Raw genomic sequence first — 57,671 nt, 5'->3', positions numbered from 1 at the left:
GCAGGTATCTCAGACAGGAATGTCTGAGTCCCTCTGATGGGTCTGGCTTTGATCTGAGTTGATTATGAGTCGGGCCTTCAGCCCTTTTGGGAATCCCGGCCGGCAAACCTGGGCCGTTGGCCCAGGCTGGTATGAATTGCGCCTTCGGCGCCGTGTGTCGTGAGAAGTGGCACGTCCGGCGAAAGCAATCCCTGCGGCGGCGCATGATTGCACGACGAGGGCCGGGGCTGCTTCGCGAGAGCAACGTTCACGAGAAGTATTTAGGCACACGTTGCCGCGGACATGAATGTCCGCGATCCTGCTGCGCCCTTCGGCGCTTTGGACAGCCGGGACGGCTATCCTACATTTGCCGCGGACACGTCGAAGGTCCGCCGTGGCGGAAATGTCCGCGATCCTGCTGCGCCTTTCGGCGCTTTGGACAGCCGGGACGGCTATCCTACATTTGCCGCGGACACGTCGAAGGTCCGCCGTGGCGGAAATGTCCGCGATCCTTTGCGCCCTTCGGCGCTTTGGACAGCCGGGACGGCTATCCTACATTTGCCGCGGACAGGCCGAGGGTCCGTCGTGGCGGAAATGTCCGCGATCCATGGTTGCTTTCGATGGCTACACGGATCCTTTCATGCGAGGGCTGCTTCAGCCCGCGCCGAGGATGGTGAAGGTCTGTTCGAGCCAGCCGCCGCCGTCCTGTGCGCGGATCGTGAGTGTGTGCTCGCCCGGGGGGATGATGCCGTCGCTGGCGCGGTCTTCGTTGCCGAGGAGGTAGGGCGGGCCGTTGTCGGTATCCACGAGTTTACCGTCCAGATAATACTCCACCGCGCCGAAGGGGATGCCCTCCAGCCAGACGCGGAGGCGCTGCCAGCCGTGCCAGCCTTCGACCTGCATGTTGGTGGTGGCGTAGATGCCTTTGCTTCGCGCGGTACGCAGCCGGGTGTCTTCTTCCCACCAGGCGTTGACGGCGGCGCTGCTGCCAAGCATCCGCATCGTGCGCCGCTCGACCGGCGTGCCGAGGACGCGGCTGTCGGCCTGGTAGACATACATGCCCGGGGCGCCGGCGTCGTAGAGCTGTTTCGCGCGCCAGAGGAAGGGTCCCGGCAGGGGATTGCCCCAGGCGAGGCCGTCGGTGGCGGGGAGGAGCGTGGTCCTGGTTCCCGCGACGGCATCCTGGTAGGGCGCGATGTCGAAATGGTTGTGGCGGCCCTGGATGTTGCTCGGGCAGAGGTAGTCCACCCAGCCCTCGCGCGCCCAGGCGGCGTAGTCGAAGTTCTCGCCGCGGTCCACGCCATGCGCGGGAAAACGCACGAGGATGGGCACGGATGCGCCTCGTTTCGCGCTGAACTCATCCGCCAGCGCGCGCAGCGCCTTCAGGAAGAGGTTTGCCGTCTCGGGGACATCGATCGTGCCGGGGTAGCGGCAGAAGTCGATGGAGACGCCGCGCGCGCCGATTTCGAGGGCTTCGCGGTAGAGGCCCAGGGCGTGTTCGCGGACTTCGGGCACTTCAAATCGCAGGGTCGCGCCGCGCATCCATTCCGGGTGGTCCTTGGAGAACTGTCCCTGGAGGGGCGTGCCGGGATAGCAGTTGCTCGCACCGAAATTCGCGTGGAGCCAGAGCCCGAGGTCCTTCTCGGGGCGCAGCGAGTTTTCGAGCGTGTTGGTGAACTGCTGCATCCGCCCGACGTTGTCGGTGAGGGGCTGGGCGACCTCGCCGATGGGATCGCCGATGGTGGAGTGGTAGAGGTTCTCGGCGAGGCGCGATTCGTAAACGACTTTCATGCCGAAACGGCCAATCTGCATGTCGACGAGATCGATGCGGGCTTCGGCGAATGCGGTGAGGTATTCGCGGTGCCAGAGCGGGTGCTGGACGTTGTCGGAGAAGGCCCAGGAGTAGGGCTCCCAGTAGCCGGCGATGAACTTGTCGCGCGGGGCGGTAAAGGGGGCGTCGAGGGCGGCGCGCTGATCGTCGGAGAGGGGGACGAAGCGCACGTAGTCGATGGTGGCGGGGGTGTAGCCCTGGTAATTGTGGGGCTGCTGGAGCACGAGGTTCTGGCGGTCCAGCCGGGCCCAGCGCCAGAACACTTCCTCGCCGCGGCGCGTGCTCAGGAGGTCGTCGCGTTCGTCGCCCGTGAAGCGCAGGCGTATGGCGCCGGGGGCGTGGACATGGACGGCGTACCAGCCCGAGAGGTTGAGCGGGTAGGAGAGCTGGGGGAGCGGGAGGGTCTTGCCGGCGTCGCCGTGGAGGCTGTCACCGCGAGAAAAGCCGAGTGCGCCGTCCCAGCCCGTGCGCCATTGCCACTTCTGGGGGGCGTCGCCGCCCTCGGGCTGTATCTGGCCTGCCTGGAAAACCTGGGACCAGTCCTCGATGGTGAATACATCGGTATTGTCCGCGCGAAGGGGGATGGTGTGGGTGGCGAGTGTCTCCCCGCCGGGGTGGCGGATTTCGATGCGGAATGTCGCGTCGACCTTGCCCGCGTGCTCCGCCTGTGGGTAGGGGTTGAAAACTACGGTGCGCTGGAGGCCCGCGGCCCGCCTTTCGGTCACGATTCCAGCGTCGGCCCAGGACGTCCACTCGGCGCCGGGAAGGAGGCCGAGGGCCGTGTCGGAGATCAGGGGCATGACGCGGGCAGGCCGCCACTCCTCGGCGTTGGCGGGAGCGACGGTACAGGCGACCTCAATGGTTTCGGGCGCGTTTTCCGGGACGGGGTAGGCGATGTGGAAGTAGCGGGTGACGGGATCGACGTGTACACTGGCTTCCTGCGCGGGAACCGAGCAGAGGGGCGCCAGGCAGACGAACGCCGGCAGCGTGTAGCGCCAGATGGAGCGGCGGGTCATGGGGCAATCCTCCGAATAAGGGCGTTGGGCGGCGTGGGCCGCGGTGAAACAGTTGCAACGGGTGCGCAGGTTTACCTACTGTAGCCAGCGTGCGAACCATGGAGTATAGCGGCCCCGGGCCGCGTCCTCCACTTCGGGCGCGCGGCTATCCCGGCCGCGGCCGGAAACCAACCGCAGGGAACGAGGAAAGGAAAAGTCATGAACTGGTATCTGGATGGATTGAAGAACTACACGGGCTTCAGCGGGCGGGCCCACCGCACGGAATTCTGGATGTATGTGCTGTTTACGGTCATTGTGGTCGTCGTGCTGTCCATCATTGAAGGGATTGTGGGCCTGACCGGCATATTGACGACTCTGTATTACCTGGGCACGCTGCTTCCGAACATTGCGGTGTCGATGCGCCGTCTGCACGACACGGACCGGAGTGGCTGGTGGCTGTTGATCGGATTTATTCCGTTCATCGGGGCGATCGTCCTGCTGATATTCTATTGCCTGGACGGGACGCCGGGATCGAACCGGTTTGGCGCGGACCCGAAGGGCGGGGCTTCGATGTCGGCGGGCTGAATTGATAATACGGCGCGCCGCCCGGTCACGAGAGCGGGCGGCGCGCTGGATTTTTGAACGGCCCGTAAGCAGGCGGTGAACGGAAAATGACGAAGAGCGAATACGAACTGCGTATCCAGACGGTCTGCCTGGCCATCTTGACGATCGTGACGCTGGCGGTGACGCTTTACCTTCTGCGTATCGTGCTGGTGCCGTTTATTCTGGCGGCGTTTCTGGCGCTGGTGCTGATGCCGGTCGTGAACTTCCTGATGCGGAAGCTGCGGGTGGGCCGCGCGATCGCGCTGGGGCTGACGCTTCTGATCGGCTTTCTGGTGGTGCTGGGCACGGGCGCGTTCATTTCGGTTTCGGTTGGGCAGTTTGCGAATAGCGCGGGCGAGTATGAGCAACAACTCACGCGCCTGTTGCGCCAGGCGGAGAATTCCAAACCGATCAATACGCTGGTTAACCTTATCGGGGTCGCCAATACCGCCGGGGCCAATACCGCCGGGTCGGACGGCGCCCCCGCACCGCCGGCAGGGTCCGGGGGGTTCCGGACCACGCTGCTGCTGCCGGAGGGCGCGATAAACGGCATTGCGCGGCGGCTTTCCGCCAGCGTCTTCTCGGTGTTGTCGAACGGCCTGCTCGTGCTCTTGTTTACGGCGTTTCTGCTGATGGGGAGTACCGCGCCGGCCAAGCCGCGGGGCGGCGTGATAGGGGAGATCGAGTCGCGAGTACAGAAGTATATTATAATAAAGGTCCTTTCTTCCGTCACCACGGGATTTCTCGTTTTCCTGGTGCTACATTTTCTGGGCGTGCGCTACGCGATGTCGTTCGGGGCCTTCGCATTCATCCTGAACTTCATTCCGAATCTCGGATCGATTGTCGCGACCGTGTTGCCGCTTCCGTTTGTGCTGTTGACGCCGGATGTCAGCCACGTGACGGTCGTCCTGGCGCTTCTGTTGCCGCTCAGTGTTCAGTTCGTCATCGGGAGTGTGGTGGAACCGAAGATCATGGGTGACACGCTCGGTCTGCACCCGGTGGTTGTCTTGATGTCTCTCATCTTCTGGGGCATTTTGTGGGGATTCGCGGGGATGTTGCTGGCGATTCCGATGACGGCGAGCGCAAAGATCATTTTTGCGCGGATCGATGTGACGAAGCCGATGGCGGCTATTATGGAAGGGCGTCTGGAGGCGCTTGACGATATGTAGTTTGGGAGCGTTTGGGGCGTGGGTTGCCTGGCCGGCGACGGGACAGCCGCGCCGGTTGGCGGTGTTGTGGGTTGGTTGGGCTCGCTTGGGGTCGCGTGTGGGCTGTTGGCGCCCGTGGTGATGGGGCGCCGCAGTCCCTGGGGCGGGAGCGCGTGGCGCGGGGGGTGCTTTTCTGCGGGTACAGGCACCCGCGATTCTGGGGTGGTTTGGGGCGCCTACGCGGCTGGGGTGGTTTTTGTCGCGGGAGCCAGTCCCCCCTGGCGGCACCCGCGATTCTGGGGTGGTTTGGGGCGCTTTCGCGGCTGGGGTGGTTGGCGTCGCGGGAGCCAGTCCCCCCTGGCGGCACCCGCGATTTTGGGGTGGTTTGGGGCGCGGGGTGATGGGGCGCCGCAGTCCCTGGGGCGGGTGCGGGTGGCACGGGGGGTGCTTTTCTGCGGGTACAGGCACCCGCGATTCTGGGGTGGTTTGGGACGCTTTCGCGGCTGGGGTGGTTTTTGTCGCGGGAGCCAGTCCCCGTGGTTGCAGTTGTGGTTAAAGAAGGTTGTCCGGCGCCGGACTTATGCGGGTGATTGGCGGTTTTAACCTTGGGTCAGACTAACGACGCGCGGGGGTGTCTGGCAGTATCGTGGTGCGGAATAGCCGGCATACGCCCAGTGGTAATCCGCCAGTACAGAGCCCGCGTCTGAACGTTGAAAGGGGACGAGGTGGCAAACGCGATCGAAGTTTCCCCGTCAATCACCTATTAATAGGGATGGGGCGTTGCAGTTTTTTTAGGCCTTAGGCTGGAGGGCAGTTGACAGTTGACAGTTGACAGTTGACAGTTGACAGTTGACTGGGGACTACAGGGACTACAGGGACTACAGGGACTACAGGGACTACAGGGACTACAGGGACTACAAGGACTACAAGGACTACAGGGACTACAAGGACTACAAGGACTACAGGGACTACAGGGACATGAGGGACTACAGGAACGGCAGGGACCTGAGGGATCTGAGGGATCTGAAGGGCCGATGAGACGGAAGGGACACGAGGGGCTACGCGAGTGGAGCGAATGAAGGGATGGAGTTCCGGGGTGTTCCGGGCATGGTTGCGCTGCTTCTCAGGCGGGTATGCCTGAGTTCCTGAAAGGACTGCCGGGCCCTGGGGCCCGGCAGTCATTGGGGCGTTTTTTTCAAGCCGGCGGCGTTCAGGGCCGCCGGTAGGAGGGTCGGGCCTTTATTTCGCCGACTGGGTTACTCCGGCTACGGGCTGGCCGTCGTGGGTGCGGAGGCGGGCCGCGGCGGCCCAGTCGCCGCCGTGCTGGTAGACGGCGATCATGAGGGTATTCTCGCCTTCCTTGAGGGCGACCGGGAGCTGGTCCTGTCCGGGGCTGAAGGCGCGTCCGACGTTGAGGGACTCGATCAGCTTGCCGTTCCACCAGACCTTGCAGCCGTCGTTGGTTCCGACTTCGAGAATGACATCGCGGGAGGCTTGCGCGGTGAGGGTAGTACGGAGGTACGCCACGCGTTCCGCGCCGCCGATGAACTGCGCCAGGTGCACTTTCCAGGGCTGGGCGCGGTCGAGGCCCATGGGGGCGATGGACCAGTTTACCGATGCGGGATCGGTCTCCGGCGCGAAGGGGGTGTCAAAGAAGGACATGGAGGGTTTGCCCTCCTCGAAGTACGGGCCGGCATATTGCCAGGCGGTGATGTAGTCCTCAAAGGCGGCGAGGCCATCGAGGACGTTTTGGGCCTGCTTCTTGACGGCGTCGCTGGTGTCCTGCTGGAGGTAGGTGCTCATGCGCCGGGCGACTTCGTCGCGGTGCGCGCCGCTGATGCTTGCGGCGATGCGCAGGACGGCCTGGGTGGCTTCGGCGGCGACGGCGGGGTCCTGCTGGCGCGCTTCGACGTATTGGAGCGCTTCGAGCGAGGGGACCTCGGCGAGTCCGGCGACGACCAACTTCTTTTCCTGTTCGCCCTGGGCCATGCCATCGGCTTCCCTGAAGGCCGCGAGCTTCTCGCCCGGCGTCATGCCGCCGGCTGCGCGAAGCTGCCGGACATAGCCGGCGAAGGCCGCGCCGCGCGCGGGGTGCGCGGCGTTGCCGGCGAGGGCCTTGAGGTCGGGCAGGGTGCGGGTATCGGGCCAGGCGGCGAGCGCCTCGACGGCGGCGACCTGGACGGGTCCGGTGGCGGCCTGGACCTGCTCCCGCACGACAGCGAGGGCTTCATCGGTGGCGATGCGGCCGAGAATCCCGATCAAGGCGGCGCGCGTGGGGTCGTTCGGGGCGCCCGCGAGCGCATTCACGACCGGGGCGGTTTTTCCGTCGTCCGCGGGGATGCGGCCGGCGAGATCCGTAATGGTCTGGGCGGCGTTGCGGCGCTGGGTGTCGTCGCCGGCGTCGGCCAGGATTCCGAGCAGCGCGGCCATGTCATCCTGACCGGCCAAAACACGGAGGGCGGAAAGGGCCTCGGCGCGGACATTGGCTTCGCCGGTTGCGGCGAGATCGAGCAGGGCGGGGGAGGTGCGGATCGCGCGGCGGCTCGCCAGCGCGCGAATGGCCTCGAGCTGGACCGCGCCCGCGCCCTCTTGAGCGGCCTTGAGGGCGGCGACGTCGGCCTGGTTGCCGGGGATGGTGGCGATGCTGGCGCGGGCGGTGCGCTGCGCCTCGCCGGAGGCGTTCGCGGCGAGTTCCAGGAGGAAGGGGACGGTTTCGTGGGTACCGAGACGCCCGAGGGCGGCGAGGGCCGCGAGGCGCACGGTCTCATTTTCGCCGTTTGCCGCCGCCATGATGGCGTCCAGGGCGCCCGGCTCGCCCCGATGGGCGAGGGCGTCAATCAGCAGGAGCTGGGTCTTCGGATCCGCGCCGGCGAGCATGCCGGCGAAGGTTGCGGTGGCTTCCTCGCCGGGGAGGTTGCGGATGAAGCCGGAGGCGACCAGCACGAGGTTGGGATCAGACTCGTTCAGCGCGGCGACGACGTAATCCCGGGCCTTTTCCGGTTGCAGCGCGACGAGGCCACTCAGGGCCGCGGCGCGAATGTGGCCCGGCTGGGAGGGTTCGTAGAGCGCGTTATAGACGCCTATGGCCTGTTCGCGGCCTTTCGCGTCGAGACTGGAGGCGCACTGGAGGCAGGCGTCGGCCAGGACGGCGCCACCGGCGGTTCCCCGGGCTTCGAGGCGATCGAAGAGCGGCGCGCAGCCGGAGCCGCCGATACCGCCGAGCGCGGCGGTGGCGGCCTGGGCCAGTGCCTGGTCGGCGTGATCGAGGAGGGCGGTCAGGGGCTTTACGGCGCGTTCGTCGCCTTTCCGGGCGAGGGCGTTGATTACCGCGACTTTCTGCGTCGCGGGCGCGGAGTCGATGGCCGCGACGAGGGCGTCGAGGGCGGCGGGGTTCGGGTTTTCGACGAGTGCGCGGAGGGCGTAGTCGGCGAGGCCGGGATCCGCAATCAGGCTGGCGAGGGTATCAACACTGTCGCGCGTTCCCATGACGGCGAGTTGACGGCATACGAAGCGTTTGGCGTCGATGGCGGCATCGCTCTTGAGGAGCGCGATGAAGGAAGCCTCCAGTTTGCCGCGCAGGGCGTTGTCCGTTTTCGCGCTTAGTGCGGCGGCTTCCACGGGCGCGAGGGCCGTGCGGGAGTCACCGAATTTGTAGGATTTCAGGGCTTCGAGGCCCTGGTCGAGGTCTTGCGCGTACGCCACCCCGGCCGCGAGCACCAGCAGCGCCGACAATACCGCGCGGGAGATTCGCATCGTTTGGTTCATTTTCCGATCCTTCCGGGGGTTGCTTAGAGTTGCCACGTGCCGCGAATGGCGGGCATGAGCATGCGGTTGGCGTCGTCATCGTTGGTGAACTGTTCGGTGGCGGGGTCCCACAGGAGCTTGTGGCCGCGCTTCATGGCGATGTTGGCCATGTGGCACATGCAGGCGGTGTGGTGGCCGACGTAGGCCGGGGCCTTGGGCTCGCCGCGCGTGATCACGCACTTGACGAAGTCTTCGTGGTGGCCGCGGCTGCGCCCGAGCTGGAGTTCGTCGGGCCCGATGACTTCCTTGAGGAGCGCGGGGTTGCTTGCCTCCAGGTCGCCGCCGTGGACGTGGATGAAGATCCAGCCGTCCTCGCCCTCGAATTTGACGCCGCGGGGGCCGACGCTCTCGCCCAGAAGCTGGACTCCGTTGGCGTATTCAAAGCGGAAATTGTAGGCCATGGCGGTGTTGAAGAGGCCATCTTTCGGGAAATCGCCCGTGCCCTCGACGGAAATGGGCGTGGTGTGGTCGGTGCCGTTGCCCAGCTGCGCCAGGTCGAGGATGTGCGCGCCGCGATCGGTCATTTCGCCGCCGCTGTAGTCGAGGATATAGCGGAACCAGAAATGGCAGCGCTTCTCGGTGTAGGGGGCGCTTGCGGCGGGTCCGAGCCAGAGGTCGTAATCGAAGCCCTCGGGGACCGGCATTTCCGGCTGCGGGCCGATGGGGCCGTGGTTGTCGATGGGCATGTTCACGCGGATGGTGTGGAGCTTGCCGATGCGCCCGTTGCGGACGAGCTCGGCGGCGTAGCGCGCGTTGTCGCGGGAGCGCTCGTGGCTGCCGGTCTGGAGTACGCGCCGGTAGCGGGTGACGGCGTCGAAGATGGCGCGGCTCTCGGGGATGGAGTTGGCGAGGGGCTTCTCGCAGTAGATGTCCTTGCCGGCCTTTGCGGCGGCCACGCTGACGATGGCGTGGGAGAAGTCGGGCGTGGCGCACATGATGGCGTCGATGTCCGGGCGCGCGACGACTTCGCGGAAGTCGTTGTAGGTGGCGCAGCCCTTCCAGGCCGTGTCGTTTTTGGCGGTGTAGAATTCCTCCACCATCTGTTTGGCCTGGTTGCGGTGGTTGGTGTCCACATCGCAGACGGCGACAACCTGGGCCTGGGGAACGTTCATGAGGCCCATGGTGTCGTAGCGGCCCTGCCCGCCGACGCCGATGGAGGCGATGACCACGCGGTTGCTGGGGGCGACATGGCCGTCTTTGCCGAGCGCGGACGCGGGAACGATGTAGGGAAAGCCCGCCGCGCCGGCGGTGGCGGCGAGGGTATTGCGCAGAAAGCGCCTGCGCGATAAGGTCCGATTTCCTGCCATGGTTATATTCTCCAATTGGTTTGGAAAGGTTCGGTATGTGATCTGGATATACTGCCGGATCGGGGATGCGGCGTCAACTTGGTTTTTCTCCGGGTACAACTTTTCATGACGCGTTGCGTCAGCCGTTAAGGATGAAATGCTGCTTCTGACTGTTGGCGCTCTACTGCAGTCTCGCACCCACAAGCCTTTGCGGCGGAGCCGCAGAGCTTGAGGGTGGCACCCGTGGCTCCCTTTGAAATTTCAGGGCGGCCACCGGCTGGGTTGGGGCTGGTTGCTCCGGGGTTGGGTACATTTGCCAGCCGGAGGCAGTCCCCTGGGGGACTGCTTCCCGAGCCGGATTGAGCTCGGCCGCGTAAGCGCGAAGCAACCAGCGCTCAGGCGAGGGTAGCTGTACCCCGAAGAAGCGTCTAAAACTGTATGCGATTTTCTCCGGGTACAGCCACCCGCTTTACGCACTCACTAAGACGCTTGCGCGACCAGGCACACGTACACGCGGGAGGCAGTCCCCTACAGGCCCATGATGTGGGCGAGGACGGCCATTTCGAGGGCTTCGTAGTCGCGCGACTCGATGAGCTTCTTTTCGAGGTTCTTGTCGAAGCTGCGGACCTTGTCCACCAGGTGCAGGAAGATTTTCCTGCTGTTGGCGAGGTGGTCGGTGACACATTCGCCCTGCTGGGTGCGCATGGCCTTGACGTCGAGGCCGACGAAACGTCCGGTGGCGGCGTAGTCCGCGAGTTCGAGGACGCGGACCTGGTTGTAGGCCATGCGGAGGTTTGCGGCGCCGAAGGACTTGTCCTGATCGAACTTGAGGCCGTTCTGGTCGTTCAGGTGGACGCTGAGGAGCTTTCCGGCGGCCAGGGCGAAGGCCATTTCGTCGGAGGGGTCGAGGCCGGCGAGGATGGCGTGGGCCGTCTCGATGAGGCCGCCGACGCGCGCGGGGTCCTTGCTCATGCCGGAGATGGCGAGGGCGTGGCCGATGGTGGGCACGTAGGCGTGGTCCATGGGCTCGTTGGGCTTGGGCTCGATGGCGATTTCGATGTTCGGGTTGTAGTCGAGCAGGGCGTTGACGAGCTCGAGAATGCGCTGGTAGGCGACGATGGCGTCCTTCGCTTCGCGGATGTAGGTGCCTTCGCGGGCGAGCCAGAGGACGATCATGTTGGTGTCGAGGGCGTTGGCGATGTCGGCGCATTTCTTCGCGCGGTCGAAGGCCCATTCGCGGACCTTGGGATCGTTCGCGGTGAAGCCGCCGTCGATGCCGCGCTTGTCCTCCCAGAGGCGGGGCGCGATGAATTCGCACACGAGGCCCTCGCCGTGGAGGACCTGCTTCATTTCGGCGGCCTTTTCGGTGAGTTGTTTCGGGGAGAGGCCTTCGAGATCCGGGACGGCGTCGTCGTCGTGAAACTGGACGCCCTCAAAGCCGAGGGCCTTGTAGCGGCCGAGCTTTTTGGCGAAGGAAAGTGTGGGGCGGACCTGCGGTCCGAAGGGGTCGCCGCCTTCGTTGATGTTCCAGGGGCCGAACGAGAAGCGGTAGCCTTTGTTGTCGCTCATTGTGGGGGTATGCCTTTCCATGCGGTGGAGGCGCGCGGACGGATGTCGTGCGCGCGCGAGAGTTACCCAAGATAGATTTGCCCCGTTGGGGCGAACACAGCGGGGTCACGCTATCAGATCCTGACACCGGTGTCAAACCGGGTGTGGGGGCGCTTTGCACGTTGCCGCCGCGACAGTCACCCGATGCCGGGCGATAGTCAGTTGGAATTTCAAGCACTCGTCCACTTTGACAAGAATTCACTGTAAAATGAAGTAAACATGAAGCAGGGATACGGAGCCTTGGCGATTCACACGCCGGAGGAGATGATTCACTATGAAGACTGATACAAAAAAGTTCGACTGCGTGGAATTCATGCATGACGGCGCGTTGCGGATCTACGAGGAGACGAAGGGTATGACGTTGGAGGAGGAGATGGCTTACTGGCGGCAGAAGCACATGGAGGCCTTGGGCGAGCTGAGCGAGTCGCCCGAGAGATCGCCGGAATAGTGAAGGCGAGGCCGGGTGGATGCGCGGGGAACGAGGTGCGAATATGGGAGTTTTGAGGCGGGTACAGGCACCCTCGCGATCAGGTGCGTTTTACCGCTTTCGCGACCGGGGTGGTTGCGGCTCGGGAGCCAGTCCCCAAGCTGTGGAGGCGCGGATGATGAGGGTGGTTTCCATTTCGATGCGACCGCTGGGGGCTTCTTCGCTGTTGATGCGGGCGATGAGGGCCTCGGTGACGCGCGCGGCGAGGTCGGCGGTGGGCTGGCGGATGGTGGTGAGCGGGGGGGAGAGGCGGCAGGCGAGGGCGCTGTCGTCGAAGCCGGCGACGGAGAGGTCGTCGGGAATGCGGAGGCCTTGCTCGCCGGCGGCCTGCATGACGCCGGCGGCCATTTCGTCGTTGCTGGCGAATATGGCGGTGGGGCGGGGGCGTTTCGACAGGAGCGCGCGGCCGGCGGCGAGTCCGGACTCGAAATGGTAGTCGCCGCTTGCGAGGAGATCCTCGGGGAAGGCGACGTTGGCTTCGGCGAGGGCGGCCTTGAAGCCCTCGAAGCGATCCCACGTGCCGCGATAGTCGGCGGCGCCGAGTACGAAGCCGATGCGGGTGTGTCCGAGGGATAGCAGGTAGTCGGTCATGTCTCTGGCGCCCTGAAAATTGGTGATGGTGGCGGCGGGCCAGGGCAGATCGGGGTCGGAAGGCTCGATCGAGGCGATGGGGAGCCCGCTTTCGTGGAGGGCGAGGTTGAACGGGGTCTTCCCGCCGAAGGGGGGCAGAAGGATGAGCCCGTCGGCGCCGCCGCGTCCGACGAGGGTCTGGAGGGAACGCCGGGCGGCCTCTTCGCCGGGTTCACAGGGGTGGATGACGAGTTCGTAGCCTCGGGGGGCGGCGGTTTGAAGGATGCCCTGCATGACGTGGGTCAGCCAGCCGGGGGGCTCTTCAACGGGGTAGACCAGGGCGAGGACATGGGAGCGCTTACTGGCGAGGCGCCGCGCGGAGACGTTGGGGACGTAACCGAGTTCGGCGATGGCGTCCTGCACCTTGCGGAGGGTGGCCTGGGTGACGTGGGACTCGCCGTTGATCACGCGGGAGACGGTTTTTTTGGAGACCCCGGCGCGGGCGGCGACGTCCTGGATGGTGACGGCGGCGTTTCCGAAGCGGGGCGGGGTCATGGGCGGATCCTTGGAAGGGTGAGGGGTGAAGTTTGAGGGGTGAAGTATAGGGGAGTTGGGGGGGAAGTTGATAGTTTGGGGAGAGGCTTTAGGCTGGAGGCTTTAGGCTTTAGGGTTTCAGGGACAACAGGGACAACAGGGACGGCAGGGAGGGAAAGGACCTAAGGGACCTAAGGGACGTAGGGGACAATGGGGGGCGGTTTGCGGGGCTAGTGGTGGTGGTGGTGGGACGTTGCATCGGTTCTGGGTGGCTAGTACCATGGGCGGTGGGTATTGGCTTGATGAAGGGACCTTTCCATGATCCAGCGTGTGGTTTTGCTTGTGGCGGCGATGCTCGGGGTTGCTCTGGCGCAGGCGGAGTTTTCCATTTCGGATACCGGCCGGGCGATTGAGATACGTGAGGATGGGCGGGCGGTGGTTACGCACCATTATGGCTGGGTGATGCCGCCGGAGGGCGTGAAACACCGGTTCTACCGCACGGGATACATCCACCCGCTTTACGGGCTGGACGGGGAGGTGCTGACGCAGGATTTCCCGGATGATCATTATCACCACCGCGGCGTTTTCTGGGGCTGGCCGGACACACAGTGGCAGGGGCGGCGTGTGGACACGTGGGGCCTGGACGGGGCGCGGCAGGCGACGGTGTCGTGCGCGCCTGGCGAGGCGACGTCGGCGCGCGCGTCGTTCTCCGGGGAGAACGTGTGGGTGTTTGACGAGGGCGAGGACTATCCCATTGCCTCCGAGCGGTATGCGGTGGTGGTTCACGCGGCGACGGATACGGGGCGCGCACTGGACGTCACGCTGACGTGGACGAACCTGACCGATGCGCCGATTTACGTCCGCGGGGCGGTGACGGATGACAAGGGGTATGGCGGTTTCAACTTCCGGCCCGACAAGACGCGGGCGCCGATGCATTTCACGTCGGCCCTGGGCGCGCACGCGGAGGACGTGTTCGACGTGGCGTCGCCGTGGGTGGATGTTTCGTATGCGACGGCGCCAGGCGCGGAGACGCTGTCCGGCGTGGCCATTTTCCAGCATCCGGAGAATCCCGGCTACCCGTATGACTGGTGGCTCCTGCGGCACTACGGGTTTCTGGGGCATTCGTGGCCGGGGAACGCGCCATACGCGTTGAAACCCGGGGAGGCGGTGACGGTGCGGTACCGGCTGTACATTCACCGGGGGGATGCGGCGGCGGGGAAGGTGGCGGAGGCGTTTGCGGCGTATGTGAAGGATGTGGCGCGTGCGGATCGGAGTGTGGGGACAGAGTAAATCGGCGCGCCGCGCCAACTTGCGCCGCAGGCTTATGTCAAGAGTTTGCGGATGGTCTCAATCGGAAGAAACAGGTGCGAGTCGTCGTCCAGGAACGGCTGGAACCCGTATTGCGTGTAGAACGACTTCGCTTGGTCATTGATTGCATGTACTTCCACGGCATACAGCGCTAACTGCGACGAGATTCCCACGACGCGCTTGAGCGCATCCAAGAGGAGGAGCTCTCCCAGCCCCTGACCCTGGAGGGACTTATCCACCGCCAGTTTCCCGATCAACGCGGCGGGAAGCGGATATCGGGGCAACTGGCGAGCGAGGGCGTCGGGGAGATTCTGAAAGGCGACGGAGGATGCACTTAGCGTGTAGTAGCCCGCAACCCGCCGGGAACCCGCGCTTACGGCAACGAAGGTGCGCCCGATGTCTTTTCGCGTGTGCTGGCCGGCATACCGATGCAAGTACGCGTCCAATTGCCCGATGCCGCTACAGAAGGCTTTGCGCTCGTGCGTCTCCGCGAGCGCCTCAATCGACCACTTCACCCGACGACGTTTTTCCGGTGCGACGCCGCCGCCCGCCGTAATTTGGCATTGGGCGCCGGCGGGTTCTCCAGCAACTTCAAGAACAGATCCCGATCCCGATCCGACAGCGCCCGCCGCTCATACTCGGCCACCACCATTTCGGCGGCTTCCGTAAGGGCCGATACCGCAAACTGTGTCACGGTCTGATTGCGCAATTCCGCTGCCTGCTGAATGAGATCTTTCGCCTCCGAGTTAAGACGGAGATCAATACGTGTTGCGCTCATATCCGAGCCTCCGATTTTGCCTGGCGCCTGGATGATAGCACATTGTACGGAAAAACTCCGTCTTTACGCTCAAGTGCGCCCCGCGGTTGTGTTGCGAGCCGAGTGGAACGACGTGAATTGCATGCCGGCCTCTGTTGTATAGTAATCAGGCAATCGGATAGGGAGGGCAGCCTGACATGATTACGCGATACAATACGAACCGACCGATGGTGGCCCGGCTCCTATGGAGAGGACCCCGCAGGCATTTGGGCGAGTATATCGCGTCCCTGCAGAAAGAAAACCGCTATTGGACTCGGAATCGCTGGACTGGGCGTTGCGATGCTGGTTGTCGATCCCAGCCCATGGGGCACAGCCATCGCCCATCATTTCATCCTGCCTGGGGGAATCCTGGCATTGTACGGATACTGGAGTGGACTTCGCGGCCACGGGCGCGTGATAGACTTGCCGGCACCGGCTGTATATTCACCGGGGGATGCGGCGGCGGGGAAGGTGGCCGAGGCGTTTGCGGCGTACCTGAGCGAAGCCCGAAAGCAACCCATCCCCCGATTCGGAAGACTCTATGAACGAGAACCTGCACGCTCTGCTTGAGGGAAAGCCCGCGGATCTTTTCGGCATGCTGCCGCCCAATCGCGTGGGGCTTGCCGACCGCGCCTACCTGGAGGAGGTATTGCAGGCCGGCTTCCGCAACACCATTGACCCGGCGAACATCCTGCAACGGCTGGAATCCGCGTTTGCGGCGCGCTTTGGGGTGCGCTATGCGATTCTCCACAACTCCGGCACGGGGACCATGCAATCGTGCCTGCTGGGGGCCGGGGTTGGGCCGGGCGACGAGGTCATCGTGCCGCCGCTGACCGCCGTGTCGACCGCGATCGTCGTGGTCCAGTGCGGCGCCGTACCGGTGTTCGTGGACATCGACCCGCGCACGTACAACCTCGATCCGGCTGATGTGGCGCGGAAGATTACGCCGCATACACGGGCGATCATCCCCGTCAGCCTCTATGGGCTGCCGCCTGACTATGACGGGCTTATGGCGCTTGCCGAGAAGCACGGCCTCACGGTCATCGAGGACAACGCGGAGTGCTATCTTTCGACCTATAAGGGCCGGATGGTTGGCGCGATTGGGCACGCGGCCAGTTTCAGCTTTCAGGCGTCCAAACACATGACTTCCGGCGGCGATGGCGGTGTGGTTATCACGGATGACCGGGAATTCGCGCGCGCGATCCGGAAGCGGGGGGCGCTGGGCTACAGCACGCTGGGCGCGGCGCCTGGCGATGTGTTTGTGCCGCGCGATGTGCGGCAGGACTACGCCTTCGAGCGGCACGATATCCTGGGTTACAACTACCGCATGTCGGCGGTGCAGGCGGCGCTGGCGCTGGGTCAGCTGGAGCGGCTCGACGCCCTGGTGGCCGCGCGCATTTTCATCGCCCAACAGTATGAGCGGGTGATTCGGGAGGAGGATTGCGACTGGCTGGTCACGCCGTATGTTCCGGCGGGCTCAACGCACACCTACTGGACCTATGTGTGCCAACTCGACGAGGAACGGGCGGGCGTGGACTGGCGTGAATTTCGCCGTATCTTCATCGAAAATGGCGGCGACGGCCTGTATTCCGCCTGGCGCCCGGTCCATTTGGAGCCGGTATTCCGGAACCTGGCGTTTTACGCGCGGCCGGACCAGGCGCCCAACTTCGACCCTCGCTACCAGGGTGCGGTCAAATCCTACCAGGCCGGCGATTGTCCCGTTTGTGAAGCGCTCCAACCTCGGCTGTGCCAGTTCAAGACCAGTATGCAGACCCTGGAGCGGGTGGAGCAGCAGGTAGGCGCGTTGAGGAACACGATACGGCGGATTTCGGGCCGGTAACCGGTTGGCGCCGGATCGCGTGACGAAAATTGTTTATCGTTCCGTTTTCTGAAACGGTCTTCGGGTAGACTGTGGCGAAAGACGCCGACAGGCCCACCAGAAGGAAGGTACATCCGCCATGCGAAATCCCTCGAAGACTACGCCGCCGGTACCCCATCCGAGTTGTTACTGGGTTGTTCCCGGGATGTTTCTTGCGGGGAACTACCCCGGGGACAAGCGGGTCGATGGGGCGCGGCGTAAGCTTTCGTCGATTCTCGATGCCGGGGTTCGGTGTTTCATCAATCTGATGGAGGACCGGGACCGGAACCATTCGGGGGAGCCGTTTATCCCGTATATGGACCTGGCGATGGAGCTGGCGGCGGAGCGGGGCGTCACGCTGCATTTTGATCGGTTTCCCGTTCCGGACGCGGGAATCCCGGCGGCGGGGCAGATGGAGGCGATCCTGGCGCGCATCGAGCAGCGCCTGGCCGAAGGGGCGCCGGTGTATCTGCATTGCTGGGGCGGGCACGGGCGCACGGGTACGGTGGTGGGGTGTTACCTCATCGGAAGGGGCCTGGCGACGCCGGAGGACTTCGTGGAGGTGATCGCGGGGCTTCGCGCGCATGTGCCCACGTCGATCCCGTCGCCGGAGAATCGGCCCCAGCGGGAATTCGTGCGGACGTATGCGCGGGCGGCGGCGGCGGAGTCCGATCGGTTCATCGGCTGCCTGACGGGGCTGGCAACGGGCGACGCCGTGGGGACGACGCTCGAGTTCAAGGCGCCGGGGTCCTTCACGCCGATCACGGATATGGTGGGCGGCGGGCCCTTTAAGCTGGCGCCGGGGCAGTGGACCGACGACACGAGCATGGCGCTGTGTCTCGCGGAGAGCCTGATCGAATGCCAGGGGTTTGACCCGGTGGACCAGCTTCGCCGCTACCGGCGCTGGTATAAGGAGGGCCACCACAGCCCGAAGGGGTATTGCTTCGATATTGGCAACACGACGCGTTGCGCGCTGGAGGAATTCGGGCGGACGGGTGAGCCGTGGTGCGGGCCGACATCGCCCCGGTCGGCGGGGAATGGATCGTTGATGCGGCTGGCGCCGGTTCCGATGGCGTTTGCGGGGCAGCCGGAGGCGATGCTGCAACACGCGGCGGACAGCTCGCGGACGACACACGGCGCCGTGGAGGCCGTGGACGCGTGCCGCTATTTCGCCGGGCTGCTGGTGGGGGCGCTGCGCGGCGAGACGAAAGAGACGCTGCTCGCGCCGCTGTATTGTCCGGTGGAGGGCGGCTGGGACGCGGCGCCGCTCGCGCCGAAGATCCACGAGGTGGCGTCGGGGTCGTTCCGGAGCAAGGAGCCGCCCGAGATTCAGGGGAGCGGGTATGTCGTGTTGGCGCTCGAAGCGGCGTTGTGGGCCTTTTACAAGACCGACAACTTCCGGGACGGGTGCCTCCTGGCGGCGAACCTCGGCGACGACGCGGACACGACGGCGGCGATCTACGGGCAGATCGCCGGGGCGTATTACGGGGCCGAGGGGATCCCGGCGGCGTGGCGGGAGAAGCTACACAAGCGAGACCTGATCGAGGATTACGCGGCGCGGCTGAACGCGATGAGCGGCGAATAGCGTGTCGAAACGATCAGAAGGGTATGGATAGTTGTTCTACGGACTTCCACCTCAAAAGTAGATCAGTTCGACGCGTTTAGGCTACCCTTGTCGGGTCCTCGACGGGCACACCAATACGAGGCCGATCACGCCGAAGGGGACAGGAGGGAATATGAACACACCGCAAAAACGCGGCGGGAAGTGCCCGGTTGTTGGAACCGGATGTTTTTTTGAACCCTTAACTTGAGCGAAACGTATGCCACGCATATTTGACAATATCGAGCAACACTTACTTCCGGCATTGAGACAGACACTGGATGTCTCCGAACGCGCCGACTTTTGCGTGGGCTATTTCAATCTGCGCGGGTGGAAGCGGCTCCACGATTCCATTGAACAGTTTACGGGAGCGCCCGACGGACAATGCTGCAGACTTCTCGTTGGCATGCAGCGCCTACCTCAAGATCAGCTTCGCGAGGCGATGAGTCTTTCCGGTGACCACCACGACGACATCGACAACCAGACTGCGGCGGCGCTCAGAAAGCAACTCGCTCAAGAGTTCCGCGACCAACTCACCATCGGCGCACCGACCAATGAGGATGAAGAGGCCTTGCGCCGCCTGGCAGCGCAGATCCGCGGGAAAAAGGTGGTCGTCAAGCTTTTTTTGCGCCATGCCTTGCATGCAAAGCTCTATCTACTGTTCCGACCCGACCCCATCAACCCCACGGTGGGCTTCCTGGGAAGCAGCAATCTCACCATGGCGGGTCTTACCGGGCAGGGCGAGCTCAACGTGGATGTGATGGACCACGACGCCTGCAGCAAACTGGCGGCCTGGTTCGAAGCGCGGTGGAACGACCGCTACTGTATCGATATCTCGGACGATCTCGTGGCGATCATTGACGAGAGTTGGGCGCGCGAAACGCCCGTTCCGCCCTATCACATATACCTCAAGATCGCCTATCACCTCTCTCGCGAAGCCCGCGCGGGCATTTCCGAGTTCCGCATCCCAAAGGATTTCGGGAACCGGCTCTTCGACTATCAGACAGCGGCGGTAAAGATTGCCGCCCACCACCTGCACAAGCGCGGCGGCGTCGTGATCGGCGATGTCGTGGGGCTGGGCAAGACATTAATGGCGACCGCCCTCGCCCGAATTTTCGAAGATGACTACGATCTCGAAACGCTCATTATTTGCCCCAAGAACCTCGTGCCGATGTGGGAGGACTACAAAGATGAATACCGCCTTCGCGGAAAGGTGCTATCCATAAGTCAGGTCAAACAAAAGCTGCCGGATCTCCGCCGCTACCGCCTGTTGATCCTCGACGAAAGCCACAACCTGCGCAACCGCGAGGGAAGGCGTTTTCGCATCATTCAGGAATACATTCGCGCCAACGACAGCAAATGCATTCTGCTCACGGCGACCCCCTACAACAAGACCTACCTCGATCTGTCCAGCCAGCTCAGGCTATTTATCGAGGAGGACCGCGACCTGGGCGTTCGCCCGGAGGCCCTGCTTCGGCAAATCCCCGAGACCGAGTTTATACGCCGCCACCAGTGTGGTGTGAAGACCTTGGCCGCCTTTGAGAAAAGCGAGCACCCCGACGACTGGCGCGATCTGATGCGCCTCTTCCTGGTCCGCCGGACACGAAGCTTTATCAAGGAAAATTATACCCAGCTCGACCCGGAGAACGGCCGCCGCTACCTGACCTACGAAAACGGAGAACGGGCCTATTTCCCGGACCGCAAGCCACGAACCGTTCCTTTTCAGCTTGACGAGAAATCCAAAACCGATCAGTATGCAAAGCTCTATTCACCCAAGGTAGTAGGCACCATCAATAATCTCTTCCTCCCCCGCTACGGGCTGGGCAACTATGAGAAGCCCACGCCCGAATCTCCCCCGACGCAGGCCGATGCGCACATGCTTCAGGATCTGTCCCGCGCGGGAAAACGCCTCATGGGCTTCTGCCGCACCAACCTCTTTAAACGCCTCGAAAGCAGCGGCGCGGCATTCCTACAGTCCGTGGAACGGCACATCCTCCGCAACTACGTGTTCCTCCACGCCATCGAAAACGATCTGCCCCTGCCCCTCGGCACCCAATCCGCCGAGATGCTCGATAGCGCCATGACCGACACGGACGCCGATGGCGTAACCGGAGATCTGTTCGCCGACGACGGTACGGGCGACAACGGGGACAGCAAGGAAAGCGAGGCACCCGTCGTGCGGTCGGAGGCCGCGTTCCAGCGACTCGCTGCGGATGTTTACGACCAATACGCCGGTCCCTACAAGAAGCGATTCAAATGGCTTCATTCCAGCCTTTTCACGGAAGATCTCGGCAAACACCTGCGGGCGGATGCAGTGGCGCTCACCGATTTGCTCAATATGGCCGGTGACTGGGACCCCGCGCGCGACGCAAAGCTTCAGGCACTTATTCACCTTCTGGCTGAAGAACATCCCAATGAGAAGGTGCTCGTTTTCACGCAGTTCGCAGACACCGTGAGGTACTTGGAGGCGCAAGTCAGGAATCGCGGCATCCAGAGCGTGGCCGGTGTCACCTCCGACACGGACGATCCGACCGGCCTCGCGTGGCGTTTCAGTCCGGTCAGCAACCAGAAGCGCGACCGCGTGCCGCCCGAAAAAGAGCTGCGCGCACTCATCGCCACGGATATCCTCAGCGAGGGCCAGAATCTCCAGGACTGCGCCATTGTGGTCAATTTCGACCTCCCCTGGGCCATCATACGGCTTATCCAGCGCGCGGGGCGTGTGGATCGCATCGGCCAGCAGGCGGAGAACATCCTGTGCTATTCGTTCCTCCCCGCCGACGGTGTGGAAAAGATCATTCATCTCCGCTCGCGCGTGAAACAACGCCTGAACGACAACGCGGAAGTCGTGGGCACCGACGAGGCCTTCTTCGAGGGCGACGACGCCCAGCAGATTCAGGACCTCTATCACGAAAAGGCTGGCATACTCGACGGCACGGACGATCTCGAAGTAGACCTGGCCTCGCTGGCCTTCCAGATTTGGAAAAACGCGACGGAGAAGAACCCCGAGTTAGAGCGCGCGGTCACGGCCCTGCCCGACGTGGTCTATTCCACGCGCGCCCACGCGCCCACGCTGTCGCGCCCCGAGGGCGTCCTGGTTTATGCGCGCACGGCGGAGGACAACGACGCCCTCGCCTATGTCGGGGCCGACGGACAGAGTATCACCGAGTCCCAGTATGAAATCCTCACCCTCGCGGCCTGCAAGCCCGACACCCCAGCGCTGCCGCGCGATGAGAAACACCACGATCTGGTCCGGGACGCGGTAGAGCACATCGCGGCGGAAGAGAAGTCCGTGGGCGGGCAGTTGGGCCGCCCCAGCGGCGCCCGTTTTCGCGTTTACGAGCGGCTGAAGCGCCACGCGGAACACGTCAAGAGCACACTCTTCGATATCCCCGAGCTGCACCGCGCCATCCAGGATATCTACCGCTTTCCCCTGCGTCAGGCCGCCATCGACACCCTGAACCGCCAATTGCGCCTGGGGGTGGACGACCAGCATCTCGCCGAACTGGTCATCACGTTGCGCGAGGAAGCCAGGCTGTGCATCGTGGAGGAAGAGGCCGAGAGCCGGGAACCCCGGCTCATCTGCTCCATGGGACTGTTCCCCGGGTAGCAATGCGAAAATAGCGTAGGACGGACGCCCCGCCTGTCACCACAGCCGGGTCGGCTGTGTGATCCTCTGGAAAGGACACGAGGGCATGCCCATCGACCGAAAGGCCGTACTCAATCGACTCAAGGAATCCGACCTGGACGGCCTGTTTATTCAGGAACTCGGCTGGGACCACTTCAAGAGCACGCACACCATCGAGCTGGACGGGTGCGCCTACGATCTGCACGGGATCGCTGAAAAACGCGGCATGGCCGTATTCCATTGTCCCACAGACGGCGGCAGCGTCCTTCCCGCCTATCCAATGCGGGTCCGGATCGAGCGCCAGGCCGCGAAAATCGCCCACGAGCACATCATCGTCTTCACCGGCCCCGCCGGGTCCGCCCAGGTATGGCAATGGGTCAAGCGCGAGCCCGGCAAGCCCGCCGCCTGCCGGGAGCACCACTACCACGACGGGCATTCGGGCGAGGCCCTCTTCCAGAAACTGGAGGCCATCGCCTTCACGCTGGAAGAGGAGGAGTCCATCGCCCTGCCGGACGTCACCCGGCGCGCCCGCAAGGCTTTCGATGTCGAGAAGGTCACCAAGAAATTCTTCGAGCGCTTCAAGAAGGAGCACTCGGCCTTCCTCGATTTCATAGGCGGCATCACCGAGCAGGGCGACCAGGCGTGGTATGCCTCCGTCATGCTCAACCGCCTCATGTTCGTCTACTTCATCCAGCGCAAGGGATTCCTCGACGGCGACCGGGACTACCTCCGCAACCGGCTCGACGCCATGCGCCGGGAAAAGGGCAAAGACAAATTTTATTCCTTCTACCGCTATTTCCTGCTGCGCCTCTTCCACGAGGGCCTCGGCGGGAAAGCGCGCCCCGCGGAACTGGAAACGCTTATCGGCAAGATACCCTACCTCAACGGCGGCCTTTTCGACGTCCACGAGCTGGAAAAGCCGGAGCGCTACGGCAAAGCCATCCAAATACCCGACGAGGCCTTCGAGCGGATCTTCGACTATTTCGACCAATACCAGTGGCACCTGGACGAGCGCCCCCTCCGCGCCGACAACGAAATCAACCCCGATGTGCTGGGCTACATCTTTGAGAAGTACATCAACCAGAAGCAGATGGGCGCCTACTACACCAAGGAAGACATCACCGAATACATCGGCAAGAACACCATCATCCCCTACCTGTTCGATGCGGCGCGGGCGAAGTGCAAGGTTGCCTTCGAGAACCCCGGCGGCCCAACCGTCTTGGATCTGCTCCGAATGGACCCGGACCGGTATATTTATCCGGCGGTGCGCCATGGCGTCGATCTGCCCCTGCCGCCGGAGATCGAAAAAGGGGTCAATCCACCCACGCTCCACCAGGTCGTCGGCGAGGGGCCTGTGCTCACCCTGGAACTGCGCAAGGGCTGGAATAAGGCCGCGCCCCCCGAATTCGCCCTGCCCACCGAGACCTGGCGCGAGGTCGTCGCGCGCCGACAGCGCTATGCCGAGGTCAAAGCGCGCCTGCTGGCGATTGGAAACGCACCTTCTTCGGACGGTGATTTCGGTATCAACGACCTCATCACCCTGAACCTCGACATCCGCCAGTTCGCCCAGGACGTGATCGAGAATTGCCAGGGCCCCGATCTCCTCCGCGCCTTCTGGCACGCCATCGAGAAAGTCACCGTGCTCGATCCCACCTGCGGCTCCGGAGCCTTCCTCTTCGCCGCCCTCAATATCCTGGAGCCCCTCTACGAAGCCTGCCTGGATCGCATGGAGGCCATGCTGCGCGATGAGGCCGCGAAGGCGGACCCGGACAAACAAAAGACCACGCCCAACGGGCTCCCGCTCCTGCCCCGCGGGAAGTATGAGGACTTTTCCAGGGTGCTGGACCACGTCGCCGCCCACCCCAACCGGCGCTACTTCATCTTCAAGAGCATCATCCTCAACAACCTCTACGGCGTCGACCTCATGGAAGAGGCCGTCGAAATCTGCAAGCTCCGCCTCTTCCTCAAGCTCGCCGCCCAGGTCGAGCCTGACGAAAAACGACCCAATGGCGGCATCGAGCCCCTCCCCGACGTAGATTTCAACATCCGCGCGGGAAATACCCTCGTCGGTTTCGCCTCCATGGACGAAATCCGCCGCGTTCTAAGCGACGACCTGGTGAAACAACTCGAACTTCCCGCCATCGAGGAAAAGGCCGCCCTCGCCGACAAACAGTTCCAGATCTTCCGGAAAATGCAGACCGAACAGGGCATGGACGCCAAGGACTATGCCAGCGCGAAACAGAAACTTCGTGAGCGACTCAAGGCCCTGGAGGACGAACTCAACCGATACCTCGCCATTGACTACGGCGTGAAGCCGGGTCGCAAAGGCGACTATGAAACGTGGCTCAAGTCCCACCAGCCCTTTCACTGGTTTGTGGACTTCTATGGCATAGTCCAGGGGCGGGGCGGGTTTGACGTGATTATTGGGAATCCGCCGTATGTAGAACTTTCGAAGATTACCGAGTACATACCGCGTGGTTACAAGACCTCTGTATGTGGAAACATCTACTGTCCTATGCTGGAGAGATTTCTGAAGCTTGGGAACAGCCGCTTCAGGGTAGGCGCTATCGTTCCGATGAGTCTTTCCTGCACAAATCGCATGAGTGAAATGCGCGAAGTGCTTCAGTCAGAATTGGGCAATGCATGGGTCAGTCACTTTTCCGGTGACGCAAATCCATCAAAGCTATTTGAAGGCGTGAAGTTTCGATTGGACATCTTACTCGGGAATGCAGGGGCGCCATTCTCACTTTGGTCCAGCGACTACCTCAAGTGGTTTTCTGACGCTCGACCAACTTTGTTTTCCCGCTTGACATACGCGCAAGCGCCAAAAAGCCTCTGGCATCTTGGCCTTTTTCCCAAAATTGGGCAGCAAACCAGTCAAGTAATTCTTAAAAAGATCCTACAACGACGACCGCTGGAGTATTTCACGGCTCAGGGCAAAACGGTTATATACGTGCATCGCGTGATAACTATGTTTGTAAAATGTTTCAACTTCGTACCTCACTTTCGCAACGAGACAGACGGAGTAAAGAAATCCGACGACTATAAACCGTATCAATTCAATCCGGAGCAGCGTTCAATGGCCGTGGTAGCCGCCATCAACAGTTCTCTCTTCTTTTTTTATTTCACCGCGTTCGGCGACTGCTTTCATTGCGGAAAAGAGTTCGTTGTCAACTTTCCATTCGATCTTGACGATGCAGAATCCTCGATGGGTGAGGAACTTCAAAAATTGAGTGGCGACTTGATGAAGGATTTGAAGAAGAATGCTATCCGAAAGTCGGCTACATCCGCACGAACAGGATCCGTAGAATACGATGAATTCTGGCCGAGTAAATCCAAATTTCATCTTGACCAAATTGATATGGTTCTGGCGCGCCACTATAAGCTTACAGAAACGGAACTGGATTTCATCATCAATTGCGACTTCAAGTTCCGCATGGGTCGAGACGCTTAGAGAGAGGAATTGTCATGTCGGACGCGGGCGATTATCCGAAGCCAAATGAAGTCAGAACTATTCTATGCCTGGCCAATTCTCGCAAACTGAGTGGCCGATGCATCGCTGGGCGGGAAATCTTAAATGGCCGGCCCGGCTTGTGGATTCGGCCTGTCAGCAACCGCGAGCATCAAGAGGTTTCGTTGGAGGAAAGACGGTATGAGGATGGGCGCGATCCGAAAGTCTTTGATGTCATAAGAATCCCTCTAATAGAGCCATGCCCTCATGAGTATCAGCAGGAAAACTGGCTGCTAGATCCCGGCTTCTACTGGCGTAAAACGGACAAATTGGACTGGACCGAACTTCAAGACTTCGTGGAGCCGAATAGTCCGCTCTGGCTCAACCATCACAGCAGTTACAACGGTTGCAATGACCGTATACCTTTGGAGCAGGCAACGGGACTGAGGAGTTCATTGCGACTCATTCATCTCGAACGATTAACTATTCAGGTATTCTGTCCCGGAGCGGCGTTTGGGAACCCCAAACGGCGGGTGCAGGGCCGATTTCACTACGCCGGAGACACCTATCACCTCTGGATAACAGATCCAGTTTACGAAACGCAGTACCTGGGCAAGCCCGACGGCACACACGAAATTGGCGAATGTTGTCTGACTATCAGTCTTGGGGAGCCGTACGACGGCTTCGTTTACAAGTTAATTGCCACCGTCATTAAACGGATGTAGAATAGAAGACGATGCAAGCAAATGGATACAGTGTGTTTACCATCGGCCACTCGACGCACAGCGCCGAGAAGTTCCTGGCATTGCTACGTTTGCACGATGTTGGAGCCGTGGCCGACGTGCGATCATCGCCATACAGCCGGCACAATCCGCAGTTCAACCGGGAGCCTTTGGGGCGCTATCTCCGAGCAAACAGGATCTACTACGTATTCCTTGGGCAAGAGCTCGGGGCGCGGTCCGACGACCCTTCGTGCTACGAGCATGGGCAGGTGCAATACGCGCGACTGGCCCAGACGGCCTTGTTCCAGAGCGGGCTGGACCGTGTGTTGGAGGGCGCGGCCCAGTTCCGTGTAGCGTTGATGTGCGCGGAAAAGGAGCCGCTGGAATGCCACCGGACGTTGCTGGTGGCGAAGGCGCTGGTGGCGCGCGGGCAGTCGGTGTCGCATATTCATGCGGACGGACACCTGGAGACGCACGAAGCGGCGCTGGAGCGGCTGCTGACACTGACCGGTACGCCGGGCGAGGACATGTTCCGGTCGCGCGAGGATCTTCTCGCCGAGGCGATGGCGCGGCAGGAGCGGCAGATTGCCTATGTGGCCGCGCCGGGAAAATCACCGTCCGCGCGGGAGGAGACTCCATGAACGTATACACCATCGGATTTACCAAGAAATCGGCGCAGAAATTTTTCGACATGCTCCGGAAGTCGGGCGCGCAACGGGTGGTGGATGTACGCCTGAACAACGTGTCGCAGTTGGCGGGGTTTGCCAAACGGGACGATCTTAAGTTTTTTCTAAAGGAGGTGTGCGGGATAGAGTATGTACACCTGCCGGATCTGGCGCCGACGAAGGAGATGTTGGACGAATATAAGAAGCACAAGGGCGATTGGGCAACGTATGAGGCGCGATTTCTGGACTTGATGGACAGGCGGCACATCGAGGACCGGATCCCGAAGGACGTGGTCGCCGGGGGGTGCCTGCTGTGTAGCGAGGACAAACCGCATCACTGCCATCGACGGCTGGTGGCGGAATATCTCAAGCGACATTGGGGCGATGTGGACATCACGCATCTGGGGTAATTTGTACCGAAAACGCCAACGCTCACGCAGGCCTTGATGGAAGCACCAGACCGCATAGCGCTGATCGACTTGCCCGCGCGCGTTCGGGAACGGCTGGGGGCGGGAGCCCCGCCCCGTCTCGCAGCCCTGGGCAATCGCGAACTCCTCGCGCTGCCTCGCACGGCCCTGCTGTGTTCCGCGCGGTGCCCGGGGGATCCGATCCTGGCGGCCTTCGACGAGGCGATGCGCCTGCGGGAGTCGGGCCGCTGTGTGGTCAGCGGTTTTCACTCGACGGTGGAACAGGGGTGTCTGGAGATCCTGCTGCGCGGGTCGCAACCGATCATCGTGTGCCCGGCGCGGGCGATGGAGTCCATGCGCGTTCCCGGCCCCTGCCGGGCGGCCTTCGACGCCGGTCGGCTGCTCTACCTGTCCCCCTTCGAGAACACGCCGACGCGCCCGACCAAGGCTTCGGCGCATAGCCGCAACCTGCTGGTGGCGGCCCTGGCGGACGACGCCTTCATCCCCCACGCGGCGCCCGGCGGCGGAACGGAGCACATCGCGGGGCTGTTGCGCGAATGGCGGGTGCCAGGCGTGCAATAAATGGCTGAAGGACCGGCAGGCCAAGGGCGGGTGTTGACAGTTGACGGTGGGCAGTTGACGGTGGTGTGTGCGCTTTCTCCTCGTTCCCAAGGGGACCTTGGGAACGAGGGGAAGGGGGCTTCTGGTCTCTGGGCTTGTTTTGCCGCGTACAGGAATGTCTGTGTCCCCAGGCGATGCGCCCTGCTGGAGCGCGGGTGTCGCTGCGGGCGTGGGCGGCTTTGCGGCCGTGGACAGCCGGGACGGCTATCCTACGTTTTTTTCGCGGCGTGGGCGGGGGCGGCTTTGCCGCCATGGACAGCCGGGACGGCTATCCTACGTTTTTCGCGGCGTCGGTCGGTGGGTTCTTGGGTGGGGTTGTTCCGCGGAGCGGAACGGGATGCATTCCCACGGAGGACCGTGGGAACGATTTCTGGAAGAGGGAAGGGTGAAGAGGGAAGGGGGAAGAGTGAAGGGTAAAGAGGGAAGGGTGAGAGGGAAGGGGGAAGAGGGAAGGGGGCTTTGGATTGTGGACGGGGATGGTGTGTGCGGGGCTAAATTATTGCAATTAAAGGCGTTCAGGGCCTACAATTGTGGGCTTGCGCGGTGGTGGCGGTGGTTCTTGCCGCCGGGCGTTTCCCCTTTTTTCCGATTTTGTTATGACAGGAGTTTATCGTGGACAAGCTGGTCAGCCTTTGCAAGCGTAAGGGATTCATTTTTCAGTCGAGCGGCATTTATGGCGGGGTGAATGGGTGCTGGGATTTCGGGCCGCTGGGGGTGGAGCTGAAGCGGAATCTGAAGGATGACTGGTGGTACAACTTCGTGCAGCTTCGGGACGACGTGGTGGGGATTGATGCGAGCATCATCATGCATCCGGAGGTGTGGGTGGCGTCGGGGCATGTGGAGGCGTTCCATGATGTGGTGGTGGATTGCAAGGCGTGCAGGCACCGTTTCCGGCAGGATCACCTGGAGTCGGACCGGTGTCCGGATTGCGGGGGGGAGCTGACGGAGCCGAAGAAGTTCAACAGCATGCTCAAGACCCAGCTTGGGGTGAGCGAGGACACGGCGGTGAACACGTACCTGCGTCCGGAGACGTGCCAGTCGATTTTTGTGGATTTCAAGGAGGTGTATTCGTCGTACCGGTGCCAGATCCCGTTTGGTATTGCGCAGGTGGGGAAGAGCTTCCGGAATGAGGTGAACCCGCGGAATTTCATCTTCCGGAGCCGCGAGTTTGAGCAGATGGAGATCGAGTTTTTCTGCAAGGAGGAGGAGGAGGAGATCTGGTTTGAGCGGTGGCAGGAGGCGATCTGGAGCTGGTATCTGCGGCTGGGCCTGCCGGAGGACAAGCTGCGGTGGTATGAGCACCCGAAGGAGGCGCTGGCGCATTATTCGAAGCGGACGGTGGACGTGGAGTACGAGTTCCCGTTTGGGTGGGGCGAGCTGCAGGGCCTGGCGAACCGGGGGACGTTTGATCTGAACGCGCATTCGAAGCATTCGGGCAAGGACTTGTCGTTTTTCGATCAGGTGAAGAACGAGCGCTTTGTGCCGACGGTGCTGGAGCCATCGGCGGGTGCGGACCGTACGACGCTGGCGGTGCTTTGCGCGGCGTATGACGAGGAAGAGGTGGAGGGGGAGACGCGCGTGGTGATGCGATTTGCGCCGAAGCTGGCGCCGATCAAGGCGGCGGTGCTGCCGCTGGTGAAGAAGGATGGGCTGGCGGAGATCGCGCAGGAGCTGGAGAAGAAGCTGCGGCGGAAGTTCAACACGTACTACGACCAGGCGGGCGCGATCGGGCGGCGCTACCGGCGCATGGACGAGGTGGGCACGCCGTTCTGCATCTGCGTGGATTACGACACGAAAGAGGACAACACGGTGACGATCCGCGAGCGCGACAGCATGGAGCAGGTGCGGATGCCGATGGACGAGGTGTCGGCGTATATTGAGAAGCGCGTGTCGTTTGATCCGGAGGCGTGAGGCGTCATCGCCACGTTTTCCGTTTTGGTCTCGGACAGGTATAATTGCAGCGAAAAGGACAAGCAGCACCACTTCTTGATGGAGACCGATTCAATGACACTGAAAGAACAGATCCACCAGGCAATTGACCAACTGGGCGAGGCCGAGCTCGCGCAACTCTACACCCATCTTCAGTCTTTGCGGCAGCCGTCCAGGCAGCCGGAAGCGAAGAAGAGGATTCCGACGCTTGATGAGGTGTTGGAAATGTCCGCGTCAGACACCAGCAGTTGGGCCGATGAATTGATTGCTGAGCGGCACGCCAGCACGTGAATTACTATGTAGATTCCTCCGCACTGCTCAAACTGTACCACCAGGAACGGGGTACGGAGAACGTGCGGGCTATGTACCGTGGTTCGGACACCATCTGCATCTCGGAGCTCGCGCGGTTGGAGTTGATGTCGTCCGCCGCGCGGCAGCGGCGATCCGGGCACATCGACGCCGTGTTTTTCGAATCACTTGTGGCGCGGTTTTCCGAGGATGTCAGAAGCCGTATCCGCGTCTTTCCATTCACGCCCTCGGTAATCGCGAACGCATACCAATTTCTCGTCGAGAACCATGGAGCGAATACCCTGGCGACCCTCGACGCACTCCAGTTTTCGTTTTATCGGGAGAACTGCACTCGGGACGCCGTTTTTGTCTCGGCGGATCAGCGGCTCATTGGGATCGTGAGAAGCCACGGGTATCCGGTGCTTAACCCCGAGGTGTCGTAGCCGCGGCCGAAGGGTCGGGAGAGCCGCCGTATGCGGGATGAATGAAAAAGAAGCAGGTCAAAAAGAAGAAGCGCAAACAGGTGCGCACGCGGAACTGGGCGGAGGCGCACGAGACGTCGTTCACCCACGACCGCATCCGGCACCGGCGCGCGCAGGCGGCGATTTCGGATGTGGCGCTTGAGCTGCAATCGCTGCCGACCGATTTCGAGCCGAACGCGCTGCTGATATCGCATTCGAAGAAGTGGGCGTTTGTGTTGAAGGACGGGGCGGAGGAGCTCTGCCTGATTGACGAGCGGCTGAAGGAGGGGCGGACGTCGCTGCTGGCTCCGGGGGACAAGGTGTACGTGGAGCGGGAGGCGGAGAAGTGGATGGTTCGGGGGGTTGCGCCGCGGCGCACGCGGCTGAGCCGCCCGGGCCACGAGCACGACAAGCTCGACGAGCAGGTATTTGCGGCGAACATCGATCTGTTGGTGATCGTAACGGCGGCGGCCAACCCGCCGTTCCGTCCCGGGCTGGTGGATCGCTACCTGATCGCGGCGGAGGTGGGCGGGGTGGACACGGTCATCTGCGTGAACAAGATGGATCTGGTCGACGAGGCGCCCCCGGAACTTCAGGATTACGAGACGCTCGGTTTTCGCGTGATCCGGACCAGCTGCGAGACGGGGGCGGGGCTGGACGAACTCCGGGGGCTGCTGGGCGGGAAGCTTAGCGTGTTGAGCGGCCACAGCGGCGTGGGGAAGTCGTCGCTCCTGAATGCGCTTGACCCGGACCTGGCGGTGCACACACAGGAGGTGAGCGACGTCTCGCAACGTGGCCGGCACACGACGACGGCATCGCGGCTGTATGAGCTCGACGGGGGGATCCGTATCATCGACACGCCGGGGATACGCGCGCTGGGGGTGTGGGGGGTGTCGCCGGCGGAAGTCGGCTGGTTTTTTCCGGATCTGGCGGCGCTGGGGGTGGATTGCCGTTTTCGCGATTGCAGCCACACGCACGAGCCGGATTGCGCGGTGACGGCAGCGGTGGAGGCGGGTGAACTGACCCCGTGGCGTTATGAATCCTACCTGCGCATCCGGCAGAGTATGGAAGACGAGCAGGAGGGCCCCTTCGGGGATCGGTACGGGCGGAAGTCGGCCGATTATTGAGCGGGGCGTCCCGGGGCAAGTTTATTGACGGAATCGGACGATTTTTTCGTGATCGGGGCCCTCTTTATCCGGTTCTTCCCGTTTTTTCCGCAAGCATGTTCCAATTTGGTTCATTTTCTGCACAATCTGTCCGGAATTACGACTATATAGGCAGAAGTCGCTGATGAGGCTTCGGAACAGTCGAACGCAAGGCCCAAGCAGAGGTGAACGAACCATGGCGGTGTTTGAGTATTCCGCGCGTACTGCGGATAGTCTGGAAGATCGCGCACAGGGCACCATTATTGCCCAGGACAAGTTGGACGCATTCGACAAGTTGATGCGGATGCACTACACAAATATCAGGCTCCGTCCGGTTCGAGGAATTCAGGCCTTCTTCCGGCAGTGGACGGCGGACGTCAGTTAGGAACCTGTTAATTCGCCTTGGCGACCGGAGAATATCCGGCGCGGGCATGAACAATCTTCGCACACTACTGTAGGCTGGTTCGCGGCATTTTCCCATTGTGTCGCGCGTCACGATCTACAGCACAACACTCCCCGCTAAACCCCCGGGGAGTGTTTGTGTTTTTTGGGGGAGTTCCGCCGTTAGCTTGCTCGGGTTTGACTTCGCAGGCTATGCTGTCGCCTCTTCGTCGCCCGAATCGGGTAGTCATTTCACTCCACGGCGCTCGCGTCGTCAAAATCAGGAAGTTTTGGCATGGATTATGTGCTGCTTATCGGGGGGCTGGCGCTGCTGATCAAGGGGGCGGACTGGCTTGTTCGTGGGGCGTCGTCGGTGGCGAAGGCGCTGCGGGTCAGCGATCTGGTTATCGGGCTGACGGTGGTCTCTTTTGGCACGTCGCTGCCGGAGCTGGTGATTGGCCTGTTTGCGGGCGCGGAGGGGAATGGGGACCTCTTCATCGGGAATATCATCGGCAGCAATATTGCGAACATTCTTTTGATTCTGGGCATTGCCGCGATGATTTGCCCGCTGCCGGCAAAACGTGGCACGGTCTGGAAGGAGATACCCTTTACGCTGGGGGCGGCGATCTTGTTTTTCGTGCTGCTGAACGACCGTCTTGTCGAGGGGGACGAGGTTTCCCGCCTGGGCCATATCGATGGGCTGGTGCTGTTGGGTTTCTTCTGCGCTTTCATGTACTACGTCGTGCAGCTTGTGAAGGACGACAAGGACAAGGAATGGCTGGAGGAGCCGGCGTCGGACCCGCTGCCGCGGTCGATTGTGGAAATCGTCGTGGGTATTGCGGGTCTCGTCATCGGGGGGCGCCTGTCGGTGACCAGCGCGGAGCAGATTGCCCTGTCGTGGGGGATGAGCCAGGCGTTTATCGGGCTTACGGTGATCGCGATCGGAACGTCGCTTCCGGAGCTTGCGACCTCGGGGATGGCGGCGTACCGAAAGAATGTGGATATTGCCGTGGGGAACGTCGTGGGTTCGAACATATTCAATATTTTCATCGTGGCGGGGCTGACGAGTGTGTTTCACAGCGTGGAATACAACGAAACGAACAATCTCGACATGGGGGTGATGCTGGTGGCGACGTTGTTGCTGTTTGGCTTCATGTTTACGGGGCGGACGCCGCATACGCTGCAACGGCGAGAGGGGGCGGTGCTGGTGGGGCTGTATGTGGTGTATATGGGGTTTCTGGTGTATCGGGGGTGATTTTGGGGGAGGGGGACTGCATCGGGCTGGCGCGGATGCATGAGACAGGAACGCAGGCTTCAGGCCAGCCCGAGGCTGTACCCCGTGAAGAGAGGCGCGGTGAAGTGTGCGCGCACTTGGGGTGGGGTTGACGCTTTCTCTGCCGCGGACAGGACGAAGGGCCGCCGTGGCGGAATGTCCGCGATCAGTTTTGAACCGCGAATGAACGCGAATGGACACGAATAGCGTTGGGATTGCGAGGCTGTATGCATAGCGTCAACGGGCCGTTGGAAAGCACCGCTCACGCTGTCTCAGGCTGGAAGCCCAAGCCACGTTGGCGCGGGTTGAACAGTTGAGGTTGATTGTGGCGGCACGGCGCCTGTGTCGAAAATGGAGCCGTGTGGCGCGGGTTGGGTTGGGGCTTGAAGTGTGGGAATCCGGGGTTGCGATAGCGGGAGTATGGGCTTCTGGGAGCTTGGGCTTACTTCGCCGCGGAATGTCCGCGATCCTTTGTTTGCCGGATCAGGCCATCAGCTCGGGGCGGACGCGGCCGTGGACGTCGGTGAGGCGGTAGTCGCGGCCCTGGTAGTGGAAGGTGAGGCGTTCGTGGTCGAAGCCCATCATGGCCATGAGGGTGGCCTGGAAATCGTGGATGTGGATGGGGTTTTCGGTGATGCGGTAGCCGAGTTCGTCGGTCTGGCCGATCTGGGCGCCGCGGTTGGAACCGCCGCCGGCCATCCAGACGGTGAAGGCGTGGGGATGGTGGTCGCGGCCGAGGAAGGTGCTGCCGTTTCGGGCTTCGTTCATGGCGGTGCGGCCGAATTCGCCGCTCCAGACGACGAGGGTGTCTTCCAGGAGGCCGCGCTGCTTGAGATCGGTGATGAGGGCGGCGATGGGGCGGTCGGACAGGCGGCACTTGAGCGGGAGGTGGGTGACGATATCATCGTTGGGGCTGGTGCCGTGGGTGTCCCAGCCCCAGTCGAAGAGCTGGACGAAGCGGACGCCCTGCTCGATGAGGCGCCGCGCGAGGAGGCAGTTGTTGGCGAAGGAGGTGGCGCCCGGGTCGGAGCCGTAGAGGCGGTGGATGTATTCGGGCTCCGCGGCGATGTCCATGACTTCGGGGACGGAGAGCTGCATGCGGTAGGCGAGCTCGTATTGGGAGATGCGGGTCTGGGTTTCGGGGTCGGCATCCTTTGCGAAATGGAGTTCGTTCAGTTCGTTGAGGGCGTCGAGGCTCCGGCGGCGCATGGCGCGGTCCATGCCGTCGGGATTGGAGACATAGAGGACGGGGTCGCCGGTAGTGCGGCACTGCACGCCCTGGTGCACGGTGGGGAGGAAGCCGCTGCCCCATACGCTCTTGCCGGCGTCGGGCGTCTTGTTGCCCGATACGAGGACGACAAAGCCCGGGAGGTTTTGATTTTCCGTGCCGAGGCCGTAGGTCAGCCAGGAGCCCATGGAGGGGCGACCGAGGCGGGGGGAGCCGGTGTAGAGGAAGAGCTGGGCGGGGGCGTGGTTGAACTGGTCGGTGTGGAGGGAGCGGACCATGCAGAGGTCATCGGAGACGCCCGCGAGGTGGGGCATGAGTTCGGAGACCCAGGCGCCGCTTTCGCCACGCTGCTGAAATTGGTAGGGGGAGCCGAGGATGGACGGGTGGCCGGTGATGAAGGCGAAGCGCTCGTTTTCGAGGAAGTCCTGGGGGCAGGGCTGGCCGTTCAGCTCATTCAGCTTCGGCTTGTAATCGAAGAGGTCGAGCTGGGGCGGGGAGCCGGCCATGTGGAGGTAGATAACGCGCTTGGCGGTGGGCGTGAAATGGGGCCCGCGCGGCTGCCCGTAGGCGGCGCCGGCGGATTCGCCCAGGAGGGCGCCGAGGGCGAGGGCCCCGATGCCGGCGCCGGTGCGCTGGAGGAAGTGGCGGCGGGTGAGCCCGTGCATGTAGTGGAGATAAGGATTCATGGTGGTCACATTCCGTGGCGTTTTTTCCGATGTGGAATAGCCGTTCCGGCTTTCCAGGACAGGCGGGACGCCTATCCTACTCACTTTATCGTTTTGTCAGCACTTCATCGAGGTTCAGCAGTACATTGCCGACGACGGTCCAGGCGGCGAGTTCGGCGTCGTCCTGACCCGGCAGGGCGGGCCCGAGCGGGACCGTGGCCATGGCGAGGGCGCCATCGGCGTTACCGGCGTAGGTGGCGCGGGCGTCTTCATAGAGCCGGCGCACGGTGGCGATTTCGGCGTCCTCCGGCGGGCGGCTTGCGGCGAGCAGGAAGGCGTGGCGGATGCGGCCTTCCAGCGAGGGGTCGGGCGCTTCGCTTATCACGCGGCGCGCCAGGGCCTGCGCGGCTTCGACATAGACCGGGTCGTTCAGGGTGGTGAGGGCCTGGAGCGGGGTGTTGGTGGGAATGCGCCGCAGGGTGCAGACCTCGCGCGAGGGGGCGTCGAAGGTGATCATGGAGGGGTAGGGGGAGGTTCGGCGCCAGTAGGTGTAGAGGCCGCGGCGGTACCGGTCCCCGCCCTCGGAGGTTTTCCACTCGTCGCCGCTGTAGACCACCTGCCAGATGCCCTCGGGCTGCGGGGGCATGACGGAGGGACCGAACAGGTCGTCGCTGAGAAGCCCGCTGGCGGCCAGGGCCTGATCGCGGACCATTTCGGCTTCGAGGCGGAAGCGGGGCCCGCGGGCGAGGAGGCGGTTGTAGGGATCTTTCGCCTGGGTCTCCGGCCGGACGGCGGAGGCCTGGCGGTACGTGGCGGAGGTGACGATGGTGCGGCAGAGCTGCTTCATGGACCAGCCGTTTTCCATGAGATCGACGGCGAGCCAATCGAGCAGGGGCTGGTTGATGGGCAGTTCGCCCTGCTGGCCGAAGTCCTCGGCGGTTTCGACAATGCCGACGCCGAAGAACTGGGTCCAGAAGCGGTTGACGAGTACGCGCGCGGTGAGCGGGTTTTCGCGGTCGACGAGCCAGCGGGCCATGCCGAGGCGGTTGCGCGGGGCGTCGTAGGGGAGGGGATGCAGGAAGGCGGGCGTGCCGGGGAAGACTTCGTCGCCCGGGCTCAGGAAGCTGCCCTTCTCGAAGATATGCGTCGCGCGCTGTTCGCCCGGGGGCAACTCGCGGAGGACGGGGATCTTCGGGACGGCGGCGTTGATCTCGTCGAGACGCGCCTGGAGTTGGGCGCGATCATCGCGGAGCGGGGCGAGTTCCGGAGCGATGTGTTCGCGGTAGTAGGCGAGGATCTGATCCGCCTGATCGGCGGCGCGGCTGGCGGCGGGCGTCCGGGCGATTTTGAGCAGTTCGAGCGGGAGGCCGGTGTAGCCGCTTTCGTAGGAGTAGGCGTAGGCCCCGCCCGCGTTGGTTATCTTGAGGAGGAGGAGGTTGTCGCCGGCGACGAGGTTGAGCGTGACCTCGTCGCTTCCGGGCTCGATGCTGCGGAGGACCTTGTTGCTGTGGACCTCCACGCCGTTGAGCCAGACCTGGATGGCGTCGTTGCTGCCGAGCTTGACGGGGTAGGCGGCGGGCTCGGCGGCCTGGATGGTGCGCCGGAGGTAGGTGATGGCGGTCTGGCCTTCGAGGTTGCGGACCTCGCCGTCGGTCCAGTCCGGGCGGGGAATCCACTCGTAGCCCTCGGGCGCGGCGAGATCGCGCGAGGTAACGTCCAGGCCGCCGTCACTCGCGAAGGCCTGCTCGAAATCGTCTTGCGGGATGGGGCCGAGGGACTGCCAGGCGCCGGGGACGGGGGCGCCGCCGCCTTCGGCCGCGATGCGCTGCTCCCAGGCTTCCTGGGGCTCGTTGCGCGCGGGCAGGGCGGCGCGCATGGCGTCGGCGGCCTGATCCAGGCGCTCGCGGAGAAAATCCATCTCGCGCTGCTGGTCGCGCGTGGGCGCGGGGAGCACGGGGGACTCCTCCGGAAAGAGGTCGGCGTCCTGGGTCTGGTTCAGGAAGGCGTAGAACTGGTAATACTCCTTCTGCGTAATCGGGTCGTACTTGTGGGTATGGCACTGGGCGCAGTTCATGGTCAGTCCCATCCAGGCGGCCATGGTGGTGTCCACGCGATCGAGCACGGCGGCGGTGCGGAATTCCTCGTTGTCCGTGCCGCCTTCGTCGTTGGTCATGGTGTTGCGGTGGAAGGCGGTGGCCAGTTGCTGTTCGAGGGTGGGCTCGGGCAGGAGGTCGCCGGCCATCTGCTCGATGGTGAACTGGTCAAACGGCATGTCCTGGTTGAAGGCCTCGATGACCCAGTCGCGGAAGCGCCACATGTCGCGGTGTCGATCGGCCTCGTAGCCCTTGGTGTCGGCGTAGCGGGCGATGTCGAGCCAGATGCGGGCCCAGCGCTCGCCGAAGCGCGGGGAGGCGAGGAGGTCCTCCACGAGTTTTTCATAGGCGACGGGGCTGGGATCGTTCACGAAGGCCTCGACCGCTTCCGGCGCGGGCGGGAGCCCGGTGAGATCGAGCGAAAGGCGGCGGATGAGCGTGTGGCGGTCGGCCTCCTGCGCGGGGGCGAGGCCGGCGTCGCGCAGGCCCGCCGCGATAAAATGGTCGATGGCGTTGCGGGGCCAGGCCAGGTCGTCGACCGGCGGCAGGGGGGCCTTCTCCGGCTTCACGAAGGACCAGTGGGGCGCGTAGGCCGCGCCCTCGTTCACCCAGCGGCGGAGGAGGTCCACCGTGGCGTCGTCCAGCGCGGGACTGACCTCGGGCGGCGGCATGCGGTCGACTTCGTCGTGCGTTGTGATGCGCGCGAAGAAGCTGCCCTGGCTCGCGTCGCCCGGGACGATGGCCGGGGCGCCGGATTTCAGGGCCATCGTGGCGCCCTCGAAGGTGTCCAGCCGAAGGCCGGCCTGGCGCGCGGCCTCATCGGGGCCGTGGCACTGGAAACACTTGCCCGCGAGCACGGGGCGGACGTCGCGACCGAAGTCGATGGGATCGGCGGGAGCGATCGGAGCGATGGCGGCGGTCCACAGGCTGGCCATGGCCATGAAACGAAAACACTGCATGAAACACTACCTCATGTGAGGGGGGCGCGGCCCGCGCTTCCCCCGAAATGAGGGTACAACATGGATTGCGTGAAAGCAAGAAAAGTTGTGGGTGGGATTTGGGCGGATACGGGACAGCCGGGACGGGCTATCCTGCTTTTCGGCGGGTACAGTCCCCCGCGATTTTGCGGTGGTTTTGGGCGCTTTCGCGGCGTGGGTGGTTTTTGTCGCGGGCTCCAGTCCCCTTGGGGACTGCCTCTGGCTGGCACGTGGGTCAACGTATTGTCCAATGGCGCCAATCCAGCCAGTGGCTGTACCCCCAGAACCTTTCGGCGGGTACAGTCCCCCGCGATTTGGGGGTGGTTTTGGGCGCTTTCGCGGGTTGGGTGGTTCTTGTCGCGGGCTCCAGTCCCCTTGGGGACTGCCTCTGGCTGGCACGTGGGCCAAGGTAATGTCCAATGGCGCCAATCCAGCCGGTGGCTGTACCCCCAAGAGCCCCAGAGCGGATGGGGCTTTACGGCGCGGGGAAACGGTGCTATTATGGACGCCGGGAGAGGTGAACGAGGAGGATGATGCGGATGGGGCTTCGGGTGATCTGGCGCGGACGTATATCAACGGGGCGAACACGATGGAACAGGTAGAAGCGACGCTGGCGGATGTGGGCGGGACGGATCCGGCCGCGGGGGGGTACCGCCATTACGCGCTGGACCACCTCGGTTCCGTGCGCGGGCTGTTCGACGGGTCCAGGGCGGCGGTGGCGTCGGCGGAATACGGCCCCTATGGCGCGGCCTACGCCGCGTCCGGCCCCGCGATGCCCCAGGCCTTCACCGGCAAGCCCTACGACGGCGCGTCGGGGTTGCACTACTTCCCCTACCGGTATTACAGCGCCGCGCAGTTGCGCTGGGTGACGCGCGACCCCATGGAGATGGTCGACGGGCCGAATGTGTATCTGTACGTGGCGGCGTCCCCGGTGAGGCTCACTGATGCTTTGGGATTGGCTTCTGGGGACACCTGTGGCATTCCTGGAACCTACGATTTCATATGGCAAGGCTGGGGATCTCGAGCAAATTTTCGAGGATGCTGTTTTGGCCACGATCTGTGCTATTACCGCTGCGGCGGTCATTTGAATTGTGACCGTATTATGCGTGGTTGTCAGATGGAACAATGCAAGAACTATTATTGGTGGGACTGGAACCGATATGCATGTTTTGGTGTTGTAGAAATAATGCATGGTGTTTTAAGAAGCTCTATCGGACAGGTAGCATACGCCATTTCGTGTATTGCTGGTATCATTGATAGGATTTCCAGGTGACGAAATGAAGGGCTTGAGCCATACTCGTATTCTTTGCGCGTTTCTCCCGATCATAGCCAGCGCTTGTGATCCCCTGGTGGGGGCGCCCTGCGAGGATTCCGTTCCGGCGCTTTCGGAAGTGCGTGTCCCCGCGGAATTTGATGCCTGGCCCAATGATATGGAGGTTGCCGCGGACGGGGGCTACATTCTGGCGGGATACACTGCCGGGCAAGCGCGGCCGCTGTTTGATGATGCGGCATACGAATCGTACCTGCGGAGTCTCGATAGCTTTTTTGTCAAGACGGACAAAAACGGTACAGTCGAATGGACGACAAAGATTGCGGGAAGCGCCACGGGCCAGGCAAGTAGTATTCAGCCGACTATAGACGGCGGCTATGTATATGCGGGTACTATTGGGGCACTGGTTACGGACCCGAAGTCGTTCGAGCCTACGGATATCTCGGTGGGCAAAATAGATTCCAACGGGGAAGCTGTCTGGGAGCGGCTGTTGGATGGCGAGCGGTTTGCTGTTGGGCGGGCTATTTGCGTAAACCCGGATAACAGTTTCGTTGTGGCGGGAACGACAAGGCAAGATGCCGCGTATGATGATGTTCTGGTCATAAAATTTGACGCCGACGGCGGCGAAACCTGGCGCAGGCGGTTGAGTGCGGGATTTAATCTTGGCGTACAGGACATAATTCCAACGGACGATGGAGGCTACGCCATTGCCGGCTACACAGACACGCCTTCGGATGCCGCATACGCGGATGACGTCTATGTCGCCGTGTTGGACGCGAGCGGAAACACGTTGTGGGACTTCCGCGCGGGGAATCATATCGCGTTTGGAGCGTTCCGTTACGGGGAGGGCATCGTACAAACGCGCGATGGTGGCTTTGCGGTCGCTGGGCGCACTTTCGAGGATTTGTTTGTCGTGAAGCTGGACCGTTCGGGTAACTTCCTGTGGGCCGAGAGGGCGCCAGGCGCGCCGCATGCGAGGGGTTACGACATTATTGAGTTGGCTGACGGAAGCCTGGTGGCGGCGGGTGACAGTTTCGCGTACAATTTCCTGGGTATTCCGGCATGCAACCGGATGTATGTGGTCTGTATCGGGGAAAACGGGGGCATACGCTGGGACGAGCGGGTAAGCGAGACCGCCGAGCACGCGTTTGCGCTCGTCGAGGGCAATTCTGGCGAGGTGGTACTCGCTGGACCGGGCGCCAATGGCCTGGTCTATGCGTTCTCACTCGTCACGGTTAATGTGAACAGGTAGCCGTTGGGGGCCTGGGTCCTCGGCGGGTACAGGCCCCTTGGGGACTGCCTCTGGCTGGCAAGCGGCCTAACGTATTGTCCAATGGCGCCAATCCAGCCAGTGGCTGTACCCCCAGAGCCTTTCGGCGGGTACAGTCCCCCGCGATTTGGGGGTGGTTTGGGGCGCTTTCGCGGCGTGGGTGGTTTTTGTCGCGGGCACCAGTCCCCTTGGGGGCGGCGACGGGACAGCCGCGCCGGTTGTTGGTGTTGTGGGTTGGTTGGGCTGGCTTTTGGTGTTGTGCGGGTTGGTGGTACTTGGGGTGGTGTGGCGCCGCAGTCCCTGGGGTGGTTCGGATTGCGTTGCAGTCCGGGGACAGCCTGCAAACGCCTATATTGGATTCCGGGATATGGGGATATGGGGATAGGACCCTGGAGGCGCTATTTGTGATTCTCAAGAAGAATGTGATCGTGTGGGCCGCATCCCTGTGCTTTCTGATGGTCGTGGGCTGTACTCCGGTTTGCCCGGAATCGGAGCCCGCCGCCATGGCGTCTCGCGTGGTGGTTGGCAAGTATACGCGCGTATGGGATTTCGCGGTTGCCGATGATGACGGCGCCGTTATGGCGGGGTCCGCGGATGCTACGCCACTGGTCGACTCGGACTATGTGCTTGATGCATTTGTGGTGAAGGCGAGCGCTTCTGGTCAGATTCAGTGGACGAGGTCCTGGGATTGGGGCGATGAGGACGAATGGACGAGCATTGCTCCCAGCGGCGACGGCGGGTACTACATGGCGGGGGTTACCGGGGCATCGGTCATTTTTCCCGGGTATCTATTGGGCCACACCGATATGATCCTGGCCAAAGTCGATGGCGATGGGCAGGAAGTATGGTCCAAGGTGCTTCGGGGGGCGCGAAAAGTCTCTGTGTGGTCGCTTTGCGTGAATCCGGACGCTTCTTTCACGGTGGCGGGCACGGAAAGTCGCAACGCGCTCTTGGCGAAGTTTGACGCGGATGGCAACGAGCTTTGGCGACGGACATTGGATCAATCCATCACGCTGAGTTGCATTGCGACGCGGGACGGCGGCTACGCGTTCTGCGGCCAGTCGGGGAATGGATATCGCAGTGTCGTCAAGACCGATCCGGAAGGTGCTTCCGAATGGGAATTCAACGATGCGGACACGCCAGCGCAACGTTCCACGAAGGCGGCGGCTCAGGAAATGATTGAAACGTGGGACGACGGCTACGCGGTGGTGGGCATTGATCTGGACGAGAGTATTGGTGGGTACCGGCCGTACGTGTTCAAGCTGGATTCGGCGGGGGCGTTTCAGTGGGACGCGTTTGGTCCGGGTGCGCCGTATGCCTACGGGTATGGTCTGGTTGAGTTGCCGGACGGAGACCTTGTGGCGGGTGGGTATGCGTATTCACTGGGATTCATAGACATCAGAACCATCTGTGACCGGTTCTACGGAGTTCGGTTCAGCGAAAGGGGTGAGCTTCAGTGGTCCGGGCGCTTGGGCGATATTGATGCGCAAGCGTATTCCATGCGCGTGAACAGCGCTGGCCAAGTCGTTTTTGCCGGAACGGAGTTTGATGGTGGCGATGTAATCCACACCGTGACCACGGATGCGGGGGGATGAGGGGGGTGACGGTCTTCTGCGGGTACAGTCCCCCGCGAATTGGGGGTGGTATTGGGCGCTTTCGGGGCGTGGGTGGATTTTGTCGCGGGCTCCAGTCCCCTTGGGGACTGCCTCTGGCTGGCAAGTGGGCCAACGTAATGTCCAATGACGCCAATCCAGCCGGTGGCTGTACCCCCAGAGCCTTTCGGCGGGTACAGGCCCCCGCGATTTAGGGGTGGTGTTGGGCGCTTTCGCGGCTGGGGTGGTGTTTGTCGCGGGCTCCAGTCCCCTTGGTTCAGTCCCCCGCGATTTTGGGGTGGTTTTGGGCGCTTTCGCGGCTTGGGTGGTTTTTGTCGCGGGCTCCAGTCCCCTTGGGGCGTTCCGGTTGATGGGCGTAATCAGCGGGTGTCCTCTGGTTGTTGATAGCGCCCGGGACGCGGAGGAGGTTCGCGAGACGGCGGCAATCCGACTGAATGCCGAACGTCCCCGTTGGCCTTTGCTGGTGGATCGGGGTGTCTGGCGTTACGTTTCTCGGGCGGGAGTGGCTGAGTCGCCGGGATGCATGGCCTCTTCGTGGGGCGTTCTTGCGTTGCGTGGGGCGCGGGGGATGGATTAGGCTGTCGCTTGTGTCTTGGCTGATGTACGGGCGCGCCGCTGTTGAAGGTTGGCGCGGCCGGGAGGAGTGTTACCGTGTGGATGAAATGGATGGTTGGAGCGGGTTGCGTACTGGTGGCGATCGCGGGGTTGGGTCATGGGTCCGCGTGGGGGGCGGAGGAGGCGCTCGTGTATCGCCATTTTGAGGTGGCGGAGGAGGCGGGGGTGATCACCGGGTTGACGCCGGTTCCGGAGGCGTCGCCGCCGGGTTGGGCGCGGGGCGTGTCGCAGGCGCGTCATGACTGGGGCCGGGGGCCGGATCGCGACGCGCCTTTTTTTGCGGGGCCGTCGGTGTTCGTGTTGCCGCCGGCGGCGGGCGCGGAGGAGCCGTTTTACGAGCACAACCACCAGCCGGCGATTACGTGGCTGGAGAACGGGGATCTGCTGGCGATCTGGTATACGACGATGAAGGAGGCGGGCGCGGAGCTGACGGTGATCGCGAGCCGGTTGCGCGCGGGCGCGGAGAACTGGGATCCGTCGAGCGAATTCTTCAAGGCGCCGCGGCGTAACATGCACGGCTCGGCGATCTTCCATGACAGCGACGGGACGGTTTATCATTTCAACGGGATGGGCCCGGACAGCGGCACGGGCTGGGATAATCTCGCGCTGCTCCTGCGTACGAGCCGGGACAACGGCGTCACGTGGTCGGCTCCGCGGGCGATCGGGCCGCGGGTGAAGGGGCGGCACCAGGTTATTGCGGGTACGATCAAGACGCCGGACGGGCTGCTGGTGCAGCCGTGCGACGCGTCGCCCACGAGTGAAGGGGGCACGGCGCTGCACATCAGCCGGGATGGGGGGGCGACGTGGCGGGATCCGGGCGAGGGGCAGCCGGCGCCGGTGTTTGCGGCGGGCGCGACGGGCCGGGGCACGATCGCGGGGATCCACGGTGGCGTGGCGGAGCTGTCCGACGGGCGGTGGATCGCCTTCGGGCGGGGCGACGCGATTGAGGGGCGCCTGGCCAGGAGCATATCGAGCGATTCGGGCGAGACGTGGACCTATTCCGCGAGCCCTTTCCCGCCGATCTGGAGCGGGCAACGTCTTGTGCTGTACCGTTTGAGCGAGGGCCCGCTGCTGCTGGTGTCCTTCACGGATTTCGGGCGGCTGGACCAGGAGCGTACGGGCCTGGAGTTTACGAACGCGCGCGGGGAGACGGCGATGGGCTATGGCATGTACGCGGCCCTTTCCTACGATGACGGGGAGACGTGGCCGGTCCGGAAGCTGGTGACGCCGGGCGGCCCCGCGCAGGCCTTGGAAGGAGGCGCGTGGACGGGGACCTTCACGATGGATGACCACCACGCGGAGCCGCGGGGCTACCTGGCGGCGACGCAGACCCCGGATGGCGTGATCCACCTGATCTCCAGCCGGCTGCACTACCGGTTTAATCGGAAGTGGATTGAGACGCCGCAGCCTTGAGGGCGCTGTCTAAAGATATGCTAACGGCCGGATCTTAATCTGGCTGGGCGGCGCGCCATTTGTCGAGTTGGCGCAAGAAGAGGTCGCGGCTCCACAGGTTGAGGGAGGGCAGTTCGCTGGCTGGCAGGAAGCGCTCGACATCTTTCGCCGCCTGCCCGAGGTCGAGCTGGTCAATGGCTCCGCCGAGTTCCTTTGCGAGCCAATCGATGTTGACCGTTTCGCCTTTGGACGTCCAGGGACCCACTTGTTCCAGCGCGGCGGAGAGGAACGCGTAGTTGACCGGCGTTCCGCGGCCCGTATACCAGAGGAAGTCGAACCAGTCACGGCCTTTGATATACTCGCGGCACAGCAGTGCGTGCAGCTTCCCGGCAAAGAGGGTCGGCATGTCCTGGATGGAGACGGCGGAGAGGAATGGAAAGTCCATGTACTCGAGCGCCACGCCACTGGCCGCGGGCGGGTTGGTGTCAATTTCCAGCTTGATTCGAATCTTCGCGAGGGGACCCTTTCGGAACGCGAATTGAAGTTCCAGAACCTTGCCGAGCGAGTCATCCTTGAGGAAGGCTTTTTTGACGGCCGCATCGGCTTTGGTGCGGTCTACAATTTCGAACCGGTATCCGTAGGCGCGCAGTTCCTGTTCGACGCGGGCCAGGTGATCGCCCCATCGGAATGTGGGATCGGGATCGCGAAGGATGAAGTCCAGATCCTCGGAGAACCGGTTCAGGCCGTGAAAGATGCGGAGACAGGTCCCGCCCTGGAAGAGCGCGTTGGTGAAGAAGTCCCCGCGGCCCAGCGCCGCGAGAATGACTTCTTGCGTAATCTCCCGCAGCGCCTGATCCTCTTCGTCTTCCGATCGGTATTCGCGCGCGTTGAGTCGCTGTTGAATGGCCTGTACGCTCATGCTTGCAGTTCCCGTCGCCAGGCTTGGAGGAAAGCCCGGACTCGCTTGTTCGTGTAGTTTTTTTCAAGTTCCGCCAGGTCTTCGGGTGATGCCCCGAGCAATTCGTCCACTTCGATGCGCAGGCTGCCGGAGGCGCCCTCGATGGTCTCCCACGGTGGATCATGAAGATAAATGTAGTCCGCGAGGGCTTTGGCAGGTGACGCGATAAACGCGGCGTTGCCATTCGCGTCTACATCCCGGTCGACGCCCACATAGAGGACTTTCTGGGGCACCCGTTTGTAATCGAAGCGTCCCAGAGGCGTCTCAAACAGCTTAGCTTTTCCAAGACAGGTACAGGTGCATGTGTAAACCGCCTCGGGAATCCAACCGTGATAGCTCAGGGCGGACTCGAAACTGACATAGCTCGGGCCGTAAATCTGTTGTGCGAGGGTATGGATACGCAGTGGCCGCTTCTGATAGGGTCGAGGAAGGCAGTAGAGCCCCCGCCGAATGCCGAGAATCTCTCCTTTCGCCAGCGCCCGTTTGACGAGGCCGTGGCGACGGTTCGGGGATCCAGATAGCACTGTTGCGACGTCCGATTGCGTAAAAACGGTGGCGCCGCGCCGGAGAAAGTAGTCGGTTACCGTGTTCATAACAAGATTTTACCAGAAACTGTCAAAAAATGACAGTTTCTGGAAAATAAAGTAGGATAGCCGTCCCGGCTGTCCAGACGGGTGGGACGCCCGTCCTACATTGCCCGCAGCCTCCGAGGGAATTGGAGTGAAATCGAAATCATGGCAAAACACCGCATCTATACCATGAGTTTCGCCAGTGTCTATCCCCATTACATCGCCAAGGCGGAGAAAAAGGGACGCACGAAAGCCGAAGTCGACGAAATCATCCGCTGGTTGACCGGATACAGCCAGGCGGCGTTGGGAGCGGTGCTGGAGCGTGGGACGGATTTTGAGACTTTCTTTTCGGAGGCGCCGGGGCCGAATCCCGCGCGTACGCTGATCAGGGGGGTGGTGTGCGGCGTGCGGGTGGAGGCGGTGGAGGAGCCGACGATGCGGGAGATCCGGTATCTGGACAAGCTGATCGATGAGCTGGCGAAGGGGAAGGCGATGGAGAAGATCTTGCGGGGGTGAGGGGGTGGCGGCGCGGGGTGGCCGCGTAAGGATCGCGGACCTTCCTACACGCGGCAGGACACAGAACGGCGTTCAAATGGCATGGTGAACTTGTAAAGAAATCGGAAATTTCGTCATCCCCACGAATGGGGCCGTCGGCTTAACTGGTGCGGACGCCTCAAAACCTACAAGTTTGTGCTGCTGTCTTACAGCGTCATTCCCTGGAAAGGGGCTGTCGATTTAACGCGTGCGGTGAGCACATTTCCTACAATATTGTGCTAACGCCCTACAGCGTCATTCCCGCGAAAGCGGGAATCCAGTGGGACTCGGAGGTTTGTGCGATCGCGTTGCTGGATCCCCGCGTTCGCGGGGATGACGGATCTGCGCATTTCTTTTATAGTGTAGGGTAAATTAAGTAAATCGACAGCCCCGAAAGTGGGGATTCAGAGACGCTGCGTGATGTACTTCACATGTGCACTGGATTCCCACTTTCGTGGGAATGACATTGCATCTTCTATGGTTGCGCCAAATACCCTGCGGTCCTTTCGCAAGTGACGCGCACGCTGCCGCGGACAGGAATATCCGCGATCCTTGAAGCGCTGTCGCCCGGTATGCTTACATCGCAAGAAGACAGCGTGCCGCCAGCGGCCATGGAGTGAAAAAATGACAATGCGATACATCCAATTCGTCATGGCGCTTGCCGCCCTGGTCTGCTTATCCGCCGCACCTGCCGATCGGCCCAATATCCTTTTTGCGATTGCGGATGATGCGTCGTATCCGCATATGGGGGCGTATGGGACGGGGTGGGTGGAGACGCCGGCGTTTGATCGGGTGGCGGCGGAGGGGATTTTGTTCACGCGGGCGTATACGCCGAATGGGAAGTGCGCGCCGTCGCGGTCGTGTGTGTTGACGGGGCGGAACCCGTGGCAGCTGGAGACGGCGGTGAACCATATGGCGCCGTTTCCGGCGCAGTTCATGACGTATGCGGAGGCGCTTGCGGGGGCGGGGTATTTCGTGGGAAAGACGGGGAAGGGGTGGGGTCCGGGGGATCCGGGGATGCGGGATGGGAAGCCGCGCCAGCTGGCGGGGACGCCGTTTGACCGGCGCCGGGCGGAGCCGCCGACGTCGAAGATGGGGGCGACGGATTATGCGGGGAATTTTGAGGATTTTCTGGCGGCGAATGGCGAGGGGAAGCCGTGGTGTTTCTGGTATGGGGCGGTGGAGCCGCACCGGGCGTATGAATATGGTTCGGGGGTGGCGAAGGGGGGTAAGGCGCTGGATTCGATTGATTCGGTTCCGGGGATGTGGCCGGATGACGAGGTAACGCGGAATGACCTGCTGGATTACGCGTTTGAGATCGAGCATTTTGATCGGCACCTGGGCCGGATGCTGGCGTTGCTGGAGTCGCGGGGGGAGCTGGAGAACACGCTGGTGGTGGTGACGGCGGACAATGGGATGCCGTTTCCGCGGGTGAAGGGGCAGGTGTATGGGCCTTCGAATCACATGCCGCTGGCGATCATGTGGCAGGGTGGCATCGCGGCGCCGGGCCGGGTGGAGGAGGCGCTGGTGAATTTCATCGATTTTGCACCGACGTTTCTGGCGGCGGCGGGGGTGGATGCGGGGGCGTCGGGGATGGCGCCGATGACGGGGCGGAGCCTGCTGCCGATCTTTCGCGGGGAGGCCGGGGGCGCGGATTGGCGGAATCATGTTTTGCTGGGGAAGGAGCGGCACGACGTGGGGCGTCCGGGGGACGCGGGGTATCCGGTGCGGGCGTTGCTGGAGGGGGATCTGCTGTATATTCACAATTTCGAGCCGGACCGGTGGCCGTCTGGGAATCCGGAGACGGGGTACTTGAATTGTGACGGGGGGGCAACGAAGACAAGGATTCTGGAGATGCGGCGGGCGGGCCGCGACGGGCCGTATTGGCGGCTGTGTTTCGGGAAGCGTCCGGCGGAGGAGTTGTATGACGTGCGGAAGGATCCGTGGTGCCTGGAGAATCTGATGGCGGATCCGGGGTATGAGGCGCGGGCCGGGGAGATGCGGGGTTTGCTGTTTGGCGCGCTGGCGGCGGAGGGGGATCGGCGTGTTGCGGGAGACGCGGGGTGGTTTGATGGGATTCCGTATACGGATGCGCGGACGGCGGGGTTTTATGAGCGGTATATGGGTGGGGAGGCGTTGAAGGCGGGGTGGGTGGAGGAAGGGGATTTTGAGGCGGGGATGTTGGATTAGGGGGGGAGGTGGCCCTGGCTGCGACGGGACAGCCTTTCACGACGCGTTGTGTCATCCATTAGAGATGAAATACGGCCCCTGAACGTAGGTGCGCTTCTGGAGTCTCGCACGCTCAAGCCTTCGCGGCGGAGCCGCGGAGCTTGAACGTGGCACCCGTGGCTCCCTTTGAAATCACGAGGCGGGTACAGTCCCCCGCGAGTTGGGGGTGGTTTTGGGCGCTTTCGCGGCTTGGGTGGTTTTTGTCGCGGGCTCCAGTCCCCTTATTTCTTGAGGATGCCGCCGCGTCCGCTGCTGATGTAGATGCCCTGGAGGTTCATCTTGAGCTCTTCGGGGTTGTCGGAGTTTGCGTAGGCGTCGGCTTCTTTGATGAGTCCGGCCTTGATGAGTCCGGCGAGGCTCATGTTGAAGGTCTGCATGCCGTCTTCCTTGCCGCCTACGATGGCGGTGGGGATTTGCTTGATGTTGTTCTCGCGGATGAGGGAGGCGATGCCGGGGTTGTTGAACATGAGCTCGATGGCGGGGACGCGGCCCTTGCCGTCGGCGGAGGGGAGCAGGCGCTGTGCGATGCAGGCGCGGATCTGGAGGGCGATCTGGGAGCGGATCTGGTCGTGCATGTTGGAGGGGAACATGTCCATGATGCGGTCGATCGTGAGCATCACGTTGGTGGTGTGGAGGGTGCTGAAGACGAGGTGTCCGGTTTCGGCGGCGGAGATCGCGGCCTGGAAGGTTTCGGCGTCGCGCATTTCGCCGACGAGGATGACGTCGGGGTCTTCGCGCATGGCGGCGCGGAGGGCGCTGTAGAAGTCGCGGGTGTCGATGTTGATCTCGCGCTGGGTGATGATGCTTTTCTTGTTGCTGTGGAGGAATTCGATGGGGTCTTCGAGGGTGACGATGTGGAAGCGGTTTCGCTGGTTGATGTAGTCGACGATGGAAGCGAGGGTGGTGGATTTACCGCTGCCGGTGGTGCCGGTGACGAGCACGAGGCCGCGGTGCATCTCGGCGACCTTGGTCATGGCGGGCGGTAGATTGAGCTCGGTGAAATCGAGGATCTTGCCCTTGACGTGGCGCATGACGACGCCGACGGAGCCGCGCTGTTTGAGGACATTGACGCGGAAGCGCCCGAGTCCGGCCACGCCGTAGGCCAGGTCGGCGTCGCCCTTTTCCTCGAAGGCGGCGAGCTCGCGCTCGTTCATGATTTCGGCGGCGTAGCCCTGGGTGAGGTCGGGGGTGATGGGCTCGGCCTCGATGAAGCGGATTTTGCCGTCCACGCGGATGGCGGGGGGGCTGCCGACGGTGAGGTGGACGTCGGAGGCCCCATTCTTAACCGCGTAGCTCAGTATCTGTTTCAGCGTAAGCATGCCGCGCTCCCTTCTTGCCGTTCAGACGGTGATTGCCTTATCCGGCGGCAGTATAGCAAAGGGTTTCGGGGGGCTCAATAGCACGTGACCGTTACCCAGGGCCAACCCATCGATATGCACATCGTCTTGTCAGGGGTCTGGTGGTCTTCACGTCAACTCGGGTTTGTACCGGAGGGCTGCGGGCGCCAAGCTCAAGCGTTCAAGCCAAACCCGTGCGAGCCATCGCGATGGCCGTGATAGCCGTAGCGATCGACCGAAGTTCGGGCTCCCCGGTCGGCAGGCACGGGCAAGCCCTTGCGGGCTTGACCGTGGCACCCCTGTAGGCTCGCGCGCCCGATAAGAGTCAGTGGTTGCCGATGTCGCGAATTCCGTCGATGATGGCGCGCATGTGGGCATCGGATAGTAGTAGCATGGGCTGGGTGATCCAGACGCCTTCGCTGGCGCAGAGGGCTTCGGTGACGGGGCAGTGACACTGGTTGTAGTCGTGGCGGCCGAGGAATTTCTGAAAGACGGGCTGCTTGTAGAGGGGGATCGGGTAGCCCGCCATGAGGGGGAGGCCGCGTTCCTTGCAGGCGGCGAGGAATGCGTCGCGGTCCATGCCGAATGCGGCGGCGTCGAGCCGGAAGCAGTAGAGATGACAGGCGCGGCGGGTCATTTTCGGGACCGGGGGCTGGGGCGTGACGCCGGGGACGCCGGCCAGGCCCTCGTCGAGCAGGGCGGCGTTTGCGGCGCGGCGGTTGAGCTGGTCCGGGGCGCGTTCGAGTTGGGCCAGGAGGAGGGCGGCTCCGAATTCGGTGATGCGGGCGTTGGTGCCGAGGTTAATGTGGTGGTACCAGGGGGCTCCCTCCTCGCGGCCGCAGTTGATGATGCTGTGGCATCGCTCGATGAAGGATTCATCGTTGGAGACAAGCACGCCGCCTTCGCCGGCGGTGATGTTTTTCGATTCCTGGAAGCTGAAGGCTCCGCAGCGCCCGATTGTGCCGGCGCCGCGCCCTTCCCAGGCGCTGCCCCAGGCGTGGCAGGCGTCTTCGATGAGTTCGAGGCCGCGGCTTCTCGCGAGATCGGCGAGGGCGTCGATGTTGGCCATGGCGCCGCCGAAGTGGACGGGCATGATGGCGCGCGTGCGCGGGGTGATGGCGGCTTCGGCGGCGGCGGGATCCATACACCAGGAGGCGTCGACATCGGCGAAGACTGGGGTGGCGCCGACACGGAGGACGGCGGTGGCGGTTGCGACGAAGGTGTAGGGCGGAACGATCACTTCATCGCCGGGGCCGATATCGAGGGCTTCCAGGGCGACTTCGAGTGCGGTGGTGCCGCTGGTGCAGGCGGCGGCGTATTCGGCTCCCTGAAATTGGGCGTAGGCGGCTTCGAAGGCGCGTGTTTCCTCGCCATTGAACCATTTGCGGCGGGTGAGAACGCGTTGGAGGGCGGCTTCTTCGGCATGGTCGAAAACGGGCCAGGGGAATTGGAAGTCCATGGTTTGCTCCGTGGGAATACTGAGAAATCTGCTAATGGCGGGTATATTTGGAACTAGAAATAGTTCTGGGCGCTCCGGAGATCGTGTGATAGACTAATCGATGGAGCGAAGCGGGTGCAAGCAGTCACCGGGGTTTCGCATTGATTCCAGGTAGTGCGCATGCCGCCGGATTCAGCGGGTTTCCGCGCGGCTATCGATCGGCGATAACCGAGAGGAGACCTCGTCTATGCACACGATTGGCGACATCATCAAACCCCGAGACATTTACTGGGTAAACGCGAGCGACACGGTCCGGCAGACGGTGCATTATCTTTGCGAGCGGAAAACGGGTGCGGTTGCGGTCAAGGAGGATGATCGGGTGGTGGGCATCTTCTCGGAGCGCGATCTGATGCACCGGGTGGTGAATGCGTCGCTGGACATTGACGCAACGCTTGTTCGGGAGGTGATGAGCCCGGATCCGATGACGATTCAAATCGATGACGAATTGGGTCATGCGAAGATTGTGATGTTCCAGTGCGGTGTCCGGCATCTGGTGGTGGTGGGGCGCGGGGAGGTGTTCAAGGGGCTGGTCTCGATGCGGGATCTGCTCGAAGCGGACATGGCGGAGTCTTCCGAATTGATCGAGAAGCTGAACGACGCGTATTACGAGAAAGCGTACCGCAGCCGCTGGCGGATGTCGTCGAACCGGGTTATTGTGGAGCATTACACGCCGCAGTAACCGGTATTGTCTAATCCTGCGCGCCCCCGGCCGCTTTGCGCGGATCCGGGGGCGCGTTTTTCATTGAATTCGGGGGATTGCGGTCGTTTTTGCGGTGTTCAGGTTGCAAAGATAGCGGGAAAATGGCCATACTTAACAGGCCTGCGCCGCGGCGTGGCGCGCCGCCCTTCCGGGATGACGCATGGGCCCGTTTGCGGGCCGATTTGTCCGGGCGCATCGCGCCGCCTCCCATTCCTACGTATCCTCCCTTTTTTCGGGCAGGTGCGCATGGGGCGCGTATTTACGACAACAACACCAGCTGGCTCCGCCCGCAAGGGGCGTGAGCGTGGAGACGATAGCATGGCCGTGATGCATCCGGGCGAGACCGCGTATTTTGGCGGGGCGTATATTCCGGTCGCCGACGCGAAATTGAGTGTAATGACCCATGCCTTCAACTATGGCACGGCGCTTTTTGAGGGGATTCGGGGCTATTACAGCCAGGAAGAAGAGAACCTGTTTATCTTCCGCTTGAAGGAACATATCGACCGTTTTGTCCGGAATTTCAACATCCTGTGCATGGAGATTCCGGAGGATGCGGCGAAGATTGAGGAGATATGTCTGGAGGTGGCGCGGAGGTGCAATCTTCGCGAAGACATTTACCTGCGCCCGATCTGTTACAAGAGCCAGCTTTCGCTGGGTCCGGCGGTCCGCGGGGTGGAGAGCGCGCTGTGCTGCTACCTGATCACGCTGGGCGATTACGTGGACACGAATGACGGGCTGGATGTGGCGGTTTCTTCGTGGCGCCGGCTTTCGGACAATGCGATTCCGACGCGCGCGAAGACGACGGGCAGCTATATCAACTCGGCGCTTGCGGCTTCGGAGGCAAAGCAGGCGGGCTTCCACGAGGCGGTGTTTTTGCGTGAGGATGGCACGGTTGCGGAGGGGAGCGCGATGAACCTGTTTATCGTGCAGGAGGGGCGGCTGATCACGCCGCCGCCAAACGCGGATATTCTGGTGGGGATTACGCGGAACACGATCATGCAGCTTGCGCGGGAGCAGCTGTCGATGGAGGTGGTGGAGCGCCCGATAGCGCGGACGGAGCTGTATGTGAGTGATGAGGCGTTTTTCTGCGGGACGGGGGCGCAGGTGGCGCCGGTGCGATCGGTTGACCGGCGTCTGCTGGGCACGGGTAAGCCGGGTCCGATAACGCGGGAGTTGCAGGATTTGTATTTCAATGTGGTGCAGGGGAAGGTGGATGCGTACCGGCATTGGTGTACGCCGGTTTGGTGACGGGGGCGGGGCGCCGCTCGTGTGGTGTTGGCGGGGTTGAGAACGACGGGACAGCCGCGCCGGTTGTGAGTGTTGTGGGTGGGTTGGGCTCACTTTGAGTCGTGCGCGGGCTGCCGGTGTTTTGGGTGATGGGGCGCCGCAGTCCCTGGTGGCGGGCTCCAGTCCCCTTGGTTTGGGGCGCTTTCGCGGCTTGGGTGGATTTTGTCGCGGGCTCCAGTCCCCTTGGGGCTGCGACGGGACAGCCGCGCCGGTTGTCGGTGCAGTGGGATGGTTGGGCTCGCTTTTGGGGTTGCGCGGGCTGTTGGTAGCTGGGGTGATGGGGCGCCGCAGTCCCTGCGTGGCGGGCTCCGGTCCCCTTTTTAGAATTCTGGGGGGTAGATGGGGCCGGTGGCGCCGTAGGGGGCGCGGGTCTGGAGGGCGCGATCGACTTCTTCGGGGGTGAGGTGTTTTACGGCGCCGAGTTGGCGGGCGGCGAGGAGTACGCAGGCGGCGTGCTCGATTTTTTCGAGTTTGAAGTAGGCGGCTTCCAGGGAGGTTCCGACGGTTACGGCGCCGTGGCGATCGAGCATGACGCCGTCGCATTGGCGTATGAGGGGCCGGACGACTTCGTTGCCTTCGGGGGTGCCGGGGGTGGCGTAGGCGGTGACGGGGATGCCGCCGAGGGCGGCGACGAGCTCGGGAAGGACGGGTTGGGCGAGGGAGACGCCGGCGAGGGTAAATGCGGTGGCGGTTGGCGGGTGGGCGTGCACGACGGCGTTGATGTCGGGCCGCTCTTCGTAGCAGGCGAGGTGGGTGGGGAACTCGGAGGTTACCTTTCCCGGCCCATCGACTTTCTTTCCGGATGCGTCGGCGATAATGAGGGATTCCGGGGTCATGAAGCCTTTGGAGACGCCGCTGGGGGTGCATAGAAAGCCATCGGCGCCGGGGAGGCGCACGCTGATGTTGCCGTCGGTTCCGCCGACGTAGTTGCGGGCGTACATGCGGCGTCCGATCTCGCAGATCAGGGCGCGGAGGGTTGCTTCATCGGGCATTTTGGGACTCCTGAGCGAGGTTCTTGATGGTTTTCGGGCCGGTCACCCAGAGCCACCAGACGTGCTCCAGGACGGCGCTGAGGCGGTCGTAGGTGACGACGCGTGCGGGGGCGAAGGCGTCGGCCCAGGCGTCGCGCTGCTCTCCGCTGTCGCATCCGGTGAGGTAGACGAGTTTGAGGCCGGGGTGTTTTGGGGCGTTGCGGAAGTCTTCGGGGAGGAGCCATTCGTGTTTGAGCATGAGGCCGCGCTTCGTGCCGTGGGATCCGACGAAGACGAGTTTTCCGTGGGCGATCGCGTTTGTGATGGCGTCGCGCGAAATGGGCTGGAGCACGGGGGCCTCGGGGCCGTAGATTTGGCGTGCGGCCCGGGCCATGGGATAGAAGCCGAGGGCGAAAATCCAGCGGGGGAAGACGCCGTTGTCCTCGTAGATCATATAGACGTCGCCGGCTGTGCGATCCGGGGGGACCAGGCTGCCGGCGTGCAGGGCGAGCGGGATTGCGAGGACGCCGAGGGCCATGAGAGCGAGGGTTAGGGCGCTGGCGAGCCGGAGGAGCGCGTTCCTTCTTGCGATCCATTGCACGAGGGGCATGGGGCGCGCCGCGCCGAGGAGGGCCATACCGAGGGCGAATAGCCAGAAGACGAGCCAGGCGAGGAAGAGTTTGCGCAGAAACCCCAGGACGTACGCGTCCAGCCCGAGGGACTCGTAGGGCTCCCGGTGGAAGACGAGGGCGTAGGAGAGCAGGGCGACGGCGGCGGAAAACAGGGCGGAAAGGAAGAAGAGGACGAGGGCGAGGGCGGCGGCCTGGCGGGCGTGATGGAGGAGGAAGGGGCTGCGCTGGCGGGGGGCGCCGCGCATCAGGAATGGGAATGCGCCGGCGTAGGACAGGGCGGCGCAAGCGCGCTGGATCCAGGGTATGGAACGTTGGTTGGTCACTCGGTATTAATCGCCCTATCCGGTGGGGAGTGAGACGCCGGGATCGCCCCGGCGCCAGGGCGCGGGCGTGCGTCAGGCCGGTATGGTAGCAGAGCGGCCGGCGGGGTGGCGAATTGCGGGTCTCGCGGGGGGGCGCAAATCCGGAATTTCATTGATAGCTTTGAATTCGAAGCTTTCTATGTTAGATTGTACAACATGAATCGCCGGGTTTACGGTTCTCCGGTGGGTTATGGCGGGCCGTGAAGCGCTTCACCTCGCGGTGGGGCGGTGGTTGAAATGCAGGCTGGGTCGCCGGGGCGCCGGCAGGGTGACCAGCCTTGGACTTGTTGTCGGCAGGTGAGCGCGAACAATAAGGAGCGGAGCGGCGTGGCGGACGAAACGAGGCGGCATAACGAGCCGGAAGAGGAAATGCGGCAGTGCCCCACATGCCGCATGAAGGTGAGCGTGTGGGCGACGAAGTGCCACTATTGCGGGGAGGAAGTGGGGCGGCCCCGCAAGGAGGAGCTGAAGCTCACTATCAAGGATCTTGGCGGTGGGCAGCGGACGACGTACGCGCCGTCGGGCAATGTGACGGGAGCGCTGGAGTCGTTTCGCGTGGAGGAAGCGTCGCAGGCGGAGGCGTTTCAGGCGAGCCGGCGCAAGCGAAGCCTTCTGGACCGGTTGCTCGGGAGGCGGACGCCGCCGCCGCCACCGGAGAAGTCCACCGCGACGGGCCTGGGGGATCTGGATGAGTACAGCAAGAACCTGAGCGCGTCGCTTCTCGAGGACCTTCCCGTGGGATCGTCGTCGATGAGCATCTCCCGATCGCAGCTTCCCTCCCCGGCGCGGCCGGTGTTTTTGGAGCGTTTGATCCAGGTTTCGCTTGTATTGATTGTGTTGGTTGTGTTGTATTTCGCCGGCGGGTATGTGTGGGGCAAGGCGGGGGCGTATCTGGCGGAACGCAACCGAGTCGAGGAATATGTGTATCAGAACCGCGCGCGCGAGATGCTGGCGTCCGGGGAGGAGGCGATCGCGGCGTTCGAGGAGGCGATGACCGCGCAGCGCTATAACAATACGCTGGAGAATCGCGAGATAGCGGAGGAATTGCGCGCGCTGGTCTTGAAGGAGGTGGATGGCCTTCTCAAGCGGAGCCCCTGGAGCAGCCGCGATCACGAACGGGCCTACCAGATCATGCAACGGGCGGTGAATGTGGACACGCACAGCACGGTGCAGTCGAAATTCGACCGGGTTACGCGCGAGATCGGCATGTTTAAATTCGTGTTGAAATCGGTTGATCCGAGCGGGGAGAAGGCGACATTCCGCCTGAACAATCCGGATTTTCCGGAGAGAGAGCAGACGGTGGAAGTGGCGGACCGGCTGATGGACCGCTTTATCGTGGTCCGGATATCGTCGCGCGACGTGGACTTGAACGACGTTGATGGCCGAAAGCTCACGGTGCCGCTGAACGACGGGGTCCGTTCGCGTTATTAGCCGGGGGAACCGGATGTGCTATGATGGCGCCCGTGTTGGGTTTCGCGGCGGGACGTATCCGTTTTCCGGGACGCCGCCGCCTGTTCGCCCTCCGTTCCGGCGGGCGCACCATTTAGCGACAGAAGAAGGATAGACTGCATGCGTTGGGTGACTGGATTGTTGATTCTCGGGATGGTGACCATGAGTTCGTGCGCGACGGTGCGCGGCTGGCGCGGCGGCGAGCGTGACGGTTCCGCCGCCGAGACGAGCGCCACCGAGGCGTTGGACACGTCGGTTTCCGAGCAGGAATCCCAGGCGCAGCTGAGGCGGCTTGTGGATGAGTACATCGCGCGTGCGGAAGCGGATCGCAAGAGCAATCCGGACCGGATCCTCCGGCGCCGCCCGTACTTTTTCCGGGAGTACAGCGAGTATCCGGGCCGTGCGGCGGACGCGGAGATCGAGATGACGGCCCAGGATTCTCGAACGTCGCCCTTTGTTGCCGATGTTCGCCTGGAGCGGGTCCGTTACGCGACGCGCTACCACAAGAGCCGCGACGCGGCGCGCCTTGACGAGAACTTTCTGCGCGATACGGGTACGGAGACGCTGAACTACGAACTCCGGAACGGCCGGTGGACGCGTGTGGGGAGTTTCTTCCTCGCGGAGGCGACCGAGGAACGGGTTGGGGG

44 protein-coding genes (1 of these 44 only partly in view) are annotated in these 57,671 nt (G+C 62.9%); 29 read left to right on the top strand and 15 right to left on the bottom strand.

All coding sequences use genetic code 11. The features are described 5' to 3' along the window. Positions 1-633 precede the first annotated feature (633 nt). Positions 634-2,826, bottom strand: coding sequence for a hypothetical protein (locus KF886_09670; GenBank protein MBX3177618.1), 2,193 nt, complete (start codon positions 2,824-2,826; stop codon positions 634-636). Between the two features lie 198 nt (positions 2,827-3,024). On the opposite strand from KF886_09670, the gene KF886_09665 reads away from it, so the two are divergent. The 3 genes from KF886_09665 to KF886_09655 all read left to right on the top strand — a co-directional run bounded on the left by KF886_09665 (position 3,025) and on the right by KF886_09655 (position 5,635). Then, positions 3,025-3,390, top strand: a complete 366-nt coding sequence (locus KF886_09665) for a DUF805 domain-containing protein (protein ID MBX3177617.1) — start codon at positions 3,025-3,027, stop codon at positions 3,388-3,390. 86 nt (positions 3,391-3,476) lie between these two features. Beyond that, on the top strand, positions 3,477-4,577 hold the full coding sequence (locus KF886_09660) for an AI-2E family transporter (protein ID MBX3177616.1): 1,101 nt from the start codon (positions 3,477-3,479) through the stop codon (positions 4,575-4,577). Between the two features lie 821 nt (positions 4,578-5,398). Continuing rightward, on the top strand, positions 5,399-5,635 hold the full coding sequence (locus KF886_09655; protein MBX3177615.1) for a hypothetical protein: 237 nt from the start codon (positions 5,399-5,401) through the stop codon (positions 5,633-5,635). A 160-nt stretch (positions 5,636-5,795) separates the two neighbouring features. Here KF886_09655 and KF886_09650 read toward each other — a convergent pair whose 3' ends face one another. The 3 genes from KF886_09650 to KF886_09640 form a co-directional block, all read right to left on the bottom strand. After that, the gene (locus KF886_09650; protein MBX3177614.1) at positions 5,796-8,321 is read right to left on the bottom strand and encodes a HEAT repeat domain-containing protein; all 2,526 of its coding nucleotides are present in this window, start codon (positions 8,319-8,321) and stop codon (positions 5,796-5,798) included. 23 nt (positions 8,322-8,344) lie between these two features. Then, positions 8,345-9,667, bottom strand: a complete 1,323-nt coding sequence (locus KF886_09645) for a Gfo/Idh/MocA family oxidoreductase (GenBank protein MBX3177613.1) — start codon at positions 9,665-9,667, stop codon at positions 8,345-8,347. 507 nt (positions 9,668-10,174) lie between these two features. Continuing rightward, positions 10,175-11,215, bottom strand: coding sequence for a TIM barrel protein (locus KF886_09640; GenBank protein MBX3177612.1), 1,041 nt, complete (start codon positions 11,213-11,215; stop codon positions 10,175-10,177). Positions 11,216-11,528: 313 nt separating this feature from the next. Between KF886_09640 and KF886_09635 the strand changes: the two genes are divergently transcribed. Beyond that, positions 11,529-11,702: a hypothetical protein gene (locus KF886_09635; protein ID MBX3177611.1), complete on the top strand. Its 174-nt coding sequence runs from the start codon at positions 11,529-11,531 to the stop codon at positions 11,700-11,702. A gap of 90 nt (positions 11,703-11,792) precedes the next feature. Here the strand turns inward: KF886_09635 and KF886_09630 are convergent, their stop codons facing one another. Then, the gene (locus KF886_09630; protein MBX3177610.1) at positions 11,793-12,866 is read right to left on the bottom strand and encodes a LacI family DNA-binding transcriptional regulator; all 1,074 of its coding nucleotides are present in this window, start codon (positions 12,864-12,866) and stop codon (positions 11,793-11,795) included. 297 nt (positions 12,867-13,163) lie between these two features. Here KF886_09630 and KF886_09625 point away from each other — a divergent pair, with 297 nt between their 5' ends. After that, positions 13,164-14,135 carry a PmoA family protein gene (locus tag KF886_09625; GenBank protein ID MBX3177609.1) on the top strand — a complete coding sequence of 324 codons (972 nt, stop codon included), beginning with the start codon at positions 13,164-13,166 and terminating at the stop codon, positions 14,133-14,135. Positions 14,136-14,167: 32 nt separating this feature from the next. Here the strand turns inward: KF886_09625 and KF886_09620 are convergent, their stop codons facing one another. Together KF886_09620 and KF886_09615 are read right to left on the bottom strand one after the other, a co-directional pair. Next, the gene (locus tag KF886_09620; GenBank protein MBX3177608.1) at positions 14,168-14,668 is read right to left on the bottom strand and encodes a GNAT family N-acetyltransferase; all 501 of its coding nucleotides are present in this window, start codon (positions 14,666-14,668) and stop codon (positions 14,168-14,170) included. Beyond that, the gene (locus tag KF886_09615) at positions 14,665-14,931 is read right to left on the bottom strand and encodes a DUF1778 domain-containing protein (GenBank protein MBX3177607.1); all 267 of its coding nucleotides are present in this window, start codon (positions 14,929-14,931) and stop codon (positions 14,665-14,667) included. Before KF886_09615 ends, KF886_09620 begins: the two co-directional genes overlap by 4 nt. A 559-nt stretch (positions 14,932-15,490) precedes the next feature. Between KF886_09615 and KF886_09610 the strand changes: the two genes are divergently transcribed. The 14 genes from KF886_09610 (at position 15,491) to KF886_09545 (ending at position 33,357) form a co-directional block, all read left to right on the top strand. Next, the gene (locus KF886_09610; GenBank protein MBX3177606.1) at positions 15,491-16,789 is read left to right on the top strand and encodes a DegT/DnrJ/EryC1/StrS family aminotransferase; all 1,299 of its coding nucleotides are present in this window, start codon (positions 15,491-15,493) and stop codon (positions 16,787-16,789) included. 430 nt (positions 16,790-17,219) lie between these two features. Further along, the gene (locus KF886_09605) at positions 17,220-18,392 is read left to right on the top strand and encodes an ADP-ribosylglycohydrolase family protein (protein ID MBX3177605.1); all 1,173 of its coding nucleotides are present in this window, start codon (positions 17,220-17,222) and stop codon (positions 18,390-18,392) included. 235 nt (positions 18,393-18,627) lie between these two features. After that, the gene (locus tag KF886_09600) at positions 18,628-22,014 is read left to right on the top strand and encodes an NgoFVII family restriction endonuclease (GenBank protein MBX3177604.1); all 3,387 of its coding nucleotides are present in this window, start codon (positions 18,628-18,630) and stop codon (positions 22,012-22,014) included. An 85-nt stretch (positions 22,015-22,099) separates the two neighbouring features. Further along, on the top strand, positions 22,100-25,486 hold the full coding sequence (locus tag KF886_09595; GenBank protein ID MBX3177603.1) for an SAM-dependent methyltransferase: 3,387 nt from the start codon (positions 22,100-22,102) through the stop codon (positions 25,484-25,486). Positions 25,487-25,500: 14 nt separating this feature from the next. Next, complete coding sequence (locus KF886_09590) at positions 25,501-26,208, top strand: hypothetical protein (GenBank protein MBX3177602.1); 708 nt, start codon at positions 25,501-25,503, stop codon at positions 26,206-26,208. 11 nt (positions 26,209-26,219) lie between these two features. Beyond that, positions 26,220-26,846, top strand: coding sequence for a DUF488 domain-containing protein (locus KF886_09585; GenBank protein ID MBX3177601.1), 627 nt, complete (start codon positions 26,220-26,222; stop codon positions 26,844-26,846). Then, a complete protein-coding gene (locus KF886_09580; protein ID MBX3177600.1) occupies positions 26,843-27,280 on the top strand; it encodes a DUF488 domain-containing protein in 438 nt (145 codons plus the stop codon). The genes KF886_09585 and KF886_09580 overlap by 4 nt, the downstream gene beginning before the upstream one ends. Before the next feature lie 36 nt (positions 27,281-27,316). Then, on the top strand, positions 27,317-27,859 hold the full coding sequence (locus KF886_09575; GenBank protein ID MBX3177599.1) for a DNA-binding protein: 543 nt from the start codon (positions 27,317-27,319) through the stop codon (positions 27,857-27,859). 651 nt (positions 27,860-28,510) lie between these two features. Beyond that, a complete protein-coding gene (locus tag KF886_09570) occupies positions 28,511-29,809 on the top strand; it encodes a glycine--tRNA ligase (GenBank protein ID MBX3177598.1) in 1,299 nt (432 codons plus the stop codon). Between the two features lie 93 nt (positions 29,810-29,902). Continuing rightward, complete coding sequence (locus KF886_09565) at positions 29,903-30,118, top strand: hypothetical protein (protein ID MBX3177597.1); 216 nt, start codon at positions 29,903-29,905, stop codon at positions 30,116-30,118. Then, positions 30,115-30,558, top strand: a complete 444-nt coding sequence (locus KF886_09560; protein ID MBX3177596.1) for a type II toxin-antitoxin system VapC family toxin — start codon at positions 30,115-30,117, stop codon at positions 30,556-30,558. The genes KF886_09565 and KF886_09560 overlap by 4 nt, the downstream gene beginning before the upstream one ends. A gap of 41 nt (positions 30,559-30,599) precedes the next feature. Continuing rightward, the gene (rsgA, locus tag KF886_09555) at positions 30,600-31,703 is read left to right on the top strand and encodes a ribosome small subunit-dependent GTPase A (GenBank protein ID MBX3177595.1); all 1,104 of its coding nucleotides are present in this window, start codon (positions 30,600-30,602) and stop codon (positions 31,701-31,703) included. A 214-nt stretch (positions 31,704-31,917) separates the two neighbouring features. Continuing rightward, positions 31,918-32,106 carry a hypothetical protein gene (locus tag KF886_09550; protein MBX3177594.1) on the top strand — a complete coding sequence of 63 codons (189 nt, stop codon included), beginning with the start codon at positions 31,918-31,920 and terminating at the stop codon, positions 32,104-32,106. A 291-nt stretch (positions 32,107-32,397) separates the two neighbouring features. After that, positions 32,398-33,357 (top strand): calcium/sodium antiporter, encoded by a 960-nt coding sequence (locus tag KF886_09545; GenBank protein MBX3177593.1) that lies wholly within the window; start codon positions 32,398-32,400, stop codon positions 33,355-33,357. A gap of 501 nt (positions 33,358-33,858) precedes the next feature. On the opposite strand, the gene KF886_09540 is transcribed toward KF886_09545, so the two are convergent. Both KF886_09540 and KF886_09535 read right to left on the bottom strand, forming a co-directional pair. Beyond that, entirely contained in the window at positions 33,859-35,289 is a 1,431-nt protein-coding gene (locus KF886_09540; GenBank protein ID MBX3177592.1) for a DUF1501 domain-containing protein, read from the bottom strand. Positions 35,290-35,374: 85 nt separating this feature from the next. Continuing rightward, the gene (locus KF886_09535; GenBank protein ID MBX3177591.1) at positions 35,375-38,320 is read right to left on the bottom strand and encodes a PSD1 domain-containing protein; all 2,946 of its coding nucleotides are present in this window, start codon (positions 38,318-38,320) and stop codon (positions 35,375-35,377) included. Between the two features lie 535 nt (positions 38,321-38,855). Here KF886_09535 and KF886_09530 point away from each other — a divergent pair. The 4 genes from KF886_09530 to KF886_09515 all read left to right on the top strand — a co-directional run bounded on the left by KF886_09530 (position 38,856) and on the right by KF886_09515 (position 44,519). Next, positions 38,856-39,611, top strand: a complete 756-nt coding sequence (locus KF886_09530; protein ID MBX3177590.1) for a hypothetical protein — start codon at positions 38,856-38,858, stop codon at positions 39,609-39,611. A gap of 4 nt (positions 39,612-39,615) precedes the next feature. Continuing rightward, positions 39,616-40,860 carry a hypothetical protein gene (locus tag KF886_09525; GenBank protein MBX3177589.1) on the top strand — a complete coding sequence of 415 codons (1,245 nt, stop codon included), beginning with the start codon at positions 39,616-39,618 and terminating at the stop codon, positions 40,858-40,860. Between the two features lie 422 nt (positions 40,861-41,282). Further along, positions 41,283-42,473: a hypothetical protein gene (locus KF886_09520; protein ID MBX3177588.1), complete on the top strand. Its 1,191-nt coding sequence runs from the start codon at positions 41,283-41,285 to the stop codon at positions 42,471-42,473. A gap of 684 nt (positions 42,474-43,157) precedes the next feature. After that, positions 43,158-44,519 (top strand): exo-alpha-sialidase, encoded by a 1,362-nt coding sequence (locus KF886_09515; GenBank protein ID MBX3177587.1) that lies wholly within the window; start codon positions 43,158-43,160, stop codon positions 44,517-44,519. A gap of 34 nt (positions 44,520-44,553) precedes the next feature. On the opposite strand, the gene KF886_09510 is transcribed toward KF886_09515, so the two are convergent. After that, on the bottom strand, positions 44,554-45,417 hold the full coding sequence (locus KF886_09510; protein ID MBX3177586.1) for a nucleotidyl transferase AbiEii/AbiGii toxin family protein: 864 nt from the start codon (positions 45,415-45,417) through the stop codon (positions 44,554-44,556). After that, positions 45,414-46,049, bottom strand: a complete 636-nt coding sequence (locus KF886_09505) for a hypothetical protein (GenBank protein MBX3177585.1) — start codon at positions 46,047-46,049, stop codon at positions 45,414-45,416. Before KF886_09505 ends, KF886_09510 begins: the two co-directional genes overlap by 4 nt. Positions 46,050-46,190: 141 nt before the next feature. Here KF886_09505 and KF886_09500 point away from each other — a divergent pair, with 141 nt between their 5' ends. After that, entirely contained in the window at positions 46,191-46,541 is a 351-nt protein-coding gene (locus KF886_09500; GenBank protein ID MBX3177584.1) for a DUF2200 domain-containing protein, read from the top strand. A 648-nt stretch (positions 46,542-47,189) separates the two neighbouring features. Beyond that, positions 47,190-48,749 (top strand): sulfatase, encoded by a 1,560-nt coding sequence (locus tag KF886_09495; protein ID MBX3177583.1) that lies wholly within the window; start codon positions 47,190-47,192, stop codon positions 48,747-48,749. A 260-nt stretch (positions 48,750-49,009) separates the two neighbouring features. On the opposite strand, the gene KF886_09490 is transcribed toward KF886_09495, so the two are convergent. Together KF886_09490 and KF886_09485 are read right to left on the bottom strand one after the other, a co-directional pair. After that, on the bottom strand, positions 49,010-50,107 hold the full coding sequence (locus KF886_09490) for a type IV pilus twitching motility protein PilT (GenBank protein MBX3177582.1): 1,098 nt from the start codon (positions 50,105-50,107) through the stop codon (positions 49,010-49,012). A gap of 343 nt (positions 50,108-50,450) precedes the next feature. Next, positions 50,451-51,584, bottom strand: a complete 1,134-nt coding sequence (locus KF886_09485) for a DegT/DnrJ/EryC1/StrS family aminotransferase (GenBank protein ID MBX3177581.1) — start codon at positions 51,582-51,584, stop codon at positions 50,451-50,453. A 226-nt stretch (positions 51,585-51,810) separates the two neighbouring features. On the opposite strand from KF886_09485, the gene KF886_09480 reads away from it, so the two are divergent. Further along, a complete protein-coding gene (locus tag KF886_09480; protein ID MBX3177580.1) occupies positions 51,811-52,302 on the top strand; it encodes a CBS domain-containing protein in 492 nt (163 codons plus the stop codon). A gap of 339 nt (positions 52,303-52,641) precedes the next feature. Beyond that, positions 52,642-53,571 (top strand): branched-chain amino acid transaminase, encoded by a 930-nt coding sequence (locus tag KF886_09475; GenBank protein ID MBX3177579.1) that lies wholly within the window; start codon positions 52,642-52,644, stop codon positions 53,569-53,571. A gap of 359 nt (positions 53,572-53,930) precedes the next feature. On the opposite strand, the gene KF886_09470 is transcribed toward KF886_09475, so the two are convergent. Together KF886_09470 and KF886_09465 are read right to left on the bottom strand one after the other, a co-directional pair. Next, a complete protein-coding gene (locus tag KF886_09470; GenBank protein MBX3177578.1) occupies positions 53,931-54,602 on the bottom strand; it encodes a class II aldolase/adducin family protein in 672 nt (223 codons plus the stop codon). Further along, entirely contained in the window at positions 54,592-55,536 is a 945-nt protein-coding gene (locus KF886_09465; protein MBX3177577.1) for a hypothetical protein, read from the bottom strand. Before KF886_09465 ends, KF886_09470 begins: the two co-directional genes overlap by 11 nt. Positions 55,537-55,902: 366 nt before the next feature. Here KF886_09465 and KF886_09460 point away from each other — a divergent pair, with 366 nt between their 5' ends. Both KF886_09460 and KF886_09455 read left to right on the top strand, forming a co-directional pair. After that, complete coding sequence (locus tag KF886_09460; GenBank protein MBX3177576.1) at positions 55,903-57,006, top strand: hypothetical protein; 1,104 nt, start codon at positions 55,903-55,905, stop codon at positions 57,004-57,006. A gap of 138 nt (positions 57,007-57,144) precedes the next feature. Continuing rightward, a protein-coding gene (locus KF886_09455) for a hypothetical protein (protein ID MBX3177575.1) crosses the window boundary here: on the top strand, positions 57,145-57,671 show its 5' portion. 103 nt of this gene lie beyond the right edge of the window; the window shows 527 of its 630 coding nt (coding positions 1-527); it begins with the start codon at positions 57,145-57,147; its stop codon lies beyond the right edge, outside the window.

The sequence above is a fragment of the Candidatus Hydrogenedentota bacterium genome (assembly GCA_019637335.1).
Classification (GTDB): Bacteria; Hydrogenedentota; Hydrogenedentia; order Hydrogenedentales; family JAEUWI01; genus JAEUWI01.
The sequence above is the reverse complement of the archived record's forward strand: the minus strand, read 5'-3'. Positions and strand labels throughout refer to the sequence as shown.

What these genes read in the sequence shown, in the direction of transcription:
- KF886_09630 (MBX3177610.1), bottom strand. Translation starts at nt 12,866, where the DNA reads ATGACCCCGCCCCGCTTCGGAAACGCCGCCGTCACCATCCAGGACGTC.
- KF886_09625 (MBX3177609.1), top strand. Translation starts at nt 13,164, where the DNA reads ATGATCCAGCGTGTGGTTTTGCTTGTGGCGGCGATGCTCGGGGTTGCT.
- KF886_09475 (MBX3177579.1), top strand. Translation starts at nt 52,642, where the DNA reads ATGGCCGTGATGCATCCGGGCGAGACCGCGTATTTTGGCGGGGCGTAT.
- KF886_09650 (MBX3177614.1), bottom strand. Translation starts at nt 8,321, where the DNA reads ATGAACCAAACGATGCGAATCTCCCGCGCGGTATTGTCGGCGCTGCTG.
- KF886_09585 (MBX3177601.1), top strand. Translation starts at nt 26,220, where the DNA reads ATGCAAGCAAATGGATACAGTGTGTTTACCATCGGCCACTCGACGCAC.
- KF886_09545 (MBX3177593.1), top strand. Translation starts at nt 32,398, where the DNA reads ATGGATTATGTGCTGCTTATCGGGGGGCTGGCGCTGCTGATCAAGGGG.
- KF886_09575 (MBX3177599.1), top strand. Translation starts at nt 27,317, where the DNA reads ATGGAAGCACCAGACCGCATAGCGCTGATCGACTTGCCCGCGCGCGTT.
- KF886_09645 (MBX3177613.1), bottom strand. Translation starts at nt 9,667, where the DNA reads ATGGCAGGAAATCGGACCTTATCGCGCAGGCGCTTTCTGCGCAATACC.
- KF886_09540 (MBX3177592.1), bottom strand. Translation starts at nt 35,289, where the DNA reads ATGAATCCTTATCTCCACTACATGCACGGGCTCACCCGCCGCCACTTC.
- KF886_09670 (MBX3177618.1), bottom strand. Translation starts at nt 2,826, where the DNA reads ATGACCCGCCGCTCCATCTGGCGCTACACGCTGCCGGCGTTCGTCTGC.
- KF886_09550 (MBX3177594.1), top strand. Translation starts at nt 31,918, where the DNA reads ATGGCGGTGTTTGAGTATTCCGCGCGTACTGCGGATAGTCTGGAAGAT.
- KF886_09635 (MBX3177611.1), top strand. Translation starts at nt 11,529, where the DNA reads ATGAAGACTGATACAAAAAAGTTCGACTGCGTGGAATTCATGCATGAC.
- KF886_09470 (MBX3177578.1), bottom strand. Translation starts at nt 54,602, where the DNA reads ATGCCCGATGAAGCAACCCTCCGCGCCCTGATCTGCGAGATCGGACGC.
- KF886_09580 (MBX3177600.1), top strand. Translation starts at nt 26,843, where the DNA reads ATGAACGTATACACCATCGGATTTACCAAGAAATCGGCGCAGAAATTT.
- KF886_09640 (MBX3177612.1), bottom strand. Translation starts at nt 11,215, where the DNA reads ATGAGCGACAACAAAGGCTACCGCTTCTCGTTCGGCCCCTGGAACATC.
- KF886_09500 (MBX3177584.1), top strand. Translation starts at nt 46,191, where the DNA reads ATGGCAAAACACCGCATCTATACCATGAGTTTCGCCAGTGTCTATCCC.
- KF886_09515 (MBX3177587.1), top strand. Translation starts at nt 43,158, where the DNA reads ATGGTTGGAGCGGGTTGCGTACTGGTGGCGATCGCGGGGTTGGGTCAT.
- KF886_09480 (MBX3177580.1), top strand. Translation starts at nt 51,811, where the DNA reads ATGCACACGATTGGCGACATCATCAAACCCCGAGACATTTACTGGGTA.
- KF886_09505 (MBX3177585.1), bottom strand. Translation starts at nt 46,049, where the DNA reads ATGAACACGGTAACCGACTACTTTCTCCGGCGCGGCGCCACCGTTTTT.
- KF886_09595 (MBX3177603.1), top strand. Translation starts at nt 22,100, where the DNA reads ATGCCCATCGACCGAAAGGCCGTACTCAATCGACTCAAGGAATCCGAC.
- KF886_09535 (MBX3177591.1), bottom strand. Translation starts at nt 38,320, where the DNA reads ATGCAGTGTTTTCGTTTCATGGCCATGGCCAGCCTGTGGACCGCCGCC.
- KF886_09665 (MBX3177617.1), top strand. Translation starts at nt 3,025, where the DNA reads ATGAACTGGTATCTGGATGGATTGAAGAACTACACGGGCTTCAGCGGG.
- KF886_09485 (MBX3177581.1), bottom strand. Translation starts at nt 51,584, where the DNA reads ATGGACTTCCAATTCCCCTGGCCCGTTTTCGACCATGCCGAAGAAGCC.
- KF886_09610 (MBX3177606.1), top strand. Translation starts at nt 15,491, where the DNA reads ATGAACGAGAACCTGCACGCTCTGCTTGAGGGAAAGCCCGCGGATCTT.
- KF886_09605 (MBX3177605.1), top strand. Translation starts at nt 17,220, where the DNA reads ATGGAGGCGATCCTGGCGCGCATCGAGCAGCGCCTGGCCGAAGGGGCG.
- KF886_09590 (MBX3177602.1), top strand. Translation starts at nt 25,501, where the DNA reads ATGTCGGACGCGGGCGATTATCCGAAGCCAAATGAAGTCAGAACTATT.
- KF886_09495 (MBX3177583.1), top strand. Translation starts at nt 47,190, where the DNA reads ATGCGATACATCCAATTCGTCATGGCGCTTGCCGCCCTGGTCTGCTTA.
- KF886_09615 (MBX3177607.1), bottom strand. Translation starts at nt 14,931, where the DNA reads ATGAGCGCAACACGTATTGATCTCCGTCTTAACTCGGAGGCGAAAGAT.
- KF886_09490 (MBX3177582.1), bottom strand. Translation starts at nt 50,107, where the DNA reads ATGCTTACGCTGAAACAGATACTGAGCTACGCGGTTAAGAATGGGGCC.
- KF886_09600 (MBX3177604.1), top strand. Translation starts at nt 18,628, where the DNA reads ATGCCACGCATATTTGACAATATCGAGCAACACTTACTTCCGGCATTG.
- KF886_09525 (MBX3177589.1), top strand. Translation starts at nt 39,616, where the DNA reads ATGAAGGGCTTGAGCCATACTCGTATTCTTTGCGCGTTTCTCCCGATC.
- KF886_09660 (MBX3177616.1), top strand. Translation starts at nt 3,477, where the DNA reads ATGACGAAGAGCGAATACGAACTGCGTATCCAGACGGTCTGCCTGGCC.
- KF886_09510 (MBX3177586.1), bottom strand. Translation starts at nt 45,417, where the DNA reads ATGAGCGTACAGGCCATTCAACAGCGACTCAACGCGCGCGAATACCGA.
- KF886_09565 (MBX3177597.1), top strand. Translation starts at nt 29,903, where the DNA reads ATGACACTGAAAGAACAGATCCACCAGGCAATTGACCAACTGGGCGAG.
- rsgA (MBX3177595.1), top strand. Translation starts at nt 30,600, where the DNA reads ATGAAAAAGAAGCAGGTCAAAAAGAAGAAGCGCAAACAGGTGCGCACG.